Raw genomic sequence first — 55,793 nt, forward strand, 5'->3', positions numbered from 1 at the left:
TTGGTGTAGTGCTCGCCGTGGGTGACAGGCAGCATCGGGATATCGGCCTTGGCGTATTCCTCCTTGCGGTGAATGGCCAGGGCCCAGAAGTGCGGCGGCGTCCAGGCGAAGATGATCAGCACCAGCAACAAGGGCTCGGCGCTGACATGGCCGGTAACGGCGACCCAGCCCAACAGCGGTGGCGCGGCACCGGCCAGGCCTCCGATGACAATATTTTGTGGCGTCGCACGCTTGAGAAAACCGGTGTAGACCACCGCATAACCGAGCAGCGAAGCCAGCGTCAGCCATGCCGCCAGGGGGTTGGTAAACGCCAGCAACAAGGCCAATCCTGCAACGGCTAGAAACAAAGCAAAGGCCAGCGCCGCCACCGGCGACACACGCCCCTCCGCCAACGGCCGCTTATGGGTGCGAGCCATCACTGCATCAATCCGCCGGTCCACCACATGGTTCACCGCCGCCGCGCCACCGGCACACAGGGCTATCCCCAGGTTGCCGAAAATCAGCACCGCCCACGGCACGCCGGCGCGGGTCGCGAGGAACATGCCGACCAGGGAGGTGATGAGCATCAGCACCACCACTTTCGGCTTGGTCAGCTCCAGGTAATCGCGCCAGATCGCCTGGCTGTGGCGCGCGCCGATCAAGGTCGCCATGGCATCTCTCCTTTAAGGGTGATGAGGCCCGATACGCGTTTGCGCGGGCTGAAGCGCCAGCCGAACGGCAACTGGTGACGCACCCGGACCAGACTGGTGCGGGCGTGGTAATTGACCAGCACCAGGGTCAATAACAGCGCCGCACCGCCGGCGTTATGGCCGACCGCAACCGGCAGCGGCAGGTGGAAATACACGTTGCTCAGGCCCAGGCTGATTTGTGCCGCCAGGGCAATCAACAGCAGGCCCGCGAGCCGCGTCATACCCACCGCACGCAGCTGCCAGGCCAGCCCCGCAAGCACCAGGGTGACCAGCACCGCACCGATGCGGTGGGTCAGGTGGATGGCGGTGCGCGCGTCGCTGTCGAGCTGGCCGCCAAGGTAATTGGGGCCGATGTGCTGGGTCAGGTGAAAGCCGTTGGCGAAGTCCGCCGCAGGCCACCACTGACCATGGCAGGTGGGCAAATCGATACAGGCCACCGCTGCGTAGTTGGAACTGACCCAGCCGCCCAAGGCGATCTGACCGATCACCAGCACCAGGCCGGCCGTGGCCCAATATTGCAGGCGCCTGGGCACGATCAACGCGGGCAACACCCCAGACAAGCGCAGGGTCAGCAGAAACAGCAGGCTCAAGGTCGCAAAGCCGCCCAACAAATGCCCCGTCACCACCTGGGGCCACAGCTTCAAGGTCACCGTCCACATGCCAAACGCGGCCTGGGCGAACACCACCATCAACAGAAACAACGGCAGTTTCACTGGCTGGCCCGGATCACGCCGATGGCTCCACGAACGCGCCGCCAACAGCACAATCAACAGGCCCAGGGTGCCGGCGAAATAGCGATGGGTCATCTCCGCCCAGCCCTTGTCAGCCTCCACCGGCGTATCGGGAAAATGCAATTCGGCATGGGCCAGCTGGGCCTCGCTTTGCGGCACGCTGATAAAGCCGTAGCAGCCCGGCCAGTCCGGGCAACCGAGGCCGGCGTGGGTCAGGCGGGTGTAGGCGCCAAGCAGCACGACGATCAACGCCAGCAGAGAGGCAAACAACGCGAGGCGAAATCCAGGTTTGGCCATGACGATGCCCTTATCCGATGTTCGACAGTTTCAACAGGTGGCGCAGGTCATTGAGCAAGTCCTTGCCCTTGACCTTGGCGTCGTAGCGCAGCACCAGGTTGCCGTGGGGGTCGACGATCCACAGTTGCGCAGCGCCCGGCGCGGCGGCGTTTTTGGTGAAGGTCGAGAGGTCCAGCGAGTAGCGCTGCAATTGCGGGTATTCGGCCTTGAGCTTGGCGTCATAGTCGGCAGCGACCGGTTGTGCACTGGCCAAGGCATGGCTGGCGCGTGAAGCGTCGCGCCCCAGGCCGATCTGCAACTGGCGCGCGAGGTACACCAGTTGCCGGCAATCGGCGGCGCAGGCGGCAGGCGCGGTGACCAGCAACTGCCAGCGCTGTTCATCGGCCTGCACGCCAATATCGGCGCGGGTCTGACCGTTACCGATCATTTCTCCGTGGTAGCTGCGACTGTCCGGCACCCAGAACTGCAGTTTGTACATGAAGGTGGCCAGCACCATCGGACCGATCACCATCAGCAGGATCAGCATCAACTGCCAGCGACCTTTGCGCCGATCAGGTACCTCAGACATGTTGAGTGGATTCGTGGCCGTTCCCATGGGGCTTCTCCTTTGTGGTGTGCCATCCGAGGTAGAGGTAAAGAGCCAGTAGCGCCAGGGACATGGCGAACCACTGCACCGCGTAGGCCAAGTGTTTTTCCGGACCCATCGCAACGATGGGCCAGGTGGTTTCGTACGTGCCGGGGCCGGCTTCGGCGCGCAGTTCATAGGCAAAACCGTTGCGGCCCAGCTCAGCCCACAACGCGGCGGGGTGCAGCGCGGTCAACAGGCGCGGCCATTGCACGGTCGTGGGGTCCGCATGCAGCTGGAAGGTTTCGCCGGGCGCGACATACACCCAGGCGTCGAGATTCAAAGGCTGAGCCGGAGTAGTGAAGACGGGCGGGGTGCGCCGATCCGGCCACGGCAACCAGCCCCGATTGAGCAATAGCCACAGGCCGCTCGCCTGGTCATGAAAGGGTTGCAGCAGCTCGACACCCGCCTTGCCGTCGCGCATGCGGTTATCCAGCAATACGCTGTGCTCGGCATCGAACTGGCCGCGCAGATGCACGCGGCGAAAGGCCGGGTCCGCCATATCCCCGAGTTGCACACTGCTGATCGGCTCAGCGGCGCGGCGTTCGGCATAGCTGTCCACCAGCAACTGCTTCTCATGACCGCGCGACAGCTGCCAGACGCCCAGGCCCACCATCAAAGGCAGCAGAATCATCACCACCACGGTTGGTGCGATACCTGGACGAAAGCGTTTCATGGCGCTGGCTATACTTGTTTTCATTGCCCGCCCATCCCCTTGATGCCCACCAACGCCAGGAACCAGACCATGCTCAAAGCAGCCATTGCCCTGATGCTGATCGCGACCGTCGTGAGCCTGTTCAGTGGCCTGTTCTTCCTGGTCAAGGACGAGGGCAACTCCAACCGCCTCGTCACGGCCTTGACCGTGCGTGTGGTACTGGCCGTGATCACCGTGGCATTGATCGCCTGGGGATTTTTCAGCGGCCAGCTGGTATCTCATGCGCCCTGGTAAGTCGCCTCACAGCACATAGACGAAGAAAAACAGCCCGATCCACACCACATCCACGAAGTGCCAATACCAACTGGCCGCCTCGAAACCGAACTGATGCTCGGCATTGAAATGCCCGCGCAGGATGCGCATCAGCATCACAAACAAAATGATGGTGCCGATGGTCACGTGAGCACCGTGGAAGCCCGTGAGCATAAAGAACGTCGCGCCGTACACCCCCGAACCCAAGGTCAGGCCCAGCTCTTTATAGGCGTGGATGTATTCCTCGGCCTGGAACCCGAGGAATGCCAGGCCCAGCAAGACGGTGATCGCCAGCCAGATCTTCAGCGCGCCGCGATGTCCCTTGCGCAAGGCGTGGTGGGCAATGGTGATGGTCACGCTGGAACTCACCAGCAGGATGGTGTTCACCAACGGCAAGCCCCACGGGCTGATGGTGCCCTCCGGCGCGGGATAGAGCTTCGGGTCCGGGTTGTTGAGCAACGGCCAGGCAAACTCGAAGTTCGGCCACAGCATGTGCGCAATGCCTTTGGGGCCTTCGCCGGCCAATGCGGGACCGGACAAATGGCGCACGTAGAACAGCGCTCCGAAAAACGCGATGAAGAACATCACCTCGGAAAAAATAAACCAGGTCATGCCCCAGCGAAACGAGCGGTCCATCTGGGCGCTGTACAAACCGGCGCGGCTTTCCTTGATCACTGCACCGAACCAGCCAAACAGCATGTAGGCCAGCAACAGCCCTCCGACGAAAAAGATCCACGGCCCGTGGGATTCCGGGCGTGCCGCCTTCAGGTCGTTGAACCACACGGCCAGGCCATACACGGTGACCAGCATGCCAATCGTGGCAATTATCGGCCATTTGCTTTGCGCTGGTACGTAGTACGTATCATGAGTCGACATGTATTCGCTCTCCTGATTGAGCGGGCAAACAGTAGCTAGCCGCCGGTACGGACAGCCACGGGCGGTTGGCGCGCAGTGATATCAAACAGCGTGTACGCCAGGGTCAAATGCTTCACATCCTTGGGCATGTCACGGTCGACAATAAAACGCACCGGCATCTCGATGCGCTGGCCTGGCTGCAGCACTTGCTGGGTGAAGCAAAAGCATTCGGTCTTGTGGAAATACATCGCCGCTTCGGCAGGGGAAATGCTCGGCACCGCCTGGGCGGTCATCGGCTTGTCAGTAGGGTTGTAGGCCACGAACAGCATCTCGGTGACTGCGCCGGGGTTGACCACCACCTCGTCAGCCTTGGAATGAAACTCCCAGACCATGTCGATGGCATTGGTGGACAGGAACTGCACCCGTACCTGGCGCGTGAGGTCGACGACCTGTTCGCCTTCGTACTGCCCGGCCGTCTTGCCGTTGATGCCGAATGCCTTGCACATCACGTCGTAGATCGGCACCAGGGCAAAGCCGAAGGCGAACATCGCTAGCACCAGGATCAGCAGGCGGGTAACCAGGCGCTTGAGGGGCACGGAGTCAGCCATGGCCACCTCCGCTCACCCTGTTCATTTGACCTCCGGTGGTGTGGTGAAGGTGTGGTACGGCGCGGGCGAGGGCACGCTCCACTCCAGGCCTTCGGCACCATCCCACGGCTTGGCCGGCGCGGGCGGGCCGCCACGGATGCACTTGATCACTATAAACAGGAAGAAGATCTGCGTGGCGCCAAACATGAACGCGCCAATCGACGAGACCATATTGAAGTCGGCGAACTGCAGGTTGTAGTCCGGCACGCGACGCGGCATGCCGGCCAGTCCCACGAAGTGCATCGGGAAGAACGCCATGTTCATGCCCACGAAAGACAGCCAGAAATGCAGCTTGCCCAGGGTTTCGTCGTACATGTGGCCGGTCCATTTCGGCAGCCAGTAGTAGGCCGAGGCGAAGATGCCGAAGATCGCACCAGGCACCAGTACGTAATGGAAGTGCGCCACCACAAAATAGGTGTCGTGGTACTGGAAGTCCGCCGGGGCAATCGCCAGCATCAATCCGGAGAAGCCGCCGATGGTGAACAGGATCACGAACGCCACGGCAAACAGCATCGGCGTCTCGAAGGTCAGCGAGCCTTGCCACATGGTGCTGACCCAGTTGAACACCTTCACACCGGTGGGCACCGCAATCAGCAACGTGGCGTACATGAAGAACAACTCGCCGACCAATGGAATGCCCACCACGAACATATGGTGCGCCCACACGATAAACGAGAGGAACGCGATGCTCGCCGTGGCGTAGACCATCGACGTGTAGCCGAACAATGGCTTGCGCGAGAAGGTCGGGATAATCGAACTGACGGCGCCAAACGCCGGCAGGATCATGATGTACACCTCGGGGTGGCCGAAGAACCAGAACACATGCTGGAACAGCACCGGATCACCGCCACCGGCCGCACTGAAGAAGCTGGTGCCGAAGTGGATGTCCATCAGCATCATGGTCACGCAGCCGGCCAGCACCGGCATCACCGCGATCAGCAGGAAGGCGGTGATCAGCCAGGTCCAGACGAACAGCGGCATTTTCATCAAGGTCATGCCGGGCGCACGCAGGTTGAGGATGGTGGCAACCACGTTGATCGCACCCATGATCGAGCTGATGCCCATCAAGTGGATGGCGAAGATGAAGAACGTCACGCTTTCCGGCGCGTAGGTGGTGGAGAGCGGGGCGTAGAACGTCCAGCCGAAATTCGGCCCGCCACCGGGCGTGAACAGGGTCGAAACCAGCAGCAGGAACGCCGCCGGCAGCAGCCAGAAGCTGAAGTTGTTCATGCGCGGCAAGGCCATGTCCGGCGCGCCGATCATCAGCGGAATCATCCAGTTGGCCAGGCCGACAAACGCCGGCATTACCGCACCAAACACCATGATCAGGCCGTGCATGGTGGTCATCTGGTTGAAAAAAGCCGGCTCGACGATCTGCAGGCCAGGCTGGAACAGCTCGGCACGGATCACCATGGCGAACGAGCCGCCGAGCAGGAACATGGTGAACGCGAACCACAGGTACATCGTGCCGATGTCCTTATGGTTGGTGGTCAGTACCCAGCGCATCAAGCCTTTGGCGGGGCCGTGGGCATGGTCACCGGCGTGGCCATGGTCATCGATCACAGCGCTCATGGCCGTTCTCCTGCAAGCGAGTGGGCGGGGCGGTTCGGGGTATACGCAATGAATGAAGTCATTTGCTTTCCGCCTGCTTGATGGCCAGCACGTCTTTAGGCGTGACCATGTCGCCCTTGTTGTTACCCCAGGCGTTGCGCTCGTAGGTCACCACGGCGGCGATATCCACTTCCGAGAGCTGTTTGCCGAATGCGGCCATCGCCGTACCGGGCTTGCCGTGGTAGACGAGGCTCAGGTGACCTTCCTTGGGCCCGGTGGCGATTTTCGAACCCTTGAGGGCCGGGAACATCGGCGGCAGGCCCTGGCCTTCGGCCTGGTGACAGGCCACGCAGGTGGTGTGATAGACCTTGTCACCACGTGCCACCAGCTCTTCCAGCGTCCACTCCTTGGAGGTCAGCTCCTTGAGCTTGGCGGCCTCCGCCTTGCGCTCGCCGAGCCAGGTGTCGTAGTCGGCCTTGGACTTGACCTCGACCACGATGGGCATGAAACCGTGGTCCTTGCCACACAGTTCGGCGCATTGGCCACGGTAGATGCCGGGCTTCTCGACGCGGGTCCAGGCTTCGTTGACGAACCCCGGGATGGCGTCACGCTTGACCGCAAAGGCCGGCACCCACCAGGAGTGGATCACGTCGGCGGCGGTCACCAGGAAACGCACCTTGGCGCCCACCGGCAGCACCAGCGGCTGGTCGACTTCCAGCAGGTAATGTTCGCCCTTGGTGGCCTGGTTATGGATCTGCTCGGCGGGCGTGGCCAGGTTGCTGAAGAACTCCACGTCCTGGCCCAGGTATTTGTAGTGCCACTTCCACTGATAGCCGGTGACCTGGATATCGATATCCGACTCGGTACTGTCGTAGATATTGATCAAGGTCTTGGTCGCCGGAATGGCCATCGCGACCAGGATCAGCAAGGGCACCACGGTCCAGAGGATTTCCACGGTGGTGCTTTCGTGGAATTTGGCCGCGACCTGGCCCGTAGAGCGGCGATGAAGGATCATCGACCAGAACATCGCGCCAAAAACGACAATGCCGATCACTACACAGATCCAGAAAATGGTCATGTGCAGGTCGAACACAGCGTGACTGACTTCAGTTGCCCCTGGTGCCATATTCGTTGTCCAGGCGGCGTGCGCCTGGCCGAATACCGACCACAACAGGAGGCCCATCCAAACATGTGGATGTCGCGTCATTGCGGGTTCCCCTTATCGTTCTTGTTATCCCGCCGGTTTGCACCTGCGTCGAAGGGAGCGGCTTCCATACTGCTTACAACCGCTTAGCCTTACCTGCTTATGCAGTCTGGCGTCATCAGCTAATCGCGTACAAACCCGAGTATAGACACGCTCTGCAACCCCGCAATGTGTAGGGGCAAATGAGCAAAAATGAGTGGCCAGGCCTAATAAAACCGGGTGCGGAATCGTTTATCCGACCAACGATGGCAATTCGATATAACGCCTGTGCATAACCATGAAATAATTATGACAAATGCGTCTTAGGCGCTCGTATAAACGAGCTACCTTATGCTGTCCCTATTCCTACACCTGCTTCACTGGAGCCTTCATGAACACCGCCGCATTGCGCGAGCAGATTTCCCGTGCCCATCAACACGAATCCAGCACTGGCCAGTTGGCCAAGCAGCTGGAAGAGCAATTGCCGCACCTGCATTCGGCCATTTCCCTGGCTGATGGTGATCGCAACATTGTCATGACCCGTTTCGTCACGGCCTACATCGATCTCGTGCCGGACCTGCTGGACGCCGCCAACGACGTGGCCCGCGAGGCCGGCATCGAAAGCCAGATCAAGCCAGTGCTGAAAATCGCCGAGCATTTCTTCCTGCAACCCCCCGCCATCCTGGCCGGCCATGAAGGGCTCGACGGTCTGCTGGACGAGGCTTACCTGGCCCATCGCCTGGTGGAAGAGGTCAACGATTTGTACATCAAACACTTTGGCCAGCCACTGATTCCGGCAGATACCACCGTGGCCAACGTGATTGCCCATCAATTGATCGGCGAAGCATTCGCCAACCAGCTGGATGAAGCCGTTCATCATGCGGTGGATGAAATGCTCAACGAAGACAGCTTTGCACTGGAGTCTGTCGAAGCGTATCGCGAACAGCTGAAAAGCCCGGCAACGGAAGCCGCGTGGAAGCGCTGGCCATGCCTGTCCCGCCAGCTGGGGGTTGAGTTGGCGTTGGACCAGCCGGCTTAAATCCTGAATTCGACACAGAACGAATGTGGGAGGGGACTTGCCCCCTCCCACATGTTGCTCCGGTTCCGTCAGCCGACTGAGGGCGCCGAGCCGATCCCTGTCGTCGTCCTGACCCGGCCTTCGAGTCTGCGCTTCAAACCACGCGCCTCGATCACCAGCCTCGAACCCTTGGCCGCATTCGCCCGGCCCCATTCTTCCAGCAACTCCAGGCAGGAATGGTCGATATAACTCAGGTTACTCAGCGGTACGTGCACAGTCGTGCCCGGAGGCACCGTCGCCAACACCTGGGTCAACGCCGGCACTTTCAGGAAAGTCGCCGCACCGGTCAAACGCAGCTCCATTTCCCCCTCCGGGGGCAGGTCGATCAGACTGACTTTCAGGCGTGAGGCCTTGAGCGCCAGCTTGACCAGTGTGAGCCCGAAGCCCACCAGCACACCGGTCAGCAGGTCGGTGAAAATGATCGCCAACGCCGTGGCCGCGTAGGTAAACATCGGCATACGCCCATAACGACCGAGGGCCTTGAAGGCCTTGATGTCCACCAGCTTGATCCCGGTGTACACCAGCACACCCGCCAGGCTTGCCACAGGAATGCTTTGCAGCACGCTCGACAGCAACAGTACGAACCCCAACAGCCATACGCCATGGAACATCGCTGACAACCGCGTGGTGGCACCGGCCTGCACGTTGGCCGAGCTGCGGACGATCACACCGGTCATCGGCAGGGCACCCACCAGGCCGCACAGCATGTTGCCCACACCCTGGGCGGACAATTCCTTATCGAAATCGGAACGCTGGCCGCTGTGCATGCGGTCGACCGCTGCCGCAGAGAGCAGGGTTTCGGCACTGGCGATAAACGCCACCGCAAACGCAGCGATCAACAACTGAGGGTCAGCCAGGTTCAACAGGTCGCTGGGACGCAGCCAATCGATGGCGTCGGCGAGGTTCTCCGGGACTTCCACACGCTTGACCTGCAGCGCCAGCACCAGGCTGGTCACCGTTGCCAGGCCCACGCCCAACAGGGCTCCGGGCACGAAACGCAGGGTTTGCGGGCGGAATTTATCCCACAGGTACATCACCAGCATCGTCGACAAACCGAGCAAGCCGGCCTGCCAACCCAGGCCGCCGCCCAAGGTAGGAATCGCCTCCGCCAGCGCGGCGGGGAAGCCCGTCAGGTTATCCAGCCCCGAGGGCTTGGGCGCACCGTCGAGCATCACATGGATCTGCGATAGCACAATCAATACGCCGATCCCCGCCAGCATCCCGTACACCACCGCCGGCGCCGTGACGCGGAACCAGCAACCCAGGCGCAAGCGCCCGGCCACCAGCTGCAGGAAGCCGGCCAGCAGCAGGATCGGTCCGAGCATCAGCATCCCATGCTGGCGCACCAGCTCGAACACCAAGACCGCCAGACCCGCTGCCGGGCCGCTGACCTGCAGCGGCGAGCCCGCCAACCAGCCCACCACCAGGCCACCGATAATCCCGGTGATCAGGCCCTTGGCCGGCGGCATGCCGGACGCGATGGCGATCCCCATGCACAGGGGCAGGGCGACCAGAAACACAACCACGGAGGCGAGCAGCTCCCGTGGCAATACAGCTTTCAATTGAGCAGCACGCATGATGGCTCTCCCGAGGTATTCGCCGGGCGCGGCAAAGCCTGGCTGCATCCATGGCAGCCACCGCTTTACCCGGCAGGGAAGTGTTTAGAAGCGCGCTTTAGGCGTCGCGGAAGGAATCGGCCCTTCGCCGCTTAACGGTCGGAATGCCGACTGATCAGCATCGTAGGCTCGAATTTCACTGGTCTCGATGTTGTAGATCCAGCCGTGAATAAACAGCTGACCGTTGGCCATGCGCGACGCCACCGAAGGATGGGTACGCAAATGCTGCAGTTGGGCGATGACGTTTTCTTCGGTGAGCACTTTCATGCTCTCGCCTTCGTTGGCACAGTCGCAATTGTCCTCGACCATGGACTTGGCGACTTCAGCGTGCCGCAGCCAGGCCCTTACCGTTGGCATCTTCTCCAGGCTGGCGGGGTTGAGGACCGCGCGCATGGCGCCACAATCGGAGTGCCCGCACACGATGATGTGCTGCACGCCCAGGGCCAGTACCGCGTACTCGATGGCAGTGGAAACACCGCCGTTCATCTGCCCATAAGGCGGCACGACGTTACCGACGTTGCGGGTCACGAACAGGTCGCCGGGAGAGCTTTGGGTAATCAGCTCAGGCACGATGCGCGAGTCGGCGCAGGTAATGAACATCGCCCGTGGGCTCTGGGCCGTGGCGAGTTTCTTGAAGAGTTCTTCCTGCTGAGGGAAGACGTCGTGATGGAAATGCAAAAAGCCGTCAACGATATGTTTTAGCGCTGCATCGGCAGACTCTGCCACCTGAGGGGCTGAAGCCGACGCAGCCAACGGCTGTTTATCCTTGTCACTCATGATTCATCCTCTTGATTAATGCAGGGGAGTTTTCAGGTCAGTTCGACGCCAGGCCAGTGAAATAGTTGTAAAAGCCACAAACCAGGCTGCCGACTCATCAGTCACTCGCTGAACAAGGTAACCACCGAAACTTAACTCAAACTGAATGAACCGCTCTAGATCGCGGGTTTCAGTGATGTCAAAACGCGACTATTCCTACAGGAACGGTGCATTCTGCCTTTTCAGTCTACAACAATGCCATCTGTCTGCCCGGTGGACAGAACGCTGTGCAATCCAGATTGAAGCCTTCTCTGCGATCGAGCCCCAGGCGTTTGATCGCCTTGCTGAAACGCTGGGCCAGCAGGTCGGCAAACGGCCCCTCGCCCCGCATGCGGACACCGAACCGGCTGTCGTAGACCTCCCCACCGCGCACCTGGCGCACCAGGCTCATCACATGGGCCGCACGCTGCGGGTAATGCGCCGCCAGCCACTCCTCGAACAGCGGCGCCACCTCCAGCGGCAGGCGCAACATCATGTACGCCGCACTCTGCGCACCGGCGGCATGGGCTTCGGTAAGCAGGCTTTCCAACTCGCTGTCGTTGATCATCGGGATCATCGGCGAGCACAGCACACCCACCGGGATGCCCGCCTCGCGCATCACCCGTATGGCCCGCAACCGTGCCTTGGGCGCGGCGGTGCGCGGCTCCAGGATGCGCTTGAGCTCATCATCCAGGCTGGTGAGGCTGATCATCACCGCCACAAGGCGTTGCCTGGCCAGCTCCGCCAGCAGGTCCAGGTCGCGCAGGATCAACGAGCCCTTGGTAATGATGGTGACGGGGTGCCGATAGCGCAGCAGCACTTCGAGGGTTTGCCGGGTGATCCTGTACTCACGCTCGATAGGCTGGTACGGGTCGGTGTTGGAACCCAGGTTGATCGGCGCACACACATAGCCCGGCTTCGACAGCTGCTGTTCCAGCACGTCGGCCGCATTGCTCTTGGCGATCAGCCTGGTTTCAAAATCCAGCCCCGGCGACATGTCCCAATAGGCGTGGCTGGGCCGTGCATAGCAGTAAATGCAGCCATGTTCGCAGCCACGATAGGGATTGATGGAGCGGTCGAACGGCAGGTCCGGCGAGTTGTTGCGGGTGATGATGGTCTTGGCCGTTTCGATGCGCACTTCGGTGCCCTGGGTCGGCGGCACTTCCTGGTACCAGCCGTCGTCCTCGGCCACGCTGACGGTGGGCGCAAAGCGGTTGTGCAGGTTGGTGGCCGTGCCCCGACCACGGGGCGGCAGCGGAGTAGACATGAAAGCGCCTCGATACTGTTTTTATATACAGTATCGAGGCGCGAGGTTCCTGACCAGTGCCGTCTGGCGGTCAGTGCTTTTGGGTGACCTGCCCCAGATCATCCCCCGAGGTGGTGCGCATGTCGTTCTTGCGCAGGTCGGCCACGTCACTGGCTTTCACCGCGGCCCCCTGGTTACCCCAACTGCCACGGATGAAACTGACCACATCCGCCACTTCCTGGTCCGACAGGCGCCAGGCGAACGCCGGCATGGTAAAGGTCGACGGTGCCGTGTGAGTGGCCGGCAACGTGCCGCCGTTCAACACGATGTTGATCAACGACGTGGCGTCCGCCGTCTGCACCACCGGGTTGCCCGCCAACGCCGGGAACACCCGCGTGTAACCATGGCCGTCGGTGCGGTGGCAGGCCGCGCAGTTGTCGATATACACCGAGGCACCGGGCTTGCTGTCATCGCCCTTCCACAGCGCCTCGGCCACCTGCTTGTCATATTGGTGCGGCTGGTCCTGCGGATCCACCGCCGGCAGGCTCTTGAGGTAACGGGCGATAGCGGTCAGGTCGTCCTGGGACATGTACTGCATGCTATGCACGACCACGTCGCTCATACCGCCAAACACCGCACTGCGATCACTGCGACCGGTCTTGAGGAATTGCACCAGCTGCGCCTCGCTCCAACTGCCGAGGCCGTCCTTGTGGTCACCGCGCAGGCTCTTGGCGATCCAGCCTTCCAGTGGCGCGCTGCCGGACAGGAAGGCCTTGCCGTCAGTCGCGCTCAGGGCTTTTTCCTGCATGGTCAGGGCGCGTGGTGTATGGCACGCGCCACAGTGGCCAAGGCCTTCCACCAGATAGGCGCCACGGCTGATCACCGGGTCTGCGTCGGCCACGACAGGCTTATCCACCACCTCAGGGGCAAACATCCAGCGCCACGCCGCCAGCGGCCAACGCATGCTCAACGGCCACGGAATGTCGCTGTCCTTGTTCACCTGGGCGACCGGTTCCACGCCCTTCATGAAGTACGCATACAACGCCTGCATGTCGCTTTCGCTGACGCGCGCATAAGACGGGTAGGGCATCGCCGGGTAAAGCGTACTACCACTCTTGGCGACACCGTGACGTACGGCCTTGTCGAAGTCCTCGAAGCTGTAGTCGCCCAGGCCGGTCTTGTCCGGGGTGATGTTGGTGGAATAGATCACACCGATGGGGGTTTCCATCGGCAGGCCACCGGCGAACGGTTTACCGCCCTTGGCGGTGTGGCAGGCCACGCAGTCGCCGGCGCGGGCCAGGTATTCGCCCTGCTTGATCAGGTCGGTTTCGGCGGCACTGATCGAGCAGCTGCTGAGCAGGGCAAACGTCGCGATAACAAATGTTTTCATGGTCATCGCTCCTTATGCCTGAACCAGCGGGCCGGGGTTTTTCAGGTACTGCTCGCGGATCGCCCGGGCCGACCAGTAGGTCAATGCCGCCACCAGGCCGGTAGGGTTGTAGCCCAAGCCCTGTGGGAAAGCGGATGCGCCGGGGACAAACACGTTGTGCACATCCCAGCACTGCAAGTAGCGGTTCAGCGCACTGGTCTTCGGGTCGGTCCCCATGATCGCGCCACCGTTGAGGTGGGTGGTCTGGTAGGACGCGGTGTTGAAGTGCTCACCGACTTTTTTGCCCAGCACGGCTATCGCCTTGGGGTTCATCGCTTCGGCGACCTTGCCCATTTTCTCGACCATGAAGCGGTTCATCTTGATGTCGTTTTCCTGCCAGTCGAACGTCATGCGCAGCAACGGCAGGCCATAGGCATCGCGGTAGACCGGGTCCAGATCCAGGTAGTTACCCCGGTAGGATTGATGGGCACCGTGTGCATCCATCGACACCTGGTGGGTGTAGTAATCGGCGGTGGCGCGCTTCCAGGCACTGCCCCAGGCCGGCGTGCCGGGCGGGTTGGACGTACCGGCAATCGGCCGGCTGCCGGCCTGGTTGACCCACATCGGCGAACCGCCCACAAAGCCATGGGGCCCGTGATCGAAGTTGTCGGCGTTGAAGTCATCGATGGCCACGCCATTGCCGCCGGCACCGATAAAGTTGTTGGTATGGGTGTCCTTGTCGAAGAACGCCTTGATGGTGGCCATGTTCTGGTAGGCAAAGTTCCTGCCCACCACACCCTCATTGGTTATCGGGTCGTAAGGCTTGCCGATGCCCGACAGCAGCATCAGCCGCACGTTGTGGAACTGGAACGCGCCGAGGATCACCAGGTCTGCCGGTTGTTCGCACTCTCGGCCCTGGGCGTCGATGTAGGTCACGCCGGTGGCCTTGCTCTTGGTGCTGTCCAGATTGACCTTGAGCACGTGGGAGTTGGGCCGCAGCTCGAAATTCGGCACCTGGCGCAGCGCCGGCAGGATGTTCACGTTCGGCGAGGCCTTGGAGTACATGTAGCACACGTAGCCGCTGCAAAAACCGCAGAAGTTGCACGGGCCCATCTGCGCGCCGTAGGGGTTGGTGTAAGGCCCCGAGGTATTGGCTGAGGGCAGGTTGTAGGGCTTGTACCCGACGCTGGCGGCGGCTTTCTGAAACAGCTGTGCGGAGACTGTGTTCTTTTGCGCTTCCAACGGAAACGGGTTGGAACGGTCCGGCGCATAGGGGTTGCCGCCACGACCTTCGCCCACCACCTGGCCTTTCACGGTCCAGGCCTGGCCTGAGGTGCCGAAGACTTTTTCCGCATAGTCGAAAAACGGCTCCAGCTCTTCGTAACTCACGCCGAAGTCCTGGATGGTCATGTCCTTGGGAATGAAATGCTTGCCGTAACGCTCTTCGTAATGGCTGCGCATGCGCAGTTCAATCGGATCGACACGGAAATGCACGCCCGACCAGTGCAAGCCCGCACCGCCCACGCCGTTACCCGGCAAAAACGCGCCGAGCTGACGGTTAGGCAAGGCAACGTCATTCACACTATGGCGAATCGTCACCGTCTCCTTGGAGATGTCCTGGAAGAGTTTTTTACGCACGCTGTAGGTCAGTTCGTCGATGACCTGGGGATAGTTGCCGTCCGGGTAAGTGTCCTGCATCGGGCCGCGCTCCAGCGCCAGCACGTTCAGTCCGGCTTCCGTCAGCTCCTTGGCCATGATCGCGCCGGTCCAGCCGAAGCCGACAATCACCGCATCCACTTTCTTCATGATGGTCGCCACGTTTATGCCCTCTCGCCGCGGATGGATACTGCCGGGAAGGGGTACTGCTCGTTGCGTTCCACCCAGTCCATGAAATCGGCGCGGGCGCCGGGGAAACCAATCATGGTCCAGCCGACCATGCCTTTGTTGCCACCATGGATCGGGTCGCAGAAGAAGCCTTCCTTGGTGTTTTGCAGCAGCAGGTTGAAGAACATCTTCGGCGGCACCGCGTCAAAATGTGCCGTGACTTCACTGCCGCCCGCCTCCAGGCGCCGCAACATATCGTCTCGGGTAGCGCTGTCTTGCGCAGCAAAAACTTTGCCGTTGAACGCCTTCGACCAGGTATCCGTCGCGGCAATACCCAGGCGATAGATGTCCTTGGGCACCAACTTGCTCTGCCAACCCATCTCCGGCGGCGCATCGGCATTAAACGGGCCTTGCATGAACCACAGGGCACCGCTGGCGTAAGGCGTGTTCATCTGCCGGTCGATGTACTCCGGCGCGCCAGCTTCCAGGGCGCCGGGGCCTTGGGCATCGGCCGGGATCAGACGCTCGACGGCAGCATTGATAAACGCCCATTCCTCCGCAGTGAAATAGCTTGGCTCGTAGGCGTTCTCGCTGGCTACAGGCTTGGCTGGCGCGGCCTCGACCGGCGCAGGCGTCGCCATCAGCATCGAACCGCCAAGGCCGGTGCTGGCAACCGTGACCACCGGGATCAAGGTCAAGGATTTGCGTAGAAAGTCACGCCGGGGGTTGTCTTGATCTTGATCAGACATGGTGGCACCTCATCATGTGGTCACGGGTTATCAGCCGCTTCTAGGGAGTGGCTTGGCGTTGTCGGGCGGCGAACTGGATCCAGGCAATCCAGGGAGATAGAGCGCAGCGCGCAAACAATAGTTACAAATGATAGCAGCCTAAGCATCGAGAGAATCGCTTCAGCGACTAAAGATTGAGGATTCACGATTCTTTGACGCACACCTCACACCTCCTTGACCCGCCGTGACTGACTCTGGGCGCCATCAACCACTCCCTGTAGGGTGACGTCGCCCATGTACAAGCATCATTGGTTGCCGGCCCTGGGCCTGGCGTTCATGGCACTGTTCACCACAGCTTTTGCGCGGGCCGATGACACTACGTCCCTGCGTTCTCCAGAATGGGCCCAGCCAGTGGGCGACCGCTACAACCTGCATCAAATGACGCCCACGCTCTATCGCAGCGCATTGCCGGATAGCAATGCAGCACCGTTGCTGGAACAGCTCAAGATCGGCACCGTGATCAACTTCCTGCCCGAGTCCGATAGCAACTGGCTGAAGGCGCCAGGCATCCGTCAGGTTCAGTTGAGTTATCGCACCAACCATGTGGATGACTCTGACGTGCTGGCAGCACTCAGGGCGATCAAGGAAGCGGAAGCTGACGGCCCGGTGCTGATGCACTGCATGCACGGCTCTGACCGCACCGGCCTGATGGCGGCGATGTATCGCGTGGTGATCCAGGGATGGAGCAAGGAGGATGCGCTGAACGAGATGACCCTGGGCGGTTTCGGCACCAGTAACGGCTTCAAGGACGGCGTTCGCTACATGATGAGGGCCGATATCGACAAGTTGCGCACAGCCTTGGCGAATGGCGATTGCAGCACCAGCGCGTTTGCCTTGTGCTCAATGAACAGCTGGCTGAACCCGGCGAGCAAGGATCACGACCCCGCCGAGGAAAAAACCGCACTGCTGGTTACCCCCTGAGACGCACTCCCAGGGGGTAGACGAGTCAGTCTTTCTTCAGCTTCGGGTTAGGGAAAAACTGCACCGCCTGCACCTTCGGATCCGGCGCTTTCAACGCCGATGTATTGACCCGCGTGCCCAATTCCTTGGGCACCGACAGGCCTTGATCATTCAGCGTATCGGTATACCCGCAGGCCACGCACTCACGATGCGGCACGCTGTCCTCGGTCCACATCTTCAACTTGTCCGGCTCGCTGCACGCCGGGCAGACCGCCCCGGCGATAAATTGCTTTTTGGTAATCACAGGCCCTTCACTCATGCTGCTGCGTCCTCACTCAGGCCGCTGTGGCGCAAGAGTGCGTCAATCGACGGGGCACGTCCGCGGAAGTCGACGAACAGCACCATCGGTGCCTGGGAACCGCCGCGCGCCAGGATCGCCTCGCGGAAGGCACGGCCGGTCTCGGCATTGAGCACACCGTCTTCTTCGAATTTGGAGAAGGCATCCGCCGACAGCACTTCGGCCCATTTGTAGCTGTAGTAGCCCGCGGCATAACCGCCGGCGAAGATGTGCGCAAAGCTGTTGGGGAAACGGTTGTAGGCCGGAGGACGCATCACCGACACCTCATCGCGCACGCCTTCGAGCACCTGCGCCACGCTGCGGCCATCGCCATGGGTGGCATGCAACTCGAAGTCGAACAGCGAGAACTCCAACTGGCGCACCATCATCAGGCCGGACTGGAAGTTCTTCGCCGCGAGCATTTTTTCCAGCAGGTCCTGGGGCAGTGGCTCGCCGCTTTCATAGTGGCCGGAGATCAGCGCCAGGCCTTCCGGCTCCCAGCACCAGTTCTCCATGAACTGGCTCGGCAACTCCACCGCATCCCACGCCACGCCATTGATACCGGACACGCCGGCATGCTCTACGCGGGTCAGCAGGTGATGCAGGCCATGGCCGAATTCGTGGAACAGAGTGGTCACTTCATCGTGGGTCAGCAGGGCAGGTTTGCCGCTGTCGGCCGGGGTGAAGTTGCACACCAGATTCGCCACCGGGCTTTGCAGCACACCGTCGATGGTGCGACGACGGTCGCGCGCGCCGTCCATCCAGGCACCGCCACGCTTGTTGGCGCGGGCGTAGAGGTCGAAGAAGAAGCGCCCGACGTGCTGGCCGTTTTCCTTGATTTCAAACAGGCGAACATCCGGGTGCCAGGTGTCGAAGCCTTTTTGCTCGGCAATCTCGATGCCGTACAAACGCTGCACAATGGCGAACAGGCCGCCCAGCACCTTGTCGATCGGGAAGTAGGCGCGCAGGGCTTCCTGGGACACGCTATAGCGCTGCTCACGCAGCTTTTCGCCGTAGAAACCGCTGTCCCAGCTTTGCAGGTCGGCGCAGCCTTGTTCGGCGGCGTAGGCCTTGAGCTGTTGCAGGTCCTGGGCAGCGAACGGCTTGCTGCGCTTGGCCAGGTCCCGCAGAAAGCTCAGCACCTGGTCGCTGGACTCGGCCATCTTGGTAGCCAGGCTCAGCTCGGAGAACGAGGCGTAACCCAAAAGCTTGGCCAGTTCCTGACGCAGGTCGAGGATCTGTTCCATCACCGGGCCGTTATCGTTCTGACCGGCATTCGGGCCTTGGTCTGACGCACGGGTGCAGTAGGCCGCGTAGATTTCTTCGCGCAGGGCGCGGTCCTGGGCGTAGGTCATGACCGCGTAGTAGCTTGGAAACTCCAGGGTGATCAGCCAACCGTCGAGGCCTTTGGCCTGCGCGGCAGCAGCCATCTGCGCCTTGGCCGAATCGGTCAGGCCGGCAAGGGTGGCTTCCTCGGTGACGTGCTTGGTCCAAGCCTGGGTGGCGTCCAGCAGTTGGTTGGAGAATTTGCTGCCCAGCTCGGAAAGCTTGCTCTGCACCTCGGCATAACGTTTTTGCTGCTCAGGCGGCAAATCGATACCCGAGAGGCGGAAGTCGCGCAGGGAATGTTCGAGGATGGTTTTTTGCGCCACATCGAAACCGGCGGCTTCCGGGCTGTTGGCCAGGGCTTCGAAGGCCTGGAACAGCGCGCGGTTCTGGCCCATCTCGGTGGAGTAGGCGCTCAATGCCGGCAGGCACGCCTCGTAGGCTTCGCGCAGCTCGGCGCTGTTGCACACGGCGTTGAGGTGGCTGACCGGGCTCCAGGCGGCGCCCAGGCGATCATTCAATTCGTCCATGGCCAGCACCAGGCCGGCCCATGTCGGATTTTTACCCTGGCTTTGCAGGATGCCTTCGATGGCAACACGGTTATCGGCGAGGATCTGTTCGATGGCCGGTTGCACGTGCTCGGCACGGATCGCCGAGAACGGCGGCAGGTCGTAGGACTGCAGAAGAGGGTTGTTCGCGCTCACGGTTGGCACCTTGGCTGAAGAAACATGTAAGAACAAAGATGGGGCCATCTTAATTACAATCAACGCCCACCGCAGCTATCAGCACATAAGAGAGAGGCTATCGTGACCCTTCGCACCTATCAGAACCACACGCCAACCCTGGGCACCGGGGCTTTTGTCGATATTTCGGCGGTGGTGATCGGCGATGTCGAAATCGGCACCGACAGCTCGGTCTGGCCGCTGACCGTGATTCGCGGCGACATGCACCGCATCCGTATCGGCGCGCGCACCAGCGTGCAGGACGGCTGCGTGCTGCACATTACCCATGCCGGACCGTTCAATCCTGACGGTTTCCCGCTGCTGATCGGCGATGACGTGACCATCGCCCACAAGGTCATGCTGCATGGCTGCACGGTGGGCAACCGGATTTTGATCGGCATGGGCAGCATCGTGATGGACGGCGCCGTGGTGGAAGACGACGTCATCATCGGCGCCGGCAGCCTGGTGCCACCGGGCAAGAAACTCGACAGTGGTTTTTTGTATGTGGGCAGCCCGGTTAAACAAATCCGCCCGCTGACTGACAAGGAACGCGCCTTTTTCACCTACAGCGCCGCCAACTACGTGAAGCTCAAAGACCTGCACCTGGCTGAAGGATTCGACCAATGACCCTCCCTTACCAAACCGTCCTGTTCGACCTGGATGGCACCCTCACCGACCCACGGGAGGGCATCACCCGCTCGATCCAGTACGCCCTTGGCAAACTGGGCATCGACGAACCCGACCTGACCCAGCTCGAACACTTCATCGGCCCGCCGTTGCTGCAAGCCTTCATGCAGTTCTACGACTTCGATGAGGCCAAGGCCTGGGAGGCGGTGAATTTCTACCGCGAGCGCTTCAAGGTCACCGGGCTGTATGAAAACCGCGTATTCGACGGCGTGATGCCGCTGCTCGAAGACCTGGGCAAGCAGGGCCGCCAGTTGTACGTCGCCACGTCCAAGCCCTGGGTGTTTGCCCGCGAGATCGCGCGGCATTTCGATTTTGCCAGGCACTTCAAGGTGATCTACGGCAGCGAACTGGACGGGACACGCACCAACAAGGTCGAGTTGATTGCGCATCTGATCAGCGAAGAAGGCCTGGACCCGGCGACCACCTTGATGATCGGTGATCGTAAGCACGACCTGATCGGGGCGCGCAGCAATGGTGTGGATTCGGCGGCCGTCGGTTATGGGTTTGGCAGTTTCGAAGAGTTGAACGCCGAGGCGCCGACCTGGCATTTCGAGACGTTGGCGCAGATGCATCAGGCGTTTTTGCAACGGCCCTGAGGCCGCCATCGGGAGCAAGCCTCCTCCCACATTGGGAGCGGCTTGCCCCCGATGAGGCTCTACAGATCAGGACCTTCCAACCGCCTCAACGCAGCCTTGCGCTGCGCCACCGGCAACTCGCCCATCTTCTCCACTGCGGCGTAAAACTTGCGCCAATCCCCGCCTTCCTGCCTGAACAACGCCGCAAACGCCGGCACCCACCGGTCATACAGCCCGAACGGCAACAACCGCGCATTGTTCATCGGCAGGTTCATCCAGGCGTCATAACGCTTGTCCCCGCCCCATTGGCTATCGCGCATCTGCCGGTACTCACGGCGCAACGCCTCGAATTCGGCCGCCTTGGCCTGGCGCATCGCCTCGACGGACAGCGGTTGCACGTAGAGTTTTTCCAGGCGCTTACGGGTATCGAGGATCAGTTGGGTAAATTGGTCCCGCTGCTGCGTCGAATTGCCAAGCGGCGCCAGGCCCTGGGCCGCGCGCCACTGGCGGGTACCTTCCTGCTCGACGAAGCTGGCAAACGACTCGTTGAATTCGGTGTCATCCTTCACGTAGAACCGCTGGTGCGCCAGCTCATGGAAGATCAGTGTGGCCAAGCGTTCGTCGCCCCAGTTCATCATCGAATTCATGATCGGGTCGTTGAACCAACCCAGGGTGGAATAGGCCTCGACGCCACCCATCGATACGTCCATGCCTTGCTGGCGCAACAACGCCGCCTCACCCCGTGCCGCGCCCTGGCTGTAATAGCCGCGATAGGCCACGCAACCGGCAATGGGGAAGCAATGGGTTTGAGGCGCCAAGGAAAACTCCTGCGTGGCGAAGACATTCCAGACCACATAGGGTCGACCAATATCCGCATACAACCGGTAACTTTGGTTGTCCGGCAGATGCAGGTGTTCGCTGGCGAAGGTTCGGGCTTTCTGTGCTTGAGCCAGATGATCACGCAGCCCCTGCGGCCGCGACGGATCGGCGATGACCTCGGCAACCGGTTCACGGGCTCGCAACAGCTGCCACTGGCCGCCCGCCAATTGGCTGTAGTAACTGACGCTGGAACAGCCACTGAGCAGCACGACTATCAACCCTGGAAGAAAACGCCTGACCATGCCCCGACCGCTCCTGGGTGATGTGTTCGCCAGACTATCGCGCCTGAAGGGGATTTTTCCACGGCGTGGCGTGTTTATACTCAAACCTCTCCTTGCGTTGAGTACCTGCCATGCGCCAGCTCCTGCTTCCCACCGTCGCCCTGTTGCTCAGCGCCTGCGCTTCGACCCCCCTGCCGCCGGTCGACCCGCATCAGGCCTGGGTCGATTTCGCTACGCCAACGCCGGGTGCCAAGCTGGTGATGGCGCAGCGCCTGGATGGTAAGAACCTGCCGGACGGACGCTACTTCCAGGTGCCACCGGGCAGTCACGAGTTGATGGTGCGCTTCGATTTCGAGGTGCCGACCGGCGGCAGCCTCAATGGCTTTGGGCAAACGGCCGACCGCACCTGTTTCATCACGCTGCAGTACGACCATTTCGAGGCAGGCCAACGCTATCGCCTGGAAGGGCGCTCATTGGCCTTCACGCCGAATATCCGGCTGTATAACGCCGCTCGCCAATTGCTGGCGGAAGAGCGCAGCGTCAACTGTCTCTGATCAATCGTTGTTCTTCTGATAGATGATGGCTTTGGTACCGTTCTCACAGCTGCCGACGACCATGGCGACGTCGTGCTTGTCAGCCTCTTCCTTGCTGACAATTTCCAAGGTGTAGGACGGAACCGCGTTCGCCTGGATCTTGACCTCAATCTCTTTCCTGAGCTCTTCGCAGTCTTTTGGTGCGGCCACAGCCGATGTGGCCAACACACCGCAAATGATCGCCAAAGCAAAACGTTTCATGTGTGAAGCTCCCTGAATGCATGCGCACGGGTGTGCGCCTAAGGCTGCATAGGCTATAGGACCACATTCGGGAAACACGAGTTCTGATTTAACGCAGAACAAAATGTGGGAGGAGGCTGGCCCCCTCCCACAGTGGGCCTGCAATATCAGCTGACCAGCGTGGCATCCAGGCTGATCTTCGCATTCAGTACCTTGGACACCGGGCACCCTTCCTTGGCTTTCTTGCTCAATTCATCGAACTGCGCCTGGCTGGCACCTGGAATCTTGGCCTTGAGCACCAAGTGCACGGCGGTGATCGCGAAGCCGCCATCGACCTGGTCCAGGGTCACTTCGGCCTGGGTGTCGATGCTGTCAGCCTTGAGCCCGGCGTCGCCAAGAATCATGGAAAAGGCCATGGAGAAACAGCCGGCGTGGGCCGCGCCAATCAGTTCTTCAGGATTGGTACCCTTGCCGCCTTCGAAACGGGCCTTGAAGCCGTAGGGCGCTTCGCGCAGCACGCCGGTTTCGGTGGAAATGGAGCCCAGGCCAGTCTTCAGATCACCTTCCCAATGCGCGGATGCCTTTTTAACGATACTCATAGCTTTCTCCTCGAACGGTGGTTTTGCGTCGGTAAGGTTCTGAGGATAGACGCGCCGGCAAAGTTCACTTGTAAGAGAAACCTAGCGATTAAGTAGGAAATTTAACCTTCCCTATTGAATCTCGGGTATATGCCCTCATTGCATAGGATATGCACATTGAAGCGGCAGGTTCTGGTTCGTCTAAGAAGCCTGCGCCCCCATTGGAGAAGCAGGCTTATGAAATCGCTGTCCGACGTAAAGTTCTCGACCCTCGACCTGGTGCCGGTGCGCGCCAACGGCAGCCCGGCGCAGTCGCTGCGCAATTCCCTGGATTTGGCCCAGCATGTGGAAAAGTTCGGCTACAACCGTTTCTGGGTGGCGGAACACCACAATATGGATGGCATCGCCAGCTCGGCCACCTCGGTATTGCTGGGTTACCTGGCCGGCGGTACCTCGACGATTCGTGTCGGCTCCGGCGGCGTGATGCTGCCCAACCATGCACCGCTGGTGATCGCCGAGCAGTTCGGCACCCTGGAAAGTCTCTACCCCGGCCGTATCGACCTGGGCCTGGGCCGCGCACCCGGCTCCGACCAGATGACCGCTCGCGCCCTGCGCCGTGAACGCTCCGGCAGCGCGGATGACTTCCCGGAAGACGTGGCCGAGCTGATGGCCTACCTCGGCCCACGCACACCGGACCAACGGGTGATTGCGGTGCCCGGCACCGGCACCAACGTACCGGTATGGTTGCTGGGTTCCAGCCTGTTCAGCGCGCAACTGGCGGGCGAACGCGGTTTGCCCTACGCCTTCGCCTCCCATTTCGCACCGCGTTTGATGCACGAGGCGATTCGCGTGTACCGCAACCACTTCAAGCCCTCGGCCGTGCTGGACAAGCCTTACGTGATGCTCGGCATTCCCTTGGTTGCCGCCGACACCGATGAACAGGCCGACTACCTGGCCACCTCGGTGTACCAGCGCATCCTTGCCTTGATGCGTGGGCAAAGCCTGGTGCAGCGCCCACCCGTGAAAACCATGGACGGCCTGTGGCTGTCCCATGAAAAAGACGCCGTCGGCAGTTTCCTCGGACTGGCAATGGTGGGCAGCCCGGCGAAGATCCGCGCCAAACTGGAAGTGCTGATCGAACAGACCGGCGCCGACGAATTGATCTTCACCTGCGACCTGTACGAGCACGCCGATCGGATTCATTCCTACGAGCTGCTGGCGCAGTTGATGAAGGGCTAAATCCCCAGGCGAAAAAATACCGACGCACCTGTGGCTAGGGAGCTTGCTCCCTAGCCACAGGTGCGTCGGCTTCAAGCCTGCCACACGGAATTAACCGCGCTTGTAGACGATTTCCTTGGTACCACCTTCACAGGTGCCAACCACTTTAGCGTCGGTCGAGGCGCCTTTATCCACGACTTCCAGCGAATAACCCGAAGCGCCCTTGGCGTCGATTTTCGCTGCAATTTCACTTTTCAGCTCTTCACAAGGCTTGCCCGCCGCCAGGGCCGTGCCCGCAATGCTCAACAAACCTACCGCTAACAGGAACTTCTTCATCCGTCACTTTCCTTGCGCTGATTGAAACGAGCGTGCCGACGCTGCAGGCATCGGCACCCATTGTTTGTAGCGCAGGTTATGGCAATCGGCCAGCCGGCAAGTTCAACCAGTGCGATCAACTACTGGCAATTCGAAACCCCACCTTGAGCGTGACCTGGTAGTGGGCGACCTTGCCGTCCTTGATATGACCACGGGTCTCCGTCACCTCAAACCACTCCAAGTGCTTGATGCTCTTGTTGGCTTCGGCCAGGGCATTGTTGATTGCGTCTTCGATGCTGGTGGTGGAAGAACCTACCAATTCGACTTTCTTGTAGGTGTGATGATCAGACATGGTGTTTCTCCTGAGGGTCGTCAATAAAGCCTAGCAGTCATTGTTCATACTGCTTCTGGCGACCGTTCCTACCCGAAAGTTCAGATTTACTGCACTTTCTGAAAACGCTGGAGTCGGTATCTACACACGCCACTCAATCACTTCAGGAGAATTCACATGGCCAACACTTCTTTACGCAAAGCGTCGCTGGAAAGCATGGAAGCCGAGATTTCAAGCCTGCTCAAGTCCCTTGAGAGCCTCAAGGACGATGCGTCGGATGAGTCGCGCAAAACCCTGAAGGCCCTGAAAAGCAATGCCGAGAATGCCCTCAAGCACTCCCGTCACCTGATCAGCGATGCCTACGAAGAAAGCAAAGTCAAAATCCGCGAAACCGGTGTTGCTACCCGGGACTACGCACAAGAGCACCCATGGACCACCGCCGGCGTCGCCGTTGGCGCACTGGGCCTGCTGGCAGCTTACCTGCTGTGCAAACGCGGTGACTGATTGACCGGCTACACCGGCTGGCGCGCCAGCTCAGCCTTGAGCCAGTGCGCCAACTGACCCGCACGCCCGTCTGCGGCACGCTTGGGTAGCCACAACGCCAGGTGCGCCGGGGTTTCACTGAAACCCCATGGCGCCACCAGGCGACCCGCACGCAAATCCTCTGCTACCAGCGGTTCTGGCGCAATCGCCACACCCAACCCTGCCACCGCCGCCTCCAGCAAATAATACAAATGCTCAAAACCCTGGCCGTGTTTCAACGCGCCGGGCTCGATGCCGTGCCGTTGCGCCCAACTGGGCCAGGCTTGCGGGCGTGAAGTAGTGTGCAATAAAGCTTCGCCACACAAGGCGTGCGGCGGCGCCTGGCGCAGGCGCTCGTAGCCAGCAAAACGCGGGCTCATCACCGGGCCGATACGCTCGCTCGCCAGTTCATATACCTGCATATCCGCCGGCCACGGCGGTTCGGCGAAGACCAGCAGGGCATCGAGACCGGGGCGTCGAGGGTCGAGGTCGCCGTCGCCCGCCGACAGGTGCAGGCGCAGGTTCGGCAGGTCGGCATTCAAGCGCCCCAGGCGCGGGATCAACCAACGCGCCAGAAGACTGCCTGAGCAGCCGAGCACGAAAGGTGCGTCGGCGCTGGCCTGGGTGAGTTCGGCGCACACGTCCCGCAAGCGCTCGAACGCCTCGGCGCTGGCATCTCGCAACCGCACACCTGCATCTGTGAGTTTAAGGCCGCGCCCGTCCTTGATGAACAGGCTGACACCCAAATGCTCCTCCAGCACTTTCAACTGGCGGCTGACCGCACCGTGTGTCACGTGCAATTGCTCGGCAGCCTGGCTGACGCTGTTGAGGCGGGCAGTGGCTTCAAATGCGCGCAGGGCATTGAGGGGCGGGAGGTCGCGGCTCATCTGTGAGTTTTCCTGACAGGTTGCAGCGATCTTATCGGTTTTCAGCGCCGGATGTGAGGGGTAGAGTGGCCGTCATTGCTTCCCATACAGAATTCCTACCTGGAGCGTCCCATGACTCAGTCCCAGACCGATCTGCGCAACGGCCCTGACGCCAACGGCCTGTTTGGCGCGTTTGGCGGCCGCTACGTCGCCGAAACCCTGATGCCGTTGATCCTCGACCTGGCCCGCGAATACGAAGCGGCCAAGATCGATCCGGCGTTCAACGAAGAATTGGCCTACTTCCAGCGCGACTACGTCGGCCGCCCCAGCCCGCTGTATTTCGCCGAGCGCCTGACCGAGTTCTGCGGCGGCGCCAAGATCTACCTCAAGCGCGAAGAGCTGAACCACACCGGCGCGCACAAGATCAACAACTGCATCGGCCAGATCCTGCTGGCGCGGCGCATGGGCAAGAAACGCATCATCGCCGAGACCGGCGCCGGTATGCACGGCGTAGCCACGGCCACCGTGGCCGCGCGTTTCGGCCTGCAGTGCGTGATCTACATGGGCACCACCGACATCGAGCGCCAACAGGCCAACGTGTTCCGCATGAAGCTTTTGGGCGCTGAAGTGATCCCGGTGGTCGCCGGCACCGGCACCCTCAAGGACGCCATGAACGAAGCCCTGCGCGACTGGGTGACTAACGTCGACGACACCTTCTACCTGATCGGCACCGTGGCCGGCCCGCACCCGTACCCGGCGATGGTGCGCGACTTCCAGGCCGTGATCGGCAAGGAAACCCGCACCCAGCTGCAAGCCCAGGAAGGCCGCCTGCCGGACAGCCTGGTGGCATGCATCGGCGGTGGCTCCAACGCCATGGGCCTGTTCCACCCGTTCCTGGACGACACCAGCGTCGAGATCATCGGCGTTGAAGCCGCCGGCCACGGCATCGAGACCGGCAAGCACGCCGCCAGCCTCAACGGTGGCGTACCGGGTGTGCTGCACGGCAACCGTACCTTCCTGCTGCAGGACGACGACGGCCAGATCATCGACGCCCACTCGATTTCCGCCGGCCTCGACTACCCAGGCATCGGCCCGGAACACGCCTGGTTGCACGATATCGGCCGTGTCCAGTACACCTCGGTGACTGACGATGAAGCCTTGGACGCGTTCCACAAATGCTGCCGCCTGGAAGGGATCATTCCTGCCCTGGAAAGCGCCCACGCCCTGGCCGAAGTGTTCAAGCGCGCACCGACCCTGCCGAAGGATCACCTGATGGTGGTCAACCTGTCCGGCCGTGGCGATAAAGACATGCAGACCGTGATGCACCACATGGAACAGTCTCAGCAGGAGAAACACTAAATGAGCCGCCTGCAAACCCGCTTTGCGCAACTCAAGGAACAAAACCGCGCCGCCCTGGTGACCTTCGTCACGGCCGGCGACCCGGGTTATGACACCTCGCTCGCGATCCTCAAGGGCTTGCCCGCTGCGGGCGCCGATGTGATCGAGTTGGGCATGCCCTTCACCGACCCGATGGCCGACGGCCCGGCCATCCAACTGGCCAACATCCGCGCGCTGGAAGCCAAACAGAACCTGCTGAAAACCCTGCAGATGGTGCGTGAGTTCCGCAGGGACAACAACGACACCCCGCTGGTGTTGATGGGTTACTTCAACCCGATCCACAAATACGGTGTGCCTAAGTTCATCGCTGACGCCAAAGAGGCCGGCGTCGACGGCCTGATCGTGGTCGACATGCCGCCAGAACATAACGGCGAGCTGTGCGACCCGGCCCAGGCCGCAGGTATCGACTTTATCCGCCTGACCACGCCGACCACCGATGACGTGCGCCTGCCGACCGTGCTCAACGGCAGTTCCGGGTTCGTGTACTACGTATCCGTGGCCGGTGTGACCGGTGCTGGCGCCGCGACCCTGGAACACGTCGAGGAAGCCGTGACCCGCCTGCGTCGGCATACCGACCTGCCGATCAGCATCGGTTTTGGTATACGCACACCGGAACAGGCGGCCGCCATCGCGCGCCTGGCCGATGGCGTGGTGGTGGGCTCGGCCCTGATCGATCACATCGCCAATGCCAGTAACGATCAACAAGCAATCGATGGCGTATTGAGCCTGTGCGCGGCGCTGTCGGAAGGTGTGCGCAACGCCCGTAAGTAAGCGCCATGTAGCGAGAGGTAAAGTTCCTGATACAGAGGAATCAACGCGCGCAATCACGGCCTAAACAGCAAGACCAAGGGATTTCGAGCCGCGTTCGAGATCCCTTTTTTGTATGTGTGCCCTGAGGAATACCCGATGAAAATGCCTAAATCCGTGATTGCAGGCCTTGGTGCGCTGGTGCTTGGCGCCAGCGCCCTGGTGCAAGCCGCGCCGCCTGACCAGCGGGGTGACGACCGTGGCGGCCCGCAAGGCCAGCACGAGCAACGGGGCGACGAGCATCGCGGCCCGCAGGACAACCGTCGCGGAGGCCCACCCCAGGACTTCGGCCCGGTACGCCAGATCATTCACGACAACCACGGCCAGTTCTCCCGTGGCGCACCGCCGCCGCCGAATGTGCGCCTGGTGCGCGGCCAACCCCTGCCGCGCGGCTACTACGGCGAGCGCCTGGACAACCGTGCGCTGGCGCGCCTGCCGGTTTACCCGGGTTATGAGTGGCGCCGTTCGGGGCCGGATGTGGTGTTGATCGCGGTGGGTACCGGTATCGTCTATGAAATTCTGGACGGCGTGCTGAACTGATCCGGGCTTTTTCCATATAGGCTAGGCTTGAGGGGGAACACACTCCCTCAACACACTTCGTGCCTATTGCCGTCTAACCACCTCTGCAAGTCACGCCTTCTTGCGTTGCCGGTCGTTAAGTTAGCTGCATCAGAAGTCATTATCGTCTCCCAGGAGTCCATCATGGCATTTGATCTCATCACCCCCTCGGACCGTCGTCATTCCACGTTGCAAAAGGGTTTCAACCTGCGCTGGCCATTGGGTAACGTCCAGGGCGAGTCTTCACCCAACGGCGCCAACCTCATCTACCTCTGCCGCAACCCACAAGACATCCTCGACGCAGCCGCCCAGGCCCTGGCTATGCCCAACGGCCGCATCACGGTGCGCAGCGGCGGGCATTGCTATGAAGGATTCGTCTCTAACAAGATGCCGGATGCGCCAGGCGAGGTGTTGTCGATCCTGGACATCGGCCAGATGAACCAATTGGCCTACGACCCCAACGGGCAAATCGGCTCCGTGCTGGTACCCGCGTCGCCCCATCGCTATGCATTCCGGCTGGAGCCCGGCTGCCAGAACTGGGATACCAGCGTCGCGCTGTACAAATTGGCAGGTAAGGCGCTGCCCAGTGGATCCTGCTATTCGGTGGGACTGGGCGGGCATATCTGCGGTGGTGGCTATGGGCTGCTGTCGCGTAAATACGGGCTGGTCTGCGACTGGCTGGACGGCGTCGACCTGCTGGTCGCCAATGCTTCCGGCTCAGGTCTTGAACCTGTCCATGTGTCCCGTAACAGCCTCGACACCGATGAGCTGGACCTGTTCGCCGCCTGTTGCGGCGCCGGTGGCGGGCAGTTCGGCATCATCACCAGTTACTATTTCAAGACGCTGCCGCAAGCCCCGGAGGAAGTGCTCTGGCTGCCATTGGAATGGGACTGGTCAAACCTCACACGCGCCGCCCTCGAACGTTTGCTGCACGCCTATCAAAACTGGTTCGTGGATCATCAGGCCGACCCGAAAACCTGGGGCCTGGCCACCAAACTGGAGATGCGCCACCTCAATACTGGCAACGTGACCCTCGGCATTCACTACGTCGACAAGGACGGGAAGCTCGATGACCTGGCGCCTTTCAACGACTTTGTCAGCAGCATGCAGGCCGCGGTGGGCGTCAGTGCGACAGAGTCGCTCCTGCCGTTCCACGTCGTGCATCAGCCACGTGGTCGGCAAAAGGGTCGCCGGATCGATTCACTGCGGAGCGCCCACAAAAGCGCCAGGCGCCTGGACTGGTTGTACGCCACCCAATCACTCAACGGCTCCGGCGACAATCAGCGCGGCCGGTATAAATCGGCGTATCAGAAAGGCGGATTTACACAGCGCGTGCTGGATGCGATCTGGACGACGCTGAACTTGCCGGACGATCAGCAATACCTGACCCAAAGCCTGATCCAGATCCAGTCATTTGGCGGGCGCATCAACCAGATGGACGGCCCGATCCTGGCCCAGACGTCAGCCGCGCAACGCTCCTCGTACCTCAAATGGCAACCGCAGTGTTACTGGCACGCCGACGATGACGCCATCGACCGCGCCCATGCCGACTGGATCCGCGGCCTCTATTACGCTGCATTCACCAACGGCGTTCCCAATGACCCGGAGTTCGAGGGCTGCTACATCAACTACCCCGACCTGGACATGACCCACCTCGGTGGCAATCCCGCGAACCCCAGGAACCCTCTGTGGTATGGAATTTTCTTCCCCAACACGATCATCGAGAGCCGCCTGCGCCGAACCAAGCAACGCTGGGATCCGTTGAATGTGTTCCGTAACGAAATGTCGGTGCCCTGAGCCCGGCCAACGGGCGGCCCGCAGGCCGCCCACTGTTTACAGCTCGATCCGCTCGACCTTGCCCACCAGCAGCACATAGGAGAGTGCGCCCAACAGCGCCAGCACGGCGATGTAAGTGATCGCCGGGGCAAACGAATCGCCGCTGGCCAGGAAACCGATGACGATCGGCGTGGCAATCGCCGCCAGGTTGCCGATGAAGTTGAACACCCCGCCGGTCAGTCCCAGCAGACGTGCCGGGGCAAGGGTCGAGACCAGCGACCAGGTGATCGAGGCCAGGCCATTACCGAAGAACGCCAGGGCCAGGAAAGCGATGACCAACGGTGTCGATTCGACGAAGTTGGCGCCAATGATCGCCGTCGAGATCAACAGGCCGCTGATGATCGGCAACTTGCGGGCAAACCCCACCGAAGCGCCACGGCGGATCAGCCAGTCGGAAAACAACCCCGAACACAACACGCCGACGAAAGCCGCGAGGAAGGGCAGTGACGCGAGCATGCCGGACTTGATGAAGTCCATGCCGCGGTATTTCACCAGGTAGGTCGGGAACCAGGTCAGGAAGAACCACAACGTGGAGTTCAGGCAGAACTGCCCCAGGTAGATACCCCACAACTTGCGCTTGCTCAGGACAATGCCCAGGTCGACCCAACTGAAGGGCGCCTTGCTCTTGCTCGCTTGGGCGCTCAAGTCCACCAGCCCGCCGCCTTCGCGGATCAACTCGATTTCAGCGGCGTTGACGCCTTTGAAGTCCCGAGGCTCGCGATACAGGGCATACCAGATCGCCGCCCACAGAATGCCCACGCCACCGGTCACGACAAATACCATGTGCCAGCCGTAATGGTGCTGCAACCAGGCCAGGACCGGCGTCAGGAACGCCAGCCCGACAAACTGCCCGGAGGTGTAGAAACCAATGGCCGTGGCGCGCTCACGCTCGGGGAACCAACTGGTGACCACGCGACTGTTGATGGGGTAAGCCGGTGCTTCCAGGGCACCCACCGCCATGCGCAGCACAAACAGCGCGATGAAGCTGGCGGCAAAACCGAGCATCACGGTGGCGATGGACCACAGCAACAGGGCGGCGGTGTAGAGGATACGCGGCGGCACCCGGTCCACCAGCCAGCCGCCGGGGATCTGCATGGCGGCGTACGTCCAGCCGAACGCGGAGAAAATCAGCCCGACATGTACCGGGTCGATGCCCAGCTCACTGGTCAGCGCCGGAGCGGCAATCGACAGGTTGCTGCGGTCGAGGTAGTTGATCACCACGGTGATAAACAGCAGCACCATGATGAAGTAGCGCTTTCGGGTAGGCGTGACTAAAGAAGCCTGCCCGCTCAAGGATTCAGGTTGCATGGTAGGTGCCTCTTCTTATATTTGTTGAGGAAGGGACTTCGGCAGAAACCGGATCAACATGTGGGAGGAGGCAAGCCCTCTCCCACATGTTTGACCGCGTTCTTTCAGGCAGACATCACCACTCGGCAAAGCTGCCGTCGGCGTGGCGCCAGATCGGGTTGCGCCAGCGGTGGCCGATGGCTGCGCGTTCGATCACGTATTCCTCGTTGATCTCGATACCCAGGCCCGGCCCGTTGGGGATCTTCACAAAGCCCTGGTCATAGTCGAACACGCCCGGGTCGCGCACGTAGTCGAGCAGGTCGTTGCTCTCGTTGTAGTGAATGCCCAGGCTTTGCTCCTGGATAAACGCGTTGTAGCAAACCGCATCCAGTTGCAGGCACGCCGCCAAGGCAATCGGGCCCAGCGGGCAGTGCAGGGCCAGGGCCACGTCGTAGGCTTCGGCCATGTTGGCGATCTTGCGGGTTTCGGTGATACCGCCCGCGTGGGAAGCGTCCGGCTGGATGATGTCGACGTAGCCTTCGCTGAGCACGCGCTTGAAGTCCCAGCGCGAGAACAGGCGCTCGCCCAGGGCAATCGGGGTGCTGGTCAGCGGCGCCAGTTCCTTGAGGGCTTCGTAGTTTTCGCTGAGCACCGGCTCTTCGATAAACATCAGTTTGTACGGGTCCAGTTCTTTCATCAGCACCTTGGCCATGGGCTTGTGCACACGGCCATGGAAGTCGACGCCGATGCCGACGTTAGGGCCGACCGCATCGCGCACGGCCGCGACGTTGGCCAGGGCCAGGTCGACTTTTTCGAAGCTGTCGACGAACTGTAACTCTTCGGTGCCGTTCATTTTCACCGCAGTAAAGCCACGGGCTACAGCCTCTTTGGCGGCGCGGGCGGTGTCGGCCGGGCGGTCGCCACCGATCCACGAGTACACGCGAATCTTGTCGCGTACCTGGCCACCCAACAGGTCGCTGACCGATACGCCCAGGGCCTTGCCCTTGATGTCCCACAGCGCCTGGTCGATACCGGCGAGGGCGCTCATGTGCACGGCGCCGCCACGGTAGAATCCGCCGCGGTAGAGCACGGTCCAGATATCTTCGATATTGCGTGGGTCCTTGCCGATCAGGTAATCGGACAGTTCCTCGACCGCCGCAGCCACGGTGTGAGCGCGGCCTTCGACTACGGGCTCACCCCAGCCGGTCACGCCCTGGTCGGTCTCGACCTTGAGGAAGCACCAGCGCGGCGGGACGATAAAGGTCGTCAGTTTGGTGATTTTCATCTGTTATCTCTCTTATAGATGCAGCGCCAGGGGCGCGGAACTTGATCTCAGCTCAGGGCTTTCCAGGCGGCGACATAAGCCTGGGCGCGGCTCGCTACCTGATCCACTGTCATACCCGGTTTGAACAACCCGGAACCCAGCCCGAACCCCTTGGCGCCGGCGTCGATAAACACCTGCATGTTGTCCGGGGTAATGCCGCCCACCGGCAGCAGCAACGTGCCTGCCGGCAATACCGCCAGCCACGCCTTGATCACAGAAGGGCCCATTTGCTCGGCCGGGAACAGCTTCAACACGTCGGCGCCTTCGTCCAGCGCGGCGAACGCTTCGGTGGGCGTGGCCACACCCGGCGACAGGTAGAGGCCAGCGGCCTTGGCGGCGCGCAGGACCTTGGCATCGCTGTGGGGCATGACGATCACTTGGCCACTAGCGGCCTTCACCTGCTCGACCTGCGCAGGCGTCAACACCGTACCGGCGCCGATCAGGCAATCGGCGGGCAGGCTGTCGCGCAGGGTGCGGATGCTGGTGTAAGGGTCCGGCGAGTTGAGCGGGACTTCGATCACGCGAAAACCGGCGTCGTACAGCACCTGGCCGACCGCCAGGGCTTCGTCCGGGCGCACACCGCGCAGGATCGCGATCAAACCGTTTTGTGCCAGTGCTTGCTTGAGCATGTCAGGCCTCCGTTGCAGGTTGAGTGAGCCCGGCGGCCACTGCCAGTTGCCACAGGCCGCGCTCGGTCGCTTCCTGCGCCAGGCTGACGTGGGCGAAACCGCAGAGGGCGAGGGCGCGTTGGTAGCGCACGCAAAGCGGGCCGGCGCCCACCAGGATGATGGGGACGAGCCGTGCACTGGCTGGCAAACCGGCCAGTTCATGGCCGATCAGCAGGCCGGACAGGTAATCGGGCTGCTGCTCAGGGGTAAGTTCGGCAGTCAGCCCAAGGGTGCGCGCACTGAACAAGGTCGACAGCACGCCGCGCTGGCCATCGTTCGACAGCGCCACTTGAACGCCGCGATCAAAAGCCTCGGCCTGGAACTGCGCGGATACCTTTTGCGTACGCCCCAGCAGGCTGTGCTTGCTCAGCACCGCGAACAGTTCACCGGTCATGAAAGTGTCGAAGTGGGTGATGCAACCTTCCACCACCTCGACCCATTTGGAATGGCTGCCGGGTAGGCCGATCAACATTTCACCGTTGGCCGACAGGCTTTGCAGCACACCCAGCACCTGGGTTTCTTCACCGCGCATCACATTGGGCAAACCGACCTGCTCGATCACGCCGGGCACGATATGCACATCGACGCCGCGCAGGCTGCGCACCGTGTGCAACGCCTGGCCCAGGCTGGCGACGTCGACCGGCGTATTGCGATATGCCGCCTCGCTCCAGCCCTGGGCGCTGCCGACCATGCCGCAGGCGATCACCGGAAGATGGGGTTGGGCGTCGAGCCAGTCGCCGCATGCCGCATCGAACGCCAACTCGAAGCCATCGCTGCAGTGCACACCGCCGATGTCCCGGGGCTCACTGGGCAAATGCATGATGCCCGACGCCAGCGAGCGCTGTTCCAGCACGACGCCTGCGGGCCCGAGTTTATAAGCACGAAGGGAGCTGGTCCCCCAATCGAGCGCGATCAATTGCGCCTGCATCGCTTCACCTGAAATGAGTGGGTGCTGAAAAAAGCAGATGGGCGAATATAAACCTATGGCCGGCAATATCTCAATATATAAATAACAGTCCCATATAGTGAGACGAAACAAGATAAATCCTACAACTTCCTCGCCTTTTACTGCGGGAAGAAGCAGGTTTTATCTGATAAAGAGAGGTTAAAAAACCGACAGATCCAGCTCGCGCATCGCACCCATCCAGATCGCGTGATCGGTGTGATCCTTCAGCTCATCGCCGGTTTCAGGGTGCAGGAACACCACCAGCCCATTGCGATGCAGCGCCAGCCACGGCAGCACCACGCCAATGTATTCGGCATCGAACGCCAGCTGGCAGCTCCAGTCCGGGTGCGGGCCTACGGGCCGTTCATGCACACGGCCCATGCGCAGCGGGAACAATTTCGCGCCGTCTTCACATAGGGTGCGCGCCTGGTCGATGGTGCTGGCGTCAAAGTAGATATGGGCGTGGTAACCCTTGATACGTTGCATGACGGACTCCGGATCCAATGTGCGGCAAATCCTAGACCGCAATCGACGGCAGGGCCAGTCCGGTCAGGGACTGCGCGCTGCTGGCCTGTTCTGCCTGCAACCAGTCGACGAAACGTTCGACCAACTGCCCACGTCGCTTGCGCTGGGGCTGCACCACGTAATAGCCAAAGCGCGAAATCACCGTGTCGCTGATCGGTCGGCACAACCAGTTCTGTTCCAGCAGGTTATCCACCAAATGGCGCCAGCCGATCGCCACCCCTTGGCCGGCAATCGCTGCCTGGATCAATAAGGTGTAGTTGTCGAATCGCAGCTGGCCGGGCGTGGGCGTAGCGGTGATGCCCAGCTCGCGGAATACGCCACTCCAGTCGAACCACTGGCTGTTGTTTTCCTGGCGCAGGTGCAGCAACGGGTAGTCGGGCAAGGTGTGCACAGTCAAAGGCCTGGCCTGCTCCTTGAGCCATTGCGGGCTGCACACCGGGAATACCTCCTCGTTGAACAACCACAGGCTGTCGCCCTGCTTGAAACGGCCATCGCCAAACAGCACCGCCACGTCGATGTCGCTGCGCAGTGTCGCGTGGTTGCGCTCGCTGGTTACCAGGCTCACGTCCACCTGGGGGTTGGCGGCGTGGAAGCGATGCAGGCGCGGCATCAGCCAGTAGGCGGCGAACGCGAAGTCTGTGGCCACTTGCAGCACTTCGTGCTGGTCCTGCTGGGTGATCACACTGAGGCCCTGGTTGATGCTCTGCAAACCGCCTTGCACATGCTCGAACAGCAGGGCGCCGGCGTCGGTCAGTTCGATGCCCCGATAGATGCGGTCAAACAGGCGGATCGTCAGTTGTTCTTCAAGGCGCTTGATCTGCTGGCTGATCGCCGGCTGAGTGGTGCCCAGCTCCATCGCAGCGGCGGTAAAGCTGCGATGGCGCGCGGCCGCCTCGAATGCGCGTAGCAGGTCGAGGGACAGGTCTCCAAGGGCTTCATACATAAGCTGTGCTTATCCTAGACATTGCTCGTCATGGGCTTTACCCCATTTTTCATGGGCTGCATGCTCATTCGCATAAACACCGCCTATGGAATGCCGAAGACCCATGAAGCGCAAGAACATTCTTTTCATCATGGCCGATCAAATGGCCGCGCCGCTGCTTCCGTTCTACGGACCTTCTCCGATCAAGTTGCCGAATTTGAGCCGCCTCGCCGCACAGGGCGTGGTGTTCGACGCGGCCTATTGCAACAGCCCGCTGTGCGCGCCCTCACGCTTCACCCTGGTCAGCGGCCAATTGCCGAGCAAGATCGGCGCCTACGACAACGCGGCGGATTTTCCCGCCGATGTGCCGACCTATGCCCACTACCTGCGGCGCCTGGGTTATCGAACCGCGCTGTCGGGCAAGATGCACTTCTGCGGCCCCGACCAATTGCACGGCTATGAAGAACGCCTGACCAGCGACATCTACCCCGCCGACTATGGCTGGGCGGTGAACTGGGATGAGCCGGACGTACGCCCCACCTGGTACCACAACATGTCCTCGGTGCTGCAAGCCGGCCCGTGCGTGCGCACCAACCAACTGGACTTCGACGAAGAGGTGGTGTTCAAGGCCCAGCAGTACCTGTTCGACCACATCCGCGAAGACGGTAACCAGCCGTTCTGCCTGACCGTGTCGATGACCCATCCCCACGACCCGTACACCATTCCCAAGCCGTTCTGGGACCTGTACGACGACAACGACATCCCCTTGCCCGCAACGCCGAACCAGGAAGATCTCGACCCGCATTCCCAGCGTCTGCTCAAGGTCTATGACCTATGGGACAAGCCGCTGCCTGTGGATAAAATTCGCGACGCTCGCCGCGCCTACTTCGGCGCATGCAGCTACATCGACAGCAATGTCGGCAAGCTGCTGCAGACCCTGGAAGACACCGGCCTGGCCGACGACACGATCATCGTTTTCTCCGGCGACCACGGCGACATGCTCGGTGAGCGCGGCCTCTGGTACAAAATGCACTGGTTTGAAATGGCCGCCCGCGTGCCGCTGCTGGTCAGTGCGCCGGGGCAATTTGCGCCGGGCCGGGTGACCCAGGCCGTGTCCACCGCCGACCTGCTGCCCACCCTGGTGGAGCTGGCCGGCGGCGAGCTGGACCCGCGCCTGCCACTGGACGGTCGCTCGCTGGTCCCGCACTTGCAGGGGCAGGGCGGGCATGACGAAGTCTTTGGCGAATACATGGCCGAAGGCACCATCAGCCCATTGATGATGATTCGCCGTGGTGCCTGCAAATTCATCTACAGCGAAGACGACCCTTGTCTACTGTTCGATGTGCACAACGACCCGCACGAGCGGGAAGACCTCAGCCAGTCACCGGAACACCGGCCACTGTTCGAGGCGTTTTTGAATGAAGCGCGGGCCAAATGGGACATCCCGGCGATCCACCAGCAGGTACTCGCCAGCCAACGCCGTCGTCGCCTGGTGTTCGAGGCGCTGACCCAGGGCAAGCTGAAGAGCTGGGATCACCAGCCACTGGTGGACGCCAGTCAGCAATACATGCGCAACCATATCGACCTCGACGACCTGGAGCGCAAGGCACGTTATCCACAACCCTGCCAAAACCAATAAGTACAGAGGGAAGGCCATGCAAAAGTTAACTGCAGTAGTGGGCATGTTGGTGCTAAGTAGCGCCAATGCGTATGCGGACACCCGCTGTGAGACCGTGAAGATGGCCGATCCAGGCTGGAGCGACATTGCCGCGACCAACGCCATTACCGGTTTCCTGCTGAACGGCATGGGCTACAAGGCCAAGGTCGACACCCTGGCGGTGCCGATCACCTTCGGCGGGCTCAAGGACGGCCAGGTGGATGTATTCCTGGGCAACTGGATGCCGGCGCAGCAGGGCTTCTACGACAAATTCGTGGCCAACGGCGATGTGGTGCAGTTGGCGAAGAACCTCGACGGCACCGAGTTCACCCTCGCCGTGCCGGATTATGTGTGGGATGCCGGGGTGCATGACTTTGCCGACTTGAACAAATTCGCCGACAAGTTCGACAAGAAGATCTATGGCATCGGTTCCGGCGCGCCGGCAAATATCTCGCTGCAGGAGATCATCAAGAAGAATGACTTCGACCTGGGCCAGTGGAAGCTGATCGAGTCCAGCGAACAGGCGATGCTCGCCGAAGTCTCACGGGCGGTGAAGAAACAGCGTTTCGTCACCTTCCTCGGCTGGACGCCACACCCGATGAACGTGCAACTGAAAATGCACTATCTCAAAGGCGGCGAGAAATACTTCGGTGATACCGGCAGTGTGTATACCTTGACCCGCAAAGGGTATGCGCAGGCCTGCCCTAACGTCGGCAAACTGCTGACCAACCTGAGCTTCACCCAGGAGATGGAGAACAGCATCATGGCTGAGGTGGCCAACAACAAGGTCAGCAATGCCGACGCGGCGAAGGCGTGGATCAAGGCGAACCCGGCTGTATTGGACAAATGGCTCGACGGCGTGAAAACAGTGGATGGCCAGGATGCGTTGCCGGCAGTAAAAGCCAAACTCTAGGGCCTTGCGCTATTCCAATGTGGGAGGGGGCTTGCTCCCGATAGCGGAGTGCCAGTCAGAGAGATTTAGACGGGTCCACCTATATCGGGAGCAAGCCCCCTCCCACAAGGACCAGTGTGTACTGATACCCTGAGTCAAACCTTTTCAGCCGAGTTATAAATGCCCCGGCCCAACCGCCATACACTCTTCCCCTTCCTCAGCTGGCTCCCGCGTCAAACCCGAGCCACTGTGGGCCGGGACGCGCTGGTCGGCCTCAGCGGCGCCGTGCTCGCGCTGCCCCAGTCGATTGCCTACGCGCTGATCGCCGGTCTCCCACCGGAGTACGGTCTGTATGCCGCCATCATCCCGGTGCTGATCGCCTGCCTGTGGGGTTCATCCTGGCACCTGATCTGTGGCCCCACGGCAGCGATTTCCATCGTGCTGTACGCCAGCGTCAGTCCGCTGGCCGTGCCGGGGTCTCAGGACTACATCACCCTGATCCTGTTGCTGACATTCCTCGCCGGGGTATTCCAGTGGCTGCTGGGCATGCTGCGCTTTGGCGCGCTGGTGAACTTCGTCTCGCATTCGGTGGTGCTGGGTTTTACCCTCGGTGCCGCCGTGGTGATTGCCCTCGGGCAGTTGCCCAATCTGCTGGGCCTGGATTTACCGAGCCAGGCTACAGCGATCAATAGCCTGCTGGCGCTGATCGACCACGCTGGCGAGTGGGACCACGCCTCCCTTGCCCTTGGGCTCGGTACTTTGCTGTTGGGCGCGTTGCTCAAATACCTTGTGCCTCGCTGGCCAACGCTACTGATCGCACTGACCCTGGGTAGCCTGGCAACGTGGCTATGGCCGACGATGTTCGGACATGTGGCGCTGGTCAGTTCGTTTATCGGCAAGCTGCCACCGTTCAGCCCGTTGCCGCTGGATCCGGACATGATCCTGCGCCTGCTGCCCAGCGCCGTTGCGGTGGGCATGCTGGGGCTGGTGACCAGCCTGTCGATTGCCCGTTCGCTGTCGGCCCGTTCGCAACAATTGCTCGATGCCAACCAGGAAGTTCGCGCCCAGGGTTTATCCAATATCGTTGGCGGATTTTTCTCCGGGTATCTGTCGGCAGGGTCGTTCACCCGCTCCGGCCTCAGCTATGAGGCGGATGCCTGTTCGCCGTTGGCCGGGGTGTTTTCCGCAGTATGGGTGGCCTTGTTTGCGCTGTTTGGCGCCGCATTGATCGCACATATTCCGATCCCGAGCATGGCCGCCAGCATCTTGCTGATTTCCTGGGGCCTGGTGGATCGTCGGGGTATTCGTGCGTTGTTCCGCGTGAGCCGCGCAGAGTTCGTAGTGATGAGCCTGACCTGTGTCGCCACCTTGTTGCTGGAGTTGCAAACGGCGATTTATGCGGGGGTGTTGGCCTCGTTGTTTTTCTACCTTAAGCGCACGTCGCAGCCACGGGTTCAACAATGGCGTGATGGGGGAGAGGATGTGTTGCGCGTCGGAGGGTCGATCTTCTTTGGCGCCAGCCATTACCTGCAAGTGCGCCTGCAAAGCTTGCAGGGTGAGCGGGTGGTGATCGAGGCGCAGCAGATCAACTTTATCGACTATTCCGGGGTGGAGATGCTGCACCAGGAGGCGCGTCGTTTAAGCGGGCTGGGCCGTAGCCTGACATTGCGCCGCGCCAGGCCGCAGGTAGTGGAAGAGTTGAAAAAACTGGAGGGGGCCGATAAATGCCCCATCCAGTTTGAAGATTGATTACTGCGCCAACTGTCGGCGCAGTTCAGCCAACACCGGCGCCGAATCCGGGCGCACACCGCGCCACAGGAAGAACGCTTCGGCCGCCTGCTCCACCAGCATGCCCAGGCCATCCATCGCCACGGCTGCGCCTTGCTCACTGGCCCAACGGCAGAACGCGGTGGGTTCCTTGGCGTACATCATGTCGTAGCAAAATGTCTTGCCCGGTTCGATCAGGCTGCCGGCAATCGGCGGTACATCGCCTGACAGGCTGGCGGACGTGGCATTGATGATCACGTCCACCGGCTCACGCAGCCAGTCGAAACCACTGGCGGACACCGGGCCCAGGTCGTCGAACAGCTCGGCGAGCAATTCGGCTTTTTCCACGGTGCGGTTGGCGATGATCAACGAAGCGGGCCGTTCAGCCAGCAACGGCTCCAACGCACCCCTTACCGCGCCACCCGCGCCCAGCAACAGGATGCGTCTGCCTTGCAGATTCAAGCCGGCATTTACCGTCAGGTCGCGCACCAGGCCGGCGCCGTCGGTATTGTCGCCGAGCAACGTACCGTCAGCGAGTTTGCTCAAGGTGTTCACCGCCCCGGCGCGCTGGCCCCGCTCGGTGAGGCTGTTGGCCAGGCGGTAGGCGTCTTCCTTGAACGGCACGGTGACGTTGGCACCTCGGCCCTGTTGGAAAAACTCACGGGCACAGCCGATGAAATCCTCCAAGGGCGCGAGCAAGGTGCTGTAGTCCAGTTGTTCGCCAGTCTGCTCGGCGAACATACGGTGAATCAGCGGCGATTTGCTGTGGCCGATGGGGTTGCCGAACACCACATAACGATCCATCAGACAGCCGCCTTGGGCGCCGCGACGCCCAGCCAATCGCGGTCTTGCAGGAAGTAGTCGGTGAGGCGTGCTTCTTCGCTGCCGGCCTCGGCTTTCCAGTCGTAGCTCCAGCGCACTTGGGGCGGCAGCGACATCAGGATCGACTCGGTACGCCCGCCCGACTGCAGGCCGAAGAGGGTGCCACGGTCATACACCAGGTTGAACTCAACGTAGCGACCGCGACGGAACTCCTGGAACTGGCGTTGCTGTTCGGTATAAGCGCTGGCTTTGCGGCGCTGCACAATCGGCAGGTAGGCGTCGATGTAGGCATCGCCGATGGCGCGGATAAACGCGAAGCAGGTGTCGAAGTCCCACTCGTTCAAGTCATCGAAAAACAGGCCGCCAATACCACGGGGCTCGTTGCGGTGCTTGATGTGGAAGTAGGTATCGCACCAGGCCTTGTAGCGCGAGTAAACGTCCGGGCCAAACGGCGCGCAGGCCTGCTCGGCCACGCGGTGCCAGTGAATGCAGTCTTCTTCGTTGCCGTAGTAGGGCGTGAGGTCGAAGCCGCCACCGAACCACCACACCGGCTCTTCGCCGTCTTTTTCGGCGATGAAAAAACGCACGTTGGCGTGGGACGTCGGCACGTGTGGGTTGTGCGGATGAATCACCAGCGACACGCCCAGGGCTTCAAAGCCGCGACCGGCCAGCTCGGGGCGATGCGCACTGGCTGACGGTGGGAGGCCGCTGCCGAACACGTGGGAAAAGTTAACGCCGCCCTTTTCGATGACCGAGCCGTTCTCGATCACACGGGTGCGACCGCCGCCGCCGGCAGGCCGGGTCCAGGCATCTTCGATAAAGCGAGTGTCCGTCTCGAAGGTTTCCAGGGCGCTGCAAATGCGGTCTTGCAGGTCGAGCAGGTAGGCTTTGACAGCCTCGGTGCGAGTAGTCATGACATCACCTTGAATCGGGCAAAGCTACGCGAAGCCGTGGGGCGTCGGCGGCAAATGGGCGCACAGGATACCACTGCACTTGGATAGCACTGCACTTAGGAGCGCCGCAGTTGACGAAGATCAAGCTTAGGAGTCCGATAGGGGGCTACGCGAATTCGACCTCAGGAGAAGTGCAGATGGCCAAACGTATCCAGTTCAGCGCCCATGGCGGCCCCGACGTACTTGAATATGTGGACTACACACCGGCAGAGCCCGGCCCGCAGCAGGTTCGAGTGCGTAACGAGGCGATTGGCCTGAATTTCATCGATACCTATTTCCGCAGTGGCCTTTACGCGCCGCCGGCCCTGCCATCGGGGCTGGGCGCAGAAGGCGCCGGTGTGGTTGATGCGGTGGGCAGCGAAGTCACGCAATTTAAAGTCGGCGACCGCGTGGCCTACGGCAGCGGCCCACTCGGGGCCTACAGCGAATTGCACGTGCTGCCCGCCGCCAACCTGGTGCACCTGCCGGACGACATCAGCTTCGAACAAGCCGCCGGGGCCATGCTCAAGGGCCTGACCGTGCAATACCTGCTGCGCCAGACCTATGAGCTCAAAGGTGGCGAGACCATCCTGTTCCACGCCGCCGCCGGTGGCGTGGGCTCCCTGGCCTGCCAATGGGCCAAGGCACTGGGCGTGAAGCTGATCGGTACCGTGAGCTCGCCAGAAAAAGCCGCCCTGGCCAAATCCCTCGGCGCATGGGAAACCATCGACTACAGCAAGGAAAATGTCGCACAGCGCGTGCTGGAGTTGACTGACGGCAAAAAGGTGCCCGTGGTCTACGACGGGGTCGGCAAGGACACCTGGCTGACCTCATTGGACAGCGTGGCGCCACGTGGCCTGGTGGTGAGCTTTGGCAATGCGTCGGGCGCGGTGGATGGGGTGAACCTGGGGATACTCGCGGCCAAAGGCTCGCTGTACGTGACACGGCCGACCCTGGCGACCTACGCCAACAATCCGGCGAACCTGCAGGTGATGGCGGATGATCTGTTTTCGATGATCAAGAGCGGCAAGGTGCGCATTGATATCAACCAGCGGTATTCGCTGGCGGAAGCGGCGAAGGCACAGACAGAGTTGTCGGGGCGACGTACCACTGGCTCGACCATTCTGTTGCCTTGAGGGTTTCTTAGGGGGCAACCGCTGCTCCCACATTTGACTGGGTTGCCATGACGGACACAGTTCAAATGTGGGAGGGGCGGTGGGACGCGGTCTCAGGAAGGCCGCACCACCTCACCCGTTGCCAAATCGCGAATCAGGCTCGGGTTCTTGCGCCCACCCAGGGCACCACCCAGCACCAGATCCACCTGCCCGCGAAAGTACTGCTCCACGCGAATCCGCGTGCGCGCCGCCGGGCGGCCCTGGGGGTTGGCTGAGGTGGAGATCAACGGCCCCACCAGCGCGCACAAGTCCCGTACCAGCGGATGATCGCTCACTCGCAGCGCCACCGTGTCGTGGACACCGGTGACCCATTCCGGTAACAAATCCTGATGCGGCACCAACCACGTATTCGGTCCGGGCCAGGTGCTGGCCATACGTTCGATCCAGGTATCCGGGAAGTCTTCGAACAGAAAGTCGAACTGGCGAATATTGTCTGCCACCAGGATCAGGCCCTTGTCCACCGAACGGTTCTTGATCGCCAGCAGCCGATCCACCGCTTCTTCGTTCCAGGGATCGCAACCCAAGCCCCAGACCGCTTCGGTTGGATAGGCAATCACCGCGCCTGCGCGAATTTCTCGTGCGGCTTCCAGCACACGCCACCTGTTGACCATTGTTTACTCTCCGGACTAAAGCTCTGGGCAGTTTACCGATCTTCTTTACAAAACCTAGTTCCAAAAAACTGGCCGCTACAAAAGCTGCCCACGCGCAAGCCAGCGCCCGCTTTCGCAGATCACCAGGCCTTCAAGTTCCAACTCCGTGAGGGTCGCCAACACCTGGGCCAACGGCCGCCCACTGGCCAGCGCGAGGGCTTCGCTGGTATGGGGCGCCGCGTGCAACAGCGCCACCAACGGATGTATCACAGGCATCGGCGCCGGGCGCGACAATGCCTGCCAGCCACGCAAGCCTTCGAGGATGTGTTCAATGGTTTCCACCAGCATCGCCCCATCACGGATCAACTGGTGACACCCCTTGGCCCCGGGATGATGGATGGAGCCCGGGATTGCATACACCTCGCGCCCTTGCTCGGCCGCGAGCTTGGCAGTGATCAGCGAGCCGCTGGCCATGCTGGCCTCCACCACCAGCACGCCCAGGGACAGGCCGCTGATGATGCGGTTGCGCCGGGGAAAGTTACCGGCCTGGGGCGCGGCGTCCAGCGGAAACTCGGAAACCACGGCGCTGCCTTGGGCAATCATCGCCGCCGCAAGCCGTCGATGGCGCTGTGGATAAAGATTTTCCAGGCCCGTGCCGAGTACGCCGATTGTATGCCCCCCCACATCCAAAGCGGCTTGATGGGCCGCACCGTCGATACCCAGCGCAAGGCCACTGGTGATGACAAAACCGGCGCTCGCCAGGCTGCGGGAAAATGCAGCGGCCGTGTCCATGCCGGGGCGGGACGCACGGCGGCTGCCAACCATCGCCAGTTGCGGTTTTTCCAGGATCCCGGGGTCGCCGGCGACGAATAAAAGCGGTGGGGCGTCATCTATCTGGGCGAGCAGTGCCGGGTACTCAGGTTGGTCCCACATCAGCAAATGCTGGTCCGGACGTTCCAACCAGGCCAACGCCTCACTGGCACCGTCGCGGATCTCATGGCTACGGCGGGCATCGGCGCTGATGGGTGACAACCCCAAGGAGCGCCACGCGCTGGCCGGGGCACCGATGGCCTTTGAAGCGCTGCCGAACGCTTCGATCAACAACCGAAAACGCTTCGGGCCTACCTCCGGCAGCCTGTGCAGGCGTAGGCGGGCTTCCAGTTCTGAAGGGGAAATTTCATTGCAGTTTGTCGAAAGCATCTGATCATCCTTGACCGGAACAAGCTGTGGATAACTCTGTTGGTAACTTATTTAGCAGGCTATTTATTGCGGTCGAGGGGCAGTCTCGAAATGGGGGGTAAAGCCCTTGGGGCGTCGTAGTATTAAGAATGGGATTGTGTAACAAGAAATAGTGAATGGCCTGTTGCGTCGCTTGATCCAGCCGCGGGCCGGGCTCTGGAAGCAGGGCCATGGCGAACGGGGCCCATAGCAGCAAGACGAGTAGCGATTTCCTCATGGGGTGAATCTCCTTTATTATGTGCGTTCGCGTGAAATGCCACAGCCTTCGCGGCTTTCGGGCGTTTCACACCGGCCGTATGGGTCCATCCCACCGCCGATTTGCCTTTACCTCACATGTGCAGCAATTACGCTTATGGCTATTTTGAACATCCTCGAATTCCCCGACTCGCGCCTGCGCACAATCGCCAAGCCGGTGGCCGTAGTGGACGACAAGGTTCGTCAGCTGGTCGATGACATGTTTGAAACAATGTATGAAGCGCCTGGTATCGGCCTCGCCGCCACCCAGGTCAACGTGCATCTGCGCGTCGTGGTCATGGACCTGTCGGAAGATCGCAGCGAACCGCGGGTGTACATCAACCCCGAGTTCGAACCGCTGACCGACGAGATGGGCGAATACCAGGAAGGCTGCCTCTCGGTACCGGAGTTCTACGAGAACGTCGAGCGCCCGCTGCGCGTGAAGATCAAGGCCCTCGACCGCGATGGCAAGCCGTTCGAACTGATTGCCGAAGGCCTGCTGGCCGTGTGCATCCAGCACGAATGCGACCACCTCAACGGCAAGCTGTTTGTCGATTACCTGTCCACGCTCAAACGCGACCGGATCAAGAAGAAGCTGGAAAAAAAGCATCGCCAGCAAGCTTGATGCCCTCCTTCCAAAGGCTTGCTGCGGCAAGCCTTTTTCTTTTGTGACTGCTTTTAACCGAGACCTCCCATGACCGAGCCATTGCGCATTGTTTTTGCCGGCACGCCTGAATTTGCCGCCGAACACCTCAAGGCCCTGCTTGCCAGCCCTTATGACATCGTCGCGGTGTACACCCAGCCGGATCGCCCGGCCGGTCGCGGGCAAAAACTGATGCCGAGCCCGGTCAAGCAGTTGGCGCTTGAGCACAACATCCCCGTGCTGCAACCGCCGACCCTGCGCAACGCCGAGGCCCAGGCTGAACTGGCGGCGCTGCAACCGGACTTGCTGGTGGTGGTGGCCTACGGTTTGATCCTGCCCCAGGTCGTGCTGGATATTCCACGCCTGGGCTGTATCAACAGCCACGCCTCACTGCTGCCACGCTGGCGTGGTGCGGCGCCGATCCAACGTGCCGTGGAAGCAGGCGACAGCGAAAGCGGCGTGACGGTGATGCGCATGGAGGCGGGTTTGGACACCGGCCCGATGCTGCTCAAGGTCACCACTCCGATCACGGCCCAAGACACCGGTGGCAGCCTGCACGATCGCCTCGCCGAGATGGGTCCGCCCGCCGTGATCCAGGCTATTGCCGGTCTCGCTGCCGGAACCCTGCAAGGTGAGGTGCAGGACGACAGCCTGGCCACCTACGCCCACAAGCTGAACAAGGACGAAGCCCGCATCGACTGGAGCCGCCCGGCTGTGGAGCTGGAACGCCTGGTGCGTGCCTTCAACCCGTGGCCGATCTGCCACAGCACCCTCAATGGCGAAGCCTTGAAAGTGTTGGCCGCGACCTTGGCCGACGGCAAAGGCACACCCGGTGAAATCATCGACGCCAGCAAGGAGGGGCTGCTGGTCGCTTGCGGCGAACAGGCGCTGTGCCTGACCCGTCTGCAATTGCCCGGTGGCAAGGCGCTTAATTTCAGCGATTTGTACAACAGTCGCCGTGAGAAATTTTCCCTGGGCACGATCCTCGGGGTGGCAGCCCAATGAACCCGCGTCTGGCCGCCGCCAAGGCCCTGGCCGCCGTACTCAACGGCAAGGCTTCGCTGAACAGTTCGCTGCCCACGCAGTTGGACAAGGTTGAAGACCGCGATCGTGGTTTCACCCAGGACCTGGCCTTCGGCACCGCCCGCTGGCAACCACGGTTATCGGCGCTGGCAGCCAAGCTGCTGCAAAAGCCGTTCAAGGCGGCCGATGCTGATGTCGAGGCGCTGCTGCTGGTCGGTCTCTATCAGTTGCTCTACACCCGCGTGCCGGCCCACGCCGCCATCGGTGAAACCGTCGGTTGCGCCGACAAGCTGAAAAAGCCCTGGGCCAAGGCCCTGCTCAACGCGGTACTGCGCCGCGCCCAGCGCGAAAGCGAAGGACTGCTGGCCGAGTTGGAACATGACCCGGTGGTGCGCACCGCTCACCCGCGCTGGCTGCAAAAATCCCTGAAGGCCTTCTGGCCAGAGCAATGGGAAGCCATTTGCGCGGCCAACAACGCGCACCCGCCGATGATCCTGCGGGTCAATCGTCGTCATCACAGCCGTGATGCTTACCTGCACTTGCTGACGAACGCAGGGATCAACGCCACGCCATGCGTGTACAGCAGCGACGGCATCGTGCTGGAAGCGGCCACCGACGTGCGCAGCCTGCCGGGCTTCGCCGAAGGCTGGATCAGTGTGCAGGACGAGGCCGCGCAACTGGCCGCCGACCTGCTCGACCTGGCTCCCGGTCAGCGTGTACTGGACGCCTGCTGTGCTCCCGGCGGTAAGACCTGTCACATCCTCGAAGTCGAAAAAGACCTGGCCGGTGTAGTGGCGGTCGATCTGGAAGCCAAGCGTCTGGTGCGTGTACGGGAGAACCTCGTACGCCTGGGCCTCAGCGCCGAGCTGATCGCTGCCGACGGCCGCGACACCGCCACCTGGTGGGACGGCAAACCGTTCCAGCGCATCCTGCTCGACGCGCCGTGTTCCGCCACCGGTGTGATCCGCCGTCACCCGGACATCAAGCTCACCCGCCAACCCGACGACATCACCGCCCTGGCGGTGCTGCAAGGCGAACTGCTCGACGCACTGTGGCCGACCCTCGAAGTCGGCGGCATCCTGCTCTACGCCACCTGCTCCACCTTGCCCACCGAAAACACCGAGGTGATCGAAGCCTTTCTCGCCCGCACCAGCGGCGCGCGGGAACTGGACCTCGCCACGGCCGCCGGTATCAAGCAGCCCCATGGCCGCCAGTTACTCGCGCAGGAAGGCGGGCATGATGGTTTCTACTACGCCAAACTGATCAAGATCGCCGCCGCGCGCGGCTGAACGGGTTTAAGGGAGTGACCGGATGAAAATCATCATCCTTGGAGCAGGGCAGGTTGGCGGCACACTGGCCGAACATTTGGCCAGTGAAGCCAATGACATCACCGTGGTCGACACCGATGCCGAGCGCCTGCGCAACCTGGGCGACCGCCTGGATATCCGCACCGTACAAGGCCGGGCGTCGTTTCCTACCGTGCTGCGTCAGGCGGGTGCCGACGATGCCGACATGCTGGTCGCGGTCACCAACAGCGACGAGACCAATATGGTCGCCTGCCAGGTCGCCCACACCCTGTTCCACACCCCGACCAAGATCGCCCGGGTGCGTGAAGCCGCCTACCTGACCCGCGCCGGCCTGTTTGATAACGACGCTATCCCCGTGGACGTGCTGATCAGCCCGGAACAGGTAGTCACCCACTACATCAAGCGCCTGATCGAAATCCCCGGCGCCTTGCAGGTGATCGACTTCGCCGGCGGCAAGGCGCAATTGGTGGCCGTGAAGGCCTACTACGGTGGGCCGCTGGTGGGTCAGCAGTTGCGTCAACTGCGTGAACACATGCCGAATGTGGAAACCCGCGTAGCCGCGATTTTCCGACGTGACCGGCCGATCCTGCCCCAGGGCGATACGGTGATCGAGGCCGATGACGAAGTATTCTTCATCGCTGCCAAAGCGAATATTCGTGCCGTCATGAGTGAAATGCGTCGGCTCGATGAGAGCTACAAACGCATCGTCATCGCCGGCGGCGGGCAGATTGGCGAGCGCCTGGCCGAAGCGATCGAAAGTCGCTACCAGGTGAAGATCATCGAGATGAGCCCGACACGCTGCCGGCATTTGTCCGACACCCTGGACAGCACGGTCGTACTGCAAGGCAGTGCCTCGGACCGCGATCTGCTGATGGAAGAAAACATCGCCGACGCCGACATCTTCCTGGCCCTGACCAACGATGACGAGGCCAACATCATGTCGTCCTTGCTGGCCAAGCGGCTGGGGGCCAAGAAGGTCATGACCATCATCAACAACCCGGCCTACGTCGACCTGATCCAGGGCGGCGATATCGACATCGCCATCAGCCCACAGTTGGCCACCATCGGCACCTTGCTTGCCCACGTGCGCCGGGGCGATATCGTCAGCGTGCACTCCCTGCGCCGGGGGGCGGCGGAGGCCATCGAGGCGATTGCCCACGGTGATTCGAAGTCGAGCAAAGTGATCGGCAAGGCCATCCGCGATATAGGCCTGCCGCCGGGCACCACCATTGGCGCAATCATTCGTGATGAGGAAGTGATCATCGCCCACGACGACACGGTGATCGCCACGGGTGACCACGTGATCCTGTTCCTGGTGGATAAAAAACATATCCGCGATGTGGAGAAGCTGTTCCACGTGGGATTGAGCTTTTTCTGATCAACCGGAGTGACCGACATGCTCGAATCCCTGGAAAAAATGCTCGCCAAGGGTGTGGATAATTCCCTGCTGCGCTTTGGGCTGGGCAAGGGTTATCTGGACCTGAAGGACAATGCCAAGGCGGCGGAGCATTTGCACAAATGCGTCGAGTTCGATCCGAAGTATTCGGCGGCGTGGAAGTTGTTGGGCAAGGCGCAGCTGGGGCAGGGTGATAACGCCGCGGCGCGACAGGCGTGGGAGAAGGGCATCGAAGCGGCCCAGGCCCATGGCGACAAGCAGGCCGAGAAAGAGATGACGGTGTTCCTGAAGAAACTCGAGCGCCAAAGCTAAGCAGATCGAAAATGTGGGAGGGGGCTTGCTCCCGATAGTGGTGTTTCAGTCAAACATGCGTTGGCTGACACACTGCTATCGGGAGCAAGCCCCCTCCCACATTTGGTTTTGGATTGGCTCTGGGTCAGTACCACCGCGCCTCACCCGGCGGGCGTTTCTTGAAGCGCTTCATGCTCCACATGTACTGGCTCGGGTAGGCGCCGACATAACGCTCCACCACTTTGCTCATCGCCGCGCAGGACGTGGCGGTGTCGGTGCTGTACATGTCTTCCGGCGCCGCTTCCAGGATCACTTTGTAGCCCGAACCGTCCGGCAGCCGCAGCGCATGCAGGAACACCCCCACGGCCTTGTGGCCGGCGAGCATGTTCGGCACGAACTTGCTGGTGAGCGCCTGGGTGGCGAAGAACGGCACGAAGATCCCTGCGGACTCGGCCGGCTCCGGGTCGGCCGGAATACCCACCTGGCCGCCCTTGCGCACTTCCTTGATCACACTGAGGATGCCTTCCTTGGTGGACGCCGCCACGCGGTTACCCAGTTGTACGCGCTGCTTGCGCAGCAATTCATCCACCGCCTTGAGCTTGGGCGGACGGTAAAAAATGATCGGTTTGCACTGGCTGCAATAGAAGTGGTTCAACACCTCCCAATTACCCAGGTGGCTGGTGATGCCGACCACACCTTTGCCCGAGGCCAGGGCGTCGTGCAGCACTTCCAGGCCTTCGACTTCACGCACCAGGTCGATGGAGCGCTGGGCCGGCCAGATCCAGGCGCAGGCGCTTTCGGTCAGGGACTTGCCGATGTCCTTCAGGCTCTGTCCAACCAGGCGCTCGCGCGCGGCGGGGTCCATGTCCGGAAAGCATTTTGAGAGGTTGATCCGCACCGTGTCACGGGAGCGGTTGGGGGTTTTCCACATGATCCAGCCGATGGCCGTGCCGACCGCTTGAACCGCGCGCCAGGGCAATAGGGCAAACAACCGAAGAGCGCCTACCAGCAAGGCGCCTTTAAACTTTTCCACAGGTCACTCCTGATCGTGTGTGGTGCGCAAAGCCGCCATTCTAACCGGCGTTGGCCAAGTCCGCGTAACGGTCGCAGTCCTGGGTGTGGTCCATGACCATGCCCGAGGCCTGCATGAACGCGTAACAGATGGTCGGGCCGACAAAGGTGAAGCCGGCTTTCTTGAGTGCTTTGCTCATGGCCTCAGCCTCCGGCGTAATCGCCGGCACTTCGCTGCGGTCCTTGAAATGGTTGACCTTGGGCGCGCCGCCGACAAACGACCAGAGCCACCCCACCGGATCTTCAAGCGCCAGCCAGGCTGCGGCGTTGCGCCGGGTGGCGTTGAGCTTGAGACGGTTACGCACAATGCCAGGGTCAAGCATCAGCGCTTCGATCTCGGCATCGGTCAGCTGTGCCAGACGCCGGGCATCAAAACCAAACAAGACCTTTCGGTAATGCTCGCGTTTGCGTAAAACGGTGATCCAGGACAGGCCCGCCTGGAACCCTTCGAGCAAAAGCAACTCGAACAAACCCTGCGCATCGCGCAGCGGCGTTCCCCACTCCTGATCGTGATAAGCCATGTACAGCGGATCTTCAGAACACCAAAAGCAGCGTGGCATAAGGCTCCAGGGGATGGTGGCGCGGCCGAATCGGGTATACTCCCGCTCTTTAAATCGCAGCCCAAGTAACAGGTGAATTTCGTGAGCCAGCCTACGCCAGCCGTGCGTACCTTCCAAGACTTGATCCTCGCCCTCCAGCAATACTGGGCCGAGCAAGGTTGTGTGGTACTTCAGCCCTACGATATGGAAGTAGGCGCCGGCACTTTCCACACCGCTACATTCCTGCGGGCCATCGGCCCGGAAACCTGGAACGCCGCTTATGTGCAGCCCAGTCGTCGCCCGACTGACGGCCGCTACGGCGAAAACCCGAACCGTCTGCAGCACTACTATCAGTTCCAGGTAGTCCTGAAGCCGAACCCGGATAACTTCCAGGAACTGTACCTGGGCTCGCTCAAGCACGTGGGCCTCGACCCGCTGGTGCACGACATCCGTTTCGTCGAAGACAACTGGGAGTCGCCCACCCTCGGCGCCTGGGGCCTGGGCTGGGAAGTCTGGCTCAATGGCATGGAAGTCACCCAGTTCACCTACTTCCAGCAGGCCGGTGGCATCGAGTGCTACCCGGTGACCGGCGAGATCACCTACGGCCTCGAGCGCCTGGCCATGTACCTGCAGGGCGTGGATTCGGTCTACGACCTGGTGTGGGCTGACGGCCCGTTCGGCAAAGTGACCTATGGCGATGTGTTCCACCAGAACGAAGTGGAGCAATCGACCTACAACTTCGAACACGCCAACGTCGACAAGCTGTTCGAACTGTTCGACTTCTATGAAAGCGAAGCCAAGCGCCTGATCGAACTCGACCAGCCGCTGCCGTTGCCGAGCTACGAAATGGTGTTGAAGGCCTCCCATACCTTCAACCTGCTGGACGCCCGCCGTGCCATCTCGGTAACCGCGCGCCAGCAATACATCCTGCGTGTACGCACCCTGGCGCGTTCCGTCGCCCAAGCCTACCTGCTGGCTCGCGCCAAGCTGGGCTTCCCGATGGCCACCCCGGACCTGCGTGATGAAGTGTTGGCTAAGCTGGAGGCTGCACAATGAGTGCTCAAGATTTCCTGGTTGAACTGGGCACCGAAGAGCTGCCACCCAAGGCACTCAATACCCTGGCCGATGCGTTCCTGGCCGGTATCGAAAAAGGCCTGCAGAGCGCCGGCCTGAAGTTTGAAGCGAAAAAAGTCTACGCCGCACCGCGCCGCCTGGCCGTGTTGCTGACCGCGCTGGAAACCCAGCAGCCGGACCGCAGCATCAACCTCGACGGCCCGCCACGCCAGGCGGCTTTCGACGCCGAAGGCAACCCGACCCAAGCCGCACTGGGCTTCGCCAAGAAATGTGGCGTCGAGCTGAGCGAGATCGACCAGAGCGGCCCGAAACTGCGTTTCAGCCAGGTCATCACAGGCAAGCCGACCGCCAGCCTGTTGCCGACCATCGTCGAAGACTCCCTGAACGACCTGCCGATTCCCAAGCGCATGCGCTGGGGCGCGCGCAAGGAAGAGTTCGTGCGCCCGACCCAGTGGCTGGTGATGCTGCTCGGTGACCAGGTCATCGATTGCACCCTCCTCGCCCAGAAAGCTGGCCGTGATTCCCGTGGCCATCGCTTCCACCATCCACAAGCGGTGCGAATCACTTCGCCGGCTAACTATGCCGCCGATCTGCGTGCTGCCTACGTGCTGGCCGATGCCGACGAGCGTCGCGAGCTGATCAGCAAGCGCACCGAAGAACTCGCCCGCCTGCAGGAAGGCACCGCCATCGTGCCGCCAAGCCTGCTCGACGAAGTGACCGCGCTGGTTGAATGGCCGGTGCCGCTGGTGTGCTCGTTCGAAGAACGTTTCCTCGATGTGCCGCAGGAAGCGCTGATCACTACCATGCAGGACAACCAGAAGTATTTCTGCCTGCTGGACGTGGAGGGCAAGTTGCTGCCGCGCTTTATCACCGTGGCCAACATCGAAAGCAAGGACCCGCAGCAGATCATCGCCGGTAACGAGAAAGTCGTTCGCCCACGCCTGACTGACGCCGAGTTCTTCTTCAAGCAAGACAAGAAGCAGAAACTCGAAGACTTCAACCTGCGCCTGCAGAACGTGGTGTTCCAGGAAAAACTCGGCAGCGTCTACGACAAGGCCGTGCGCGTTTCCAAGCTGGCGGCCTACATTGCCCCACGCATCGGCGGTGATGCCGCCTGGGCTGCGCGCGCAGGCTTGCTGTCCAAGTGCGACCTGGCCACCGAGATGGTCGGCGAGTTCCCGGAGATGCAGGGCGTTGCCGGTTACTACTACGCCCTCAACGATGGCGAGGCGGACGATGTCGCGCTGGCGCTGAACGAGCAGTACATGCCGCGTGGCGCCGGCGCCGAGCTGCCGACCACCCTGACCGGTGCGGCCGTGGCCATCGCCGACAAGCTGGATACCCTCGTCGGTATCTTCGGTATCGGCATGCTGCCTACCGGTAGCAAAGACCCGTATGCCCTGCGTCGTGCAGCCCTTGGCGTGCTGCGTATCCTGATCGACAAGAAGCTCGACCTCGACCTGACCCAGGCCGTGGTGTTCGCGGTCGGCCAGTTCGGTGGCAAGGTCAAGCAAGCCGGCCTGGCCGAGCAAGTGCTGGAGTTCGTATTCGACCGCCTGCGTGCGCGTTATGAAGACGAAGGCGTGGACGTTTCCGTCTACCTGTCGGTACGTGCCCTGCAACCGGGTTCGGCACTGGACTTCGATCAGCGCGTACAAGCCGTACAGGCGTTCCGTAAGCTGCCCGAAGCCGACGCCCTGGCCGCTGTGAACAAGCGAGTGTCGAACCTGCTGAGCAAGGCCGAAGGCCTGGGCAACGCCGATGTCGACCCAGGCCTGTTCGCCGACGCTAAGGAGTTCTCGCTGAATTCTGCCATTGCCAAGGCAGAGAACGCGGTGAAGCCGCTGATCGCCGAACGCAATTACGCCGAAGCCCTGGCACGCCTGGCGACCTTGCGTGAGCCGGTGGATGCGTTCTTCGAAGCGGTGATGATCAATGCCGAAGATGCCGGCGTGCGGAAAAACCGCTATGCCATGCTGGCGCGTCTGCGTGGCCTGTTCGTCAACATCGCTGACATTTCGACGCTGAGCTGACCATGTTGAAACTGCTGATTCTCGATCGGGACGGGGTGATCAACTACGACTCCGACGCTTACATCAAGTCGGTGGCGGAATGGATTCCACTGCCCGGTTCGATCGAGGCCATCGCGCAGTTGAGCAAAGCCGGCTGGACGGTGGCCATCGCTACCAACCAGTCCGGCATCGCCCGCGGCTATTACGACATCGCCACCCTGGACGCCATGCACGCGCGCTTGCGCACGCTGGTGGCGGAGCAGGGCGGTGAGGTGGGGCTGGTGGTGTATTGCCCTCACGGGCCGGATGAGGGCTGCGATTGCCGCAAACCCAAGCCTGGCATGTTG

General features: G+C 61.5%; 58 protein-coding genes and 1 pseudogene (2 of these 59 cut by a window edge). 24 read left to right on the forward strand and 35 right to left on the reverse strand.

All coding sequences use genetic code 11. The features are described 5' to 3' along the window. The 4 genes in view from cyoE to BB029_RS00340 are tightly spaced (at most 10 nt apart) and all read right to left on the reverse strand, a layout consistent with a single transcriptional unit that may run on beyond the window. Nucleotides 1-650 carry the 5' portion of a heme o synthase gene (gene cyoE, locus BB029_RS00325; protein ID WP_027608043.1) on the reverse strand. It extends 250 nt beyond the left edge of the window, so 650 of the gene's 900 nt are visible here — the first part of the coding sequence; it begins with the start codon at nt 648-650; the stop codon falls past the left edge of the window. Continuing rightward, the gene (locus tag BB029_RS00330) at nt 638-1,717 is read right to left on the reverse strand and encodes a heme A synthase (protein ID WP_065937871.1); all 1,080 of its coding nucleotides are present in this window, start codon (nt 1,715-1,717) and stop codon (nt 638-640) included. The genes cyoE and BB029_RS00330 overlap by 13 nt, the downstream gene beginning before the upstream one ends. A gap of 10 nt (nt 1,718-1,727) precedes the next feature. Continuing rightward, on the reverse strand, nt 1,728-2,312 hold the full coding sequence (locus BB029_RS00335) for a hypothetical protein (RefSeq protein WP_065937872.1): 585 nt from the start codon (nt 2,310-2,312) through the stop codon (nt 1,728-1,730). Further along, nucleotides 2,278-3,042, reverse strand: coding sequence for an SURF1 family protein (locus BB029_RS00340; protein ID WP_065937873.1), 765 nt, complete (start codon nt 3,040-3,042; stop codon nt 2,278-2,280). Before BB029_RS00340 ends, BB029_RS00335 begins: the two co-directional genes overlap by 35 nt. A gap of 45 nt (nt 3,043-3,087) precedes the next feature. Between BB029_RS00340 and BB029_RS00345 the strand changes: the two genes are divergently transcribed. Continuing rightward, on the forward strand, nt 3,088-3,291 hold the full coding sequence (locus BB029_RS00345) for a twin transmembrane helix small protein (protein ID WP_016978774.1): 204 nt from the start codon (nt 3,088-3,090) through the stop codon (nt 3,289-3,291). Nucleotides 3,292-3,297: 6 nt separating this feature from the next. Here the strand turns inward: BB029_RS00345 and BB029_RS00350 are convergent, their stop codons facing one another. From BB029_RS00350 to coxB, 4 genes are read right to left on the reverse strand one after another with little or no spacing between them, the layout of a single operon-like run. Further along, entirely contained in the window at nt 3,298-4,185 is an 888-nt protein-coding gene (locus tag BB029_RS00350) for a cytochrome c oxidase subunit 3 (protein ID WP_027608047.1), read from the reverse strand. A gap of 35 nt (nt 4,186-4,220) precedes the next feature. Continuing rightward, a complete protein-coding gene (locus BB029_RS00355; RefSeq protein ID WP_065937874.1) occupies nt 4,221-4,772 on the reverse strand; it encodes a cytochrome c oxidase assembly protein in 552 nt (183 codons plus the stop codon). 21 nt (nt 4,773-4,793) lie between these two features. Next, nucleotides 4,794-6,383 carry a cytochrome c oxidase subunit I gene (gene ctaD / locus BB029_RS00360; protein ID WP_024072609.1) on the reverse strand — a complete coding sequence of 530 codons (1,590 nt, stop codon included), beginning with the start codon at nt 6,381-6,383 and terminating at the stop codon, nt 4,794-4,796. 58 nt (nt 6,384-6,441) lie between these two features. Continuing rightward, nucleotides 6,442-7,569 (reverse strand): cytochrome c oxidase subunit II, encoded by a 1,128-nt coding sequence (gene coxB, locus BB029_RS00365; RefSeq protein ID WP_065926843.1) that lies wholly within the window; start codon nt 7,567-7,569, stop codon nt 6,442-6,444. A 367-nt stretch (nt 7,570-7,936) separates the two neighbouring features. Here coxB and BB029_RS00370 point away from each other — a divergent pair, with 367 nt between their 5' ends. Then, the gene (locus BB029_RS00370; protein WP_027608050.1) at nt 7,937-8,584 is read left to right on the forward strand and encodes a hypothetical protein; all 648 of its coding nucleotides are present in this window, start codon (nt 7,937-7,939) and stop codon (nt 8,582-8,584) included. Nucleotides 8,585-8,652: 68 nt separating this feature from the next. On the opposite strand, the gene BB029_RS00375 is transcribed toward BB029_RS00370, so the two are convergent. From BB029_RS00375 to BB029_RS00400, 6 genes are all read right to left on the reverse strand, one after another. Further along, the gene (locus BB029_RS00375) at nt 8,653-10,200 is read right to left on the reverse strand and encodes a SulP family inorganic anion transporter (protein WP_065937875.1); all 1,548 of its coding nucleotides are present in this window, start codon (nt 10,198-10,200) and stop codon (nt 8,653-8,655) included. An 84-nt stretch (nt 10,201-10,284) separates the two neighbouring features. After that, nucleotides 10,285-11,016, reverse strand: a complete 732-nt coding sequence (locus BB029_RS00380) for a carbonic anhydrase (protein WP_027608119.1) — start codon at nt 11,014-11,016, stop codon at nt 10,285-10,287. 226 nt (nt 11,017-11,242) lie between these two features. Further along, nucleotides 11,243-12,301, reverse strand: a complete 1,059-nt coding sequence (locus BB029_RS00385; RefSeq protein ID WP_065926840.1) for a PA0069 family radical SAM protein — start codon at nt 12,299-12,301, stop codon at nt 11,243-11,245. A gap of 70 nt (nt 12,302-12,371) precedes the next feature. Beyond that, complete coding sequence (locus tag BB029_RS00390) at nt 12,372-13,670, reverse strand: cytochrome c (RefSeq protein ID WP_065937876.1); 1,299 nt, start codon at nt 13,668-13,670, stop codon at nt 12,372-12,374. 12 nt (nt 13,671-13,682) lie between these two features. Further along, nucleotides 13,683-15,467: a GMC family oxidoreductase gene (locus BB029_RS00395; protein ID WP_065937877.1), complete on the reverse strand. Its 1,785-nt coding sequence runs from the start codon at nt 15,465-15,467 to the stop codon at nt 13,683-13,685. Between the two features lie 2 nt (nt 15,468-15,469). After that, nucleotides 15,470-16,222: a gluconate 2-dehydrogenase subunit 3 family protein gene (locus tag BB029_RS00400; RefSeq protein ID WP_065937878.1), complete on the reverse strand. Its 753-nt coding sequence runs from the start codon at nt 16,220-16,222 to the stop codon at nt 15,470-15,472. Between the two features lie 273 nt (nt 16,223-16,495). Between BB029_RS00400 and BB029_RS00405 the strand changes: the two genes are divergently transcribed. Further along, nucleotides 16,496-17,182 carry a tyrosine-protein phosphatase gene (locus tag BB029_RS00405; RefSeq protein ID WP_065937879.1) on the forward strand — a complete coding sequence of 229 codons (687 nt, stop codon included), beginning with the start codon at nt 16,496-16,498 and terminating at the stop codon, nt 17,180-17,182. A 25-nt stretch (nt 17,183-17,207) separates the two neighbouring features. Here BB029_RS00405 and BB029_RS00410 read toward each other — a convergent pair whose 3' ends face one another. Together BB029_RS00410 and prlC are read right to left on the reverse strand one after the other, a co-directional pair. After that, nucleotides 17,208-17,480, reverse strand: a complete 273-nt coding sequence (locus BB029_RS00410) for a YheV family putative zinc ribbon protein (protein ID WP_027608125.1) — start codon at nt 17,478-17,480, stop codon at nt 17,208-17,210. Further along, the gene (prlC, locus tag BB029_RS00415) at nt 17,477-19,528 is read right to left on the reverse strand and encodes an oligopeptidase A (protein ID WP_065926837.1); all 2,052 of its coding nucleotides are present in this window, start codon (nt 19,526-19,528) and stop codon (nt 17,477-17,479) included. The genes BB029_RS00410 and prlC overlap by 4 nt, the downstream gene beginning before the upstream one ends. A 102-nt stretch (nt 19,529-19,630) precedes the next feature. Between prlC and BB029_RS00420 the strand changes: the two genes are divergently transcribed. Both BB029_RS00420 and BB029_RS00425 read left to right on the forward strand, forming a co-directional pair. Next, nucleotides 19,631-20,173 (forward strand): gamma carbonic anhydrase family protein, encoded by a 543-nt coding sequence (locus BB029_RS00420; RefSeq protein ID WP_065937880.1) that lies wholly within the window; start codon nt 19,631-19,633, stop codon nt 20,171-20,173. Then, a complete protein-coding gene (locus BB029_RS00425) occupies nt 20,170-20,829 on the forward strand; it encodes an HAD family hydrolase (RefSeq protein WP_065937881.1) in 660 nt (219 codons plus the stop codon). The genes BB029_RS00420 and BB029_RS00425 overlap by 4 nt, the downstream gene beginning before the upstream one ends. Before the next feature lie 59 nt (nt 20,830-20,888). Here BB029_RS00425 and BB029_RS00430 read toward each other — a convergent pair whose 3' ends face one another. Continuing rightward, nucleotides 20,889-21,929, reverse strand: coding sequence for an aminopeptidase (locus tag BB029_RS00430; RefSeq protein WP_065937882.1), 1,041 nt, complete (start codon nt 21,927-21,929; stop codon nt 20,889-20,891). A 110-nt stretch (nt 21,930-22,039) separates the two neighbouring features. On the opposite strand from BB029_RS00430, the gene BB029_RS00435 reads away from it, so the two are divergent. Then, complete coding sequence (locus tag BB029_RS00435) at nt 22,040-22,462, forward strand: hypothetical protein (protein WP_065937883.1); 423 nt, start codon at nt 22,040-22,042, stop codon at nt 22,460-22,462. Here BB029_RS00435 and BB029_RS00440 read toward each other — a convergent pair whose 3' ends face one another. Continuing rightward, complete coding sequence (locus BB029_RS00440; RefSeq protein WP_017734725.1) at nt 22,463-22,702, reverse strand: DUF1161 domain-containing protein; 240 nt, start codon at nt 22,700-22,702, stop codon at nt 22,463-22,465. It lies immediately after the preceding gene. Nucleotides 22,703-22,848: 146 nt separating this feature from the next. Then, nucleotides 22,849-23,280 (reverse strand): OsmC family protein, encoded by a 432-nt coding sequence (locus tag BB029_RS00445; protein ID WP_027608131.1) that lies wholly within the window; start codon nt 23,278-23,280, stop codon nt 22,849-22,851. 216 nt (nt 23,281-23,496) lie between these two features. Between BB029_RS00445 and BB029_RS00450 the strand changes: the two genes are divergently transcribed. Beyond that, nucleotides 23,497-24,498 carry an LLM class flavin-dependent oxidoreductase gene (locus BB029_RS00450; RefSeq protein ID WP_065937884.1) on the forward strand — a complete coding sequence of 334 codons (1,002 nt, stop codon included), beginning with the start codon at nt 23,497-23,499 and terminating at the stop codon, nt 24,496-24,498. 90 nt (nt 24,499-24,588) lie between these two features. Here BB029_RS00450 and BB029_RS00455 read toward each other — a convergent pair whose 3' ends face one another. Beyond that, nucleotides 24,589-24,813, reverse strand: a complete 225-nt coding sequence (locus BB029_RS00455; protein WP_005783407.1) for a DUF1161 domain-containing protein — start codon at nt 24,811-24,813, stop codon at nt 24,589-24,591. A gap of 115 nt (nt 24,814-24,928) precedes the next feature. Beyond that, complete coding sequence (locus BB029_RS00460; protein ID WP_027608132.1) at nt 24,929-25,144, reverse strand: dodecin; 216 nt, start codon at nt 25,142-25,144, stop codon at nt 24,929-24,931. Between the two features lie 156 nt (nt 25,145-25,300). Between BB029_RS00460 and BB029_RS00465 the strand changes: the two genes are divergently transcribed. After that, nucleotides 25,301-25,627, forward strand: a complete 327-nt coding sequence (locus BB029_RS00465) for a YqjD family protein (protein ID WP_003170746.1) — start codon at nt 25,301-25,303, stop codon at nt 25,625-25,627. Between the two features lie 8 nt (nt 25,628-25,635). Here the strand turns inward: BB029_RS00465 and BB029_RS00470 are convergent, their stop codons facing one another. Beyond that, nucleotides 25,636-26,532 carry a LysR family transcriptional regulator gene (locus BB029_RS00470; RefSeq protein WP_065937885.1) on the reverse strand — a complete coding sequence of 299 codons (897 nt, stop codon included), beginning with the start codon at nt 26,530-26,532 and terminating at the stop codon, nt 25,636-25,638. 111 nt (nt 26,533-26,643) lie between these two features. On the opposite strand from BB029_RS00470, the gene trpB reads away from it, so the two are divergent. The 4 genes from trpB to BB029_RS00490 all read left to right on the forward strand — a co-directional run bounded on the left by trpB (nt 26,644) and on the right by BB029_RS00490 (nt 31,071). Then, a complete protein-coding gene (gene trpB / locus BB029_RS00475; RefSeq protein WP_027608134.1) occupies nt 26,644-27,870 on the forward strand; it encodes a tryptophan synthase subunit beta in 1,227 nt (408 codons plus the stop codon). Beyond that, nucleotides 27,871-28,680 carry a tryptophan synthase subunit alpha gene (gene trpA, locus BB029_RS00480; RefSeq protein WP_065937886.1) on the forward strand — a complete coding sequence of 270 codons (810 nt, stop codon included), beginning with the start codon at nt 27,871-27,873 and terminating at the stop codon, nt 28,678-28,680. It abuts the gene before it with no gap. A gap of 135 nt (nt 28,681-28,815) precedes the next feature. Beyond that, nucleotides 28,816-29,256 (forward strand): anti-virulence regulator CigR family protein, encoded by a 441-nt coding sequence (locus tag BB029_RS00485; protein WP_065937887.1) that lies wholly within the window; start codon nt 28,816-28,818, stop codon nt 29,254-29,256. A gap of 162 nt (nt 29,257-29,418) precedes the next feature. Continuing rightward, nucleotides 29,419-31,071 carry a BBE domain-containing protein gene (locus BB029_RS00490; protein ID WP_065937888.1) on the forward strand — a complete coding sequence of 551 codons (1,653 nt, stop codon included), beginning with the start codon at nt 29,419-29,421 and terminating at the stop codon, nt 31,069-31,071. A gap of 36 nt (nt 31,072-31,107) precedes the next feature. Here the strand turns inward: BB029_RS00490 and BB029_RS00495 are convergent, their stop codons facing one another. From BB029_RS00495 to BB029_RS00520, 6 genes are all read right to left on the reverse strand, one after another. After that, nucleotides 31,108-32,418, reverse strand: a complete 1,311-nt coding sequence (locus tag BB029_RS00495) for an MFS transporter (protein WP_027608138.1) — start codon at nt 32,416-32,418, stop codon at nt 31,108-31,110. Nucleotides 32,419-32,533: 115 nt separating this feature from the next. Continuing rightward, complete coding sequence (dgoD, locus tag BB029_RS00500) at nt 32,534-33,682, reverse strand: galactonate dehydratase (protein WP_003170741.1); 1,149 nt, start codon at nt 33,680-33,682, stop codon at nt 32,534-32,536. A 47-nt stretch (nt 33,683-33,729) separates the two neighbouring features. Then, nucleotides 33,730-34,350: a 2-dehydro-3-deoxy-6-phosphogalactonate aldolase gene (locus BB029_RS00505; protein WP_065937889.1), complete on the reverse strand. Its 621-nt coding sequence runs from the start codon at nt 34,348-34,350 to the stop codon at nt 33,730-33,732. Nucleotide 34,351: 1 nt separating this feature from the next. After that, nucleotides 34,352-35,317 (reverse strand): 2-dehydro-3-deoxygalactonokinase, encoded by a 966-nt coding sequence (locus BB029_RS00510; RefSeq protein WP_065937890.1) that lies wholly within the window; start codon nt 35,315-35,317, stop codon nt 34,352-34,354. A 177-nt stretch (nt 35,318-35,494) separates the two neighbouring features. Beyond that, nucleotides 35,495-35,821, reverse strand: a complete 327-nt coding sequence (locus tag BB029_RS00515) for a DOPA 4,5-dioxygenase family protein (protein WP_027608141.1) — start codon at nt 35,819-35,821, stop codon at nt 35,495-35,497. A gap of 31 nt (nt 35,822-35,852) precedes the next feature. Beyond that, complete coding sequence (locus BB029_RS00520; RefSeq protein WP_065937891.1) at nt 35,853-36,803, reverse strand: LysR family transcriptional regulator; 951 nt, start codon at nt 36,801-36,803, stop codon at nt 35,853-35,855. Between the two features lie 103 nt (nt 36,804-36,906). On the opposite strand from BB029_RS00520, the gene betC reads away from it, so the two are divergent. The 3 genes from betC (at nt 36,907) to BB029_RS00535 (ending at nt 41,080) form a co-directional block, all read left to right on the forward strand. Continuing rightward, entirely contained in the window at nt 36,907-38,421 is a 1,515-nt protein-coding gene (gene betC, locus BB029_RS00525; protein ID WP_065937892.1) for a choline-sulfatase, read from the forward strand. Between the two features lie 16 nt (nt 38,422-38,437). Continuing rightward, nucleotides 38,438-39,352: a choline ABC transporter substrate-binding protein gene (gene choX / locus BB029_RS00530; protein WP_065937893.1), complete on the forward strand. Its 915-nt coding sequence runs from the start codon at nt 38,438-38,440 to the stop codon at nt 39,350-39,352. A 159-nt stretch (nt 39,353-39,511) separates the two neighbouring features. After that, complete coding sequence (locus BB029_RS00535) at nt 39,512-41,080, forward strand: SulP family inorganic anion transporter (protein ID WP_065937894.1); 1,569 nt, start codon at nt 39,512-39,514, stop codon at nt 41,078-41,080. Here the strand turns inward: BB029_RS00535 and aroE are convergent, their stop codons facing one another. After that, nucleotides 41,081-41,902, reverse strand: coding sequence for a shikimate dehydrogenase (gene aroE, locus BB029_RS00540; protein ID WP_065937895.1), 822 nt, complete (start codon nt 41,900-41,902; stop codon nt 41,081-41,083). Then, entirely contained in the window at nt 41,902-42,834 is a 933-nt protein-coding gene (gene hemF, locus BB029_RS00545; RefSeq protein WP_065937896.1) for an oxygen-dependent coproporphyrinogen oxidase, read from the reverse strand. Before hemF ends, aroE begins: the two co-directional genes overlap by 1 nt. A gap of 176 nt (nt 42,835-43,010) precedes the next feature. Here hemF and BB029_RS00550 point away from each other — a divergent pair, with 176 nt between their 5' ends. Next, on the forward strand, nt 43,011-43,988 hold the full coding sequence (locus BB029_RS00550) for a quinone oxidoreductase (protein WP_065937897.1): 978 nt from the start codon (nt 43,011-43,013) through the stop codon (nt 43,986-43,988). A gap of 92 nt (nt 43,989-44,080) precedes the next feature. Here BB029_RS00550 and BB029_RS00555 read toward each other — a convergent pair whose 3' ends face one another. From BB029_RS00555 to BB029_RS33600, 3 genes and pseudogenes are all read right to left on the reverse strand, one after another. Then, nucleotides 44,081-44,638 (reverse strand): L-threonylcarbamoyladenylate synthase, encoded by a 558-nt coding sequence (locus BB029_RS00555; protein ID WP_027608149.1) that lies wholly within the window; start codon nt 44,636-44,638, stop codon nt 44,081-44,083. A 75-nt stretch (nt 44,639-44,713) separates the two neighbouring features. Beyond that, nucleotides 44,714-45,817 carry a DNA-processing protein DprA gene (gene dprA / locus BB029_RS00560; RefSeq protein WP_065937898.1) on the reverse strand — a complete coding sequence of 368 codons (1,104 nt, stop codon included), beginning with the start codon at nt 45,815-45,817 and terminating at the stop codon, nt 44,714-44,716. Between the two features lie 100 nt (nt 45,818-45,917). Beyond that, nucleotides 45,918-46,073, reverse strand: a pseudogene (locus BB029_RS33600) (peptidoglycan-binding protein); the annotation flags it as partial. 135 nt (nt 46,074-46,208) lie between these two features. Here BB029_RS33600 and def point away from each other — a divergent pair. The 5 genes from def (at nt 46,209) to BB029_RS00585 (ending at nt 50,771) form a co-directional block, all read left to right on the forward strand. After that, the gene (gene def, locus BB029_RS00565; RefSeq protein WP_005783383.1) at nt 46,209-46,715 is read left to right on the forward strand and encodes a peptide deformylase; all 507 of its coding nucleotides are present in this window, start codon (nt 46,209-46,211) and stop codon (nt 46,713-46,715) included. Nucleotides 46,716-46,784: 69 nt separating this feature from the next. Further along, nucleotides 46,785-47,738, forward strand: coding sequence for a methionyl-tRNA formyltransferase (gene fmt / locus BB029_RS00570; RefSeq protein ID WP_065937899.1), 954 nt, complete (start codon nt 46,785-46,787; stop codon nt 47,736-47,738). Further along, on the forward strand, nt 47,735-49,045 hold the full coding sequence (rsmB, locus tag BB029_RS00575) for a 16S rRNA (cytosine(967)-C(5))-methyltransferase RsmB (protein ID WP_065937900.1): 1,311 nt from the start codon (nt 47,735-47,737) through the stop codon (nt 49,043-49,045). The genes fmt and rsmB overlap by 4 nt, the downstream gene beginning before the upstream one ends. 22 nt (nt 49,046-49,067) lie before the next feature. Continuing rightward, nucleotides 49,068-50,441 (forward strand): Trk system potassium transporter TrkA, encoded by a 1,374-nt coding sequence (gene trkA / locus BB029_RS00580; protein WP_065937901.1) that lies wholly within the window; start codon nt 49,068-49,070, stop codon nt 50,439-50,441. Between the two features lie 18 nt (nt 50,442-50,459). After that, nucleotides 50,460-50,771, forward strand: a complete 312-nt coding sequence (locus BB029_RS00585) for a M48 family metallopeptidase (protein WP_027608154.1) — start codon at nt 50,460-50,462, stop codon at nt 50,769-50,771. Nucleotides 50,772-50,895: 124 nt separating this feature from the next. Here the strand turns inward: BB029_RS00585 and BB029_RS00590 are convergent, their stop codons facing one another. Both BB029_RS00590 and BB029_RS00595 read right to left on the reverse strand, forming a co-directional pair. After that, nucleotides 50,896-51,783, reverse strand: a complete 888-nt coding sequence (locus tag BB029_RS00590; protein ID WP_065937902.1) for a lysophospholipid acyltransferase — start codon at nt 51,781-51,783, stop codon at nt 50,896-50,898. Between the two features lie 40 nt (nt 51,784-51,823). After that, entirely contained in the window at nt 51,824-52,381 is a 558-nt protein-coding gene (locus tag BB029_RS00595) for a DNA-3-methyladenine glycosylase I (protein WP_065937903.1), read from the reverse strand. 81 nt (nt 52,382-52,462) lie between these two features. Here BB029_RS00595 and glyQ point away from each other — a divergent pair, with 81 nt between their 5' ends. The 3 genes in view from glyQ to gmhB are tightly spaced (at most 2 nt apart) and all read left to right on the forward strand, a layout consistent with a single transcriptional unit that may run on beyond the window. Further along, nucleotides 52,463-53,416, forward strand: a complete 954-nt coding sequence (gene glyQ / locus BB029_RS00600) for a glycine--tRNA ligase subunit alpha (protein ID WP_003187265.1) — start codon at nt 52,463-52,465, stop codon at nt 53,414-53,416. Next, nucleotides 53,413-55,467 (forward strand): glycine--tRNA ligase subunit beta, encoded by a 2,055-nt coding sequence (glyS, locus tag BB029_RS00605; protein ID WP_065937904.1) that lies wholly within the window; start codon nt 53,413-53,415, stop codon nt 55,465-55,467. The genes glyQ and glyS overlap by 4 nt, the downstream gene beginning before the upstream one ends. A 2-nt stretch (nt 55,468-55,469) precedes the next feature. Beyond that, nucleotides 55,470-55,793: the 5' portion of a D-glycero-beta-D-manno-heptose 1,7-bisphosphate 7-phosphatase gene (gene gmhB, locus BB029_RS00610; RefSeq protein ID WP_168166790.1), read on the forward strand. The gene runs 213 nt beyond the window's last position; 324 of the gene's 537 nt are visible here — the first part of the coding sequence; its start codon is at nt 55,470-55,472; the stop codon falls past the right edge of the window.

Origin of the sequence: Pseudomonas sp. S3E12, assembly GCF_001702295.1 — a bacterium.
Lineage (GTDB): Bacteria > Pseudomonadota > Gammaproteobacteria > Pseudomonadales > Pseudomonadaceae > Aquipseudomonas > Aquipseudomonas marginalis.

Bases quoted from the DNA above. Each gene is read 5' to 3' on its own strand.
- BB029_RS00330 (WP_065937871.1), bottom strand. From the start codon at position 1,717: ATGGCCAAACCTGGATTTCGCCTCGCGTTGTTTGCCTCTCTGCTGGCG.
- BB029_RS00335 (WP_065937872.1), bottom strand. From the start codon at position 2,312: ATGGGAACGGCCACGAATCCACTCAACATGTCTGAGGTACCTGATCGG.
- BB029_RS00340 (WP_065937873.1), bottom strand. From the start codon at position 3,042: ATGAAAACAAGTATAGCCAGCGCCATGAAACGCTTTCGTCCAGGTATC.
- BB029_RS00345 (WP_016978774.1), top strand. From the start codon at position 3,088: ATGCTCAAAGCAGCCATTGCCCTGATGCTGATCGCGACCGTCGTGAGC.
- BB029_RS00350 (WP_027608047.1), bottom strand. From the start codon at position 4,185: ATGTCGACTCATGATACGTACTACGTACCAGCGCAAAGCAAATGGCCG.
- BB029_RS00355 (WP_065937874.1), bottom strand. From the start codon at position 4,772: ATGGCTGACTCCGTGCCCCTCAAGCGCCTGGTTACCCGCCTGCTGATC.
- ctaD (WP_024072609.1), bottom strand. From the start codon at position 6,383: ATGAGCGCTGTGATCGATGACCATGGCCACGCCGGTGACCATGCCCAC.
- coxB (WP_065926843.1), bottom strand. From the start codon at position 7,569: ATGACGCGACATCCACATGTTTGGATGGGCCTCCTGTTGTGGTCGGTA.
- BB029_RS00370 (WP_027608050.1), top strand. From the start codon at position 7,937: ATGAACACCGCCGCATTGCGCGAGCAGATTTCCCGTGCCCATCAACAC.
- BB029_RS00375 (WP_065937875.1), bottom strand. From the start codon at position 10,200: ATGCGTGCTGCTCAATTGAAAGCTGTATTGCCACGGGAGCTGCTCGCC.
- BB029_RS00380 (WP_027608119.1), bottom strand. From the start codon at position 11,016: ATGAGTGACAAGGATAAACAGCCGTTGGCTGCGTCGGCTTCAGCCCCT.
- BB029_RS00385 (WP_065926840.1), bottom strand. From the start codon at position 12,301: ATGTCTACTCCGCTGCCGCCCCGTGGTCGGGGCACGGCCACCAACCTG.
- BB029_RS00390 (WP_065937876.1), bottom strand. From the start codon at position 13,670: ATGAAAACATTTGTTATCGCGACGTTTGCCCTGCTCAGCAGCTGCTCG.
- BB029_RS00400 (WP_065937878.1), bottom strand. From the start codon at position 16,222: ATGTCTGATCAAGATCAAGACAACCCCCGGCGTGACTTTCTACGCAAA.
- BB029_RS00405 (WP_065937879.1), top strand. From the start codon at position 16,496: ATGTACAAGCATCATTGGTTGCCGGCCCTGGGCCTGGCGTTCATGGCA.
- BB029_RS00410 (WP_027608125.1), bottom strand. From the start codon at position 17,480: ATGAGTGAAGGGCCTGTGATTACCAAAAAGCAATTTATCGCCGGGGCG.
- BB029_RS00425 (WP_065937881.1), top strand. From the start codon at position 20,170: ATGACCCTCCCTTACCAAACCGTCCTGTTCGACCTGGATGGCACCCTC.
- BB029_RS00430 (WP_065937882.1), bottom strand. From the start codon at position 21,929: ATGGTCAGGCGTTTTCTTCCAGGGTTGATAGTCGTGCTGCTCAGTGGC.
- BB029_RS00435 (WP_065937883.1), top strand. From the start codon at position 22,040: ATGCGCCAGCTCCTGCTTCCCACCGTCGCCCTGTTGCTCAGCGCCTGC.
- BB029_RS00440 (WP_017734725.1), bottom strand. From the start codon at position 22,702: ATGAAACGTTTTGCTTTGGCGATCATTTGCGGTGTGTTGGCCACATCG.
- BB029_RS00445 (WP_027608131.1), bottom strand. From the start codon at position 23,280: ATGAGTATCGTTAAAAAGGCATCCGCGCATTGGGAAGGTGATCTGAAG.
- BB029_RS00450 (WP_065937884.1), top strand. From the start codon at position 23,497: ATGAAATCGCTGTCCGACGTAAAGTTCTCGACCCTCGACCTGGTGCCG.
- BB029_RS00455 (WP_005783407.1), bottom strand. From the start codon at position 24,813: ATGAAGAAGTTCCTGTTAGCGGTAGGTTTGTTGAGCATTGCGGGCACG.
- BB029_RS00460 (WP_027608132.1), bottom strand. From the start codon at position 25,144: ATGTCTGATCATCACACCTACAAGAAAGTCGAATTGGTAGGTTCTTCC.
- BB029_RS00465 (WP_003170746.1), top strand. From the start codon at position 25,301: ATGGCCAACACTTCTTTACGCAAAGCGTCGCTGGAAAGCATGGAAGCC.
- BB029_RS00470 (WP_065937885.1), bottom strand. From the start codon at position 26,532: ATGAGCCGCGACCTCCCGCCCCTCAATGCCCTGCGCGCATTTGAAGCC.
- trpB (WP_027608134.1), top strand. From the start codon at position 26,644: ATGACTCAGTCCCAGACCGATCTGCGCAACGGCCCTGACGCCAACGGC.
- trpA (WP_065937886.1), top strand. From the start codon at position 27,871: ATGAGCCGCCTGCAAACCCGCTTTGCGCAACTCAAGGAACAAAACCGC.
- BB029_RS00485 (WP_065937887.1), top strand. From the start codon at position 28,816: ATGAAAATGCCTAAATCCGTGATTGCAGGCCTTGGTGCGCTGGTGCTT.
- BB029_RS00490 (WP_065937888.1), top strand. From the start codon at position 29,419: ATGGCATTTGATCTCATCACCCCCTCGGACCGTCGTCATTCCACGTTG.
- BB029_RS00495 (WP_027608138.1), bottom strand. From the start codon at position 32,418: ATGCAACCTGAATCCTTGAGCGGGCAGGCTTCTTTAGTCACGCCTACC.
- dgoD (WP_003170741.1), bottom strand. From the start codon at position 33,682: ATGAAAATCACCAAACTGACGACCTTTATCGTCCCGCCGCGCTGGTGC.
- BB029_RS00505 (WP_065937889.1), bottom strand. From the start codon at position 34,350: ATGCTCAAGCAAGCACTGGCACAAAACGGTTTGATCGCGATCCTGCGC.
- BB029_RS00510 (WP_065937890.1), bottom strand. From the start codon at position 35,317: ATGCAGGCGCAATTGATCGCGCTCGATTGGGGGACCAGCTCCCTTCGT.
- BB029_RS00515 (WP_027608141.1), bottom strand. From the start codon at position 35,821: ATGCAACGTATCAAGGGTTACCACGCCCATATCTACTTTGACGCCAGC.
- BB029_RS00520 (WP_065937891.1), bottom strand. From the start codon at position 36,803: ATGTATGAAGCCCTTGGAGACCTGTCCCTCGACCTGCTACGCGCATTC.
- betC (WP_065937892.1), top strand. From the start codon at position 36,907: ATGAAGCGCAAGAACATTCTTTTCATCATGGCCGATCAAATGGCCGCG.
- choX (WP_065937893.1), top strand. From the start codon at position 38,438: ATGCAAAAGTTAACTGCAGTAGTGGGCATGTTGGTGCTAAGTAGCGCC.
- BB029_RS00535 (WP_065937894.1), top strand. From the start codon at position 39,512: ATGCCCCGGCCCAACCGCCATACACTCTTCCCCTTCCTCAGCTGGCTC.
- aroE (WP_065937895.1), bottom strand. From the start codon at position 41,902: ATGGATCGTTATGTGGTGTTCGGCAACCCCATCGGCCACAGCAAATCG.
- hemF (WP_065937896.1), bottom strand. From the start codon at position 42,834: ATGACTACTCGCACCGAGGCTGTCAAAGCCTACCTGCTCGACCTGCAA.
- BB029_RS00550 (WP_065937897.1), top strand. From the start codon at position 43,011: ATGGCCAAACGTATCCAGTTCAGCGCCCATGGCGGCCCCGACGTACTT.
- BB029_RS00555 (WP_027608149.1), bottom strand. From the start codon at position 44,638: ATGGTCAACAGGTGGCGTGTGCTGGAAGCCGCACGAGAAATTCGCGCA.
- dprA (WP_065937898.1), bottom strand. From the start codon at position 45,817: ATGCTTTCGACAAACTGCAATGAAATTTCCCCTTCAGAACTGGAAGCC.
- def (WP_005783383.1), top strand. From the start codon at position 46,209: ATGGCTATTTTGAACATCCTCGAATTCCCCGACTCGCGCCTGCGCACA.
- fmt (WP_065937899.1), top strand. From the start codon at position 46,785: ATGACCGAGCCATTGCGCATTGTTTTTGCCGGCACGCCTGAATTTGCC.
- rsmB (WP_065937900.1), top strand. From the start codon at position 47,735: ATGAACCCGCGTCTGGCCGCCGCCAAGGCCCTGGCCGCCGTACTCAAC.
- trkA (WP_065937901.1), top strand. From the start codon at position 49,068: ATGAAAATCATCATCCTTGGAGCAGGGCAGGTTGGCGGCACACTGGCC.
- BB029_RS00585 (WP_027608154.1), top strand. From the start codon at position 50,460: ATGCTCGAATCCCTGGAAAAAATGCTCGCCAAGGGTGTGGATAATTCC.
- BB029_RS00595 (WP_065937903.1), bottom strand. From the start codon at position 52,381: ATGCCACGCTGCTTTTGGTGTTCTGAAGATCCGCTGTACATGGCTTAT.
- glyS (WP_065937904.1), top strand. From the start codon at position 53,413: ATGAGTGCTCAAGATTTCCTGGTTGAACTGGGCACCGAAGAGCTGCCA.